This is a genomic window from Promicromonospora sp. NPDC057138 (assembly GCF_042670845.1).
In the GTDB taxonomy this organism is placed as follows: domain Bacteria; phylum Actinomycetota; class Actinomycetes; order Actinomycetales; family Cellulomonadaceae; genus Promicromonospora.
The window spans coordinates 1-55736 of record NZ_JBHUUX010000027.1 but is presented as its reverse complement, the minus strand read 5'-3'; the positions used below and the strand labels follow the sequence as shown (position 1 = coordinate 55736).

At 71.3% G+C, this 55736-nt stretch carries 53 protein-coding genes and 3 tRNA genes (1 of these 56 running past the window's edge); 28 read left to right on the top strand and 28 right to left on the bottom strand.

Features of this window, described 5'->3' with window-relative positions:
• Positions 1-217: the 5' portion of an NADP-dependent oxidoreductase gene (locus ACFT2C_RS15985; protein ID WP_377208046.1), read on the bottom strand. It extends 722 nt beyond the left edge of the window; 217 of the gene's 939 nt are visible here — the first part of the coding sequence; the start codon lies at positions 215-217; its stop codon lies off the left edge, out of view.
• A gap of 113 nt (positions 218-330) precedes the next feature.
• Here ACFT2C_RS15985 and ACFT2C_RS15980 point away from each other — a divergent pair, with 113 nt between their 5' ends.
• Entirely contained in the window at positions 331-831 is a 501-nt protein-coding gene (locus tag ACFT2C_RS15980) for a MarR family winged helix-turn-helix transcriptional regulator (RefSeq protein ID WP_377208045.1), read from the top strand.
• 124 nt (positions 832-955) lie between these two features.
• Here the strand turns inward: ACFT2C_RS15980 and ACFT2C_RS15975 are convergent, their stop codons facing one another.
• Both ACFT2C_RS15975 and ACFT2C_RS15970 read right to left on the bottom strand, forming a co-directional pair.
• On the bottom strand, positions 956-1531 hold the full coding sequence (locus tag ACFT2C_RS15975) for a TetR/AcrR family transcriptional regulator (RefSeq protein WP_377208044.1): 576 nt from the start codon (positions 1529-1531) through the stop codon (positions 956-958).
• Positions 1532-1572: 41 nt separating this feature from the next.
• Complete coding sequence (locus ACFT2C_RS15970; RefSeq protein ID WP_377208064.1) at positions 1573-2577, bottom strand: 3-methyladenine DNA glycosylase; 1005 nt, start codon at positions 2575-2577, stop codon at positions 1573-1575.
• A gap of 365 nt (positions 2578-2942) precedes the next feature.
• On the opposite strand from ACFT2C_RS15970, the gene ACFT2C_RS15965 reads away from it, so the two are divergent.
• From ACFT2C_RS15965 to ACFT2C_RS15955, 3 genes are all read left to right on the top strand, one after another.
• Positions 2943-4208: a glycoside hydrolase family 6 protein gene (locus ACFT2C_RS15965; protein WP_377208043.1), complete on the top strand. Its 1266-nt coding sequence runs from the start codon at positions 2943-2945 to the stop codon at positions 4206-4208.
• A 128-nt stretch (positions 4209-4336) separates the two neighbouring features.
• Positions 4337-5299 carry an aldo/keto reductase gene (locus tag ACFT2C_RS15960; RefSeq protein ID WP_377208042.1) on the top strand — a complete coding sequence of 321 codons (963 nt, stop codon included), beginning with the start codon at positions 4337-4339 and terminating at the stop codon, positions 5297-5299.
• 88 nt (positions 5300-5387) lie between these two features.
• Positions 5388-6263, top strand: a complete 876-nt coding sequence (locus ACFT2C_RS15955; protein ID WP_377208041.1) for a PhzF family phenazine biosynthesis protein — start codon at positions 5388-5390, stop codon at positions 6261-6263.
• Here ACFT2C_RS15955 and ACFT2C_RS15950 read toward each other — a convergent pair.
• Positions 6248-7576: a heparan-alpha-glucosaminide N-acetyltransferase domain-containing protein gene (locus tag ACFT2C_RS15950; protein WP_377208040.1), complete on the bottom strand. Its 1329-nt coding sequence runs from the start codon at positions 7574-7576 to the stop codon at positions 6248-6250. The two genes, ACFT2C_RS15955 and ACFT2C_RS15950, sit on opposite strands and share 16 nt — an antisense overlap.
• Before the next feature lie 153 nt (positions 7577-7729).
• On the opposite strand from ACFT2C_RS15950, the gene ACFT2C_RS15945 reads away from it, so the two are divergent.
• From ACFT2C_RS15945 to ACFT2C_RS15895, 11 genes are all read left to right on the top strand, one after another.
• Entirely contained in the window at positions 7730-8740 is a 1011-nt protein-coding gene (locus ACFT2C_RS15945) for a class I SAM-dependent methyltransferase (RefSeq protein WP_377208039.1), read from the top strand.
• Between the two features lie 32 nt (positions 8741-8772).
• Entirely contained in the window at positions 8773-9552 is a 780-nt protein-coding gene (locus ACFT2C_RS15940) for a fumarylacetoacetate hydrolase family protein (RefSeq protein WP_377208038.1), read from the top strand.
• A gap of 2 nt (positions 9553-9554) precedes the next feature.
• On the top strand, positions 9555-10142 hold the full coding sequence (locus ACFT2C_RS15935; protein WP_377208037.1) for an NUDIX hydrolase: 588 nt from the start codon (positions 9555-9557) through the stop codon (positions 10140-10142).
• Positions 10143-10149: 7 nt separating this feature from the next.
• The gene (locus tag ACFT2C_RS15930; RefSeq protein ID WP_377208036.1) at positions 10150-10974 is read left to right on the top strand and encodes a GNAT family N-acetyltransferase; all 825 of its coding nucleotides are present in this window, start codon (positions 10150-10152) and stop codon (positions 10972-10974) included.
• Positions 10975-11023: 49 nt separating this feature from the next.
• Positions 11024-11668, top strand: coding sequence for a hypothetical protein (locus ACFT2C_RS15925; RefSeq protein WP_377208035.1), 645 nt, complete (start codon positions 11024-11026; stop codon positions 11666-11668).
• Between the two features lie 39 nt (positions 11669-11707).
• Positions 11708-13177, top strand: a complete 1470-nt coding sequence (gene gltX / locus ACFT2C_RS15920) for a glutamate--tRNA ligase (RefSeq protein WP_377208034.1) — start codon at positions 11708-11710, stop codon at positions 13175-13177.
• A 20-nt stretch (positions 13178-13197) separates the two neighbouring features.
• A complete protein-coding gene (locus ACFT2C_RS15915; RefSeq protein ID WP_377208033.1) occupies positions 13198-14364 on the top strand; it encodes a CPBP family intramembrane glutamic endopeptidase in 1167 nt (388 codons plus the stop codon).
• On the top strand, positions 14361-15140 hold the full coding sequence (locus tag ACFT2C_RS15910; protein WP_377208032.1) for an HAD family hydrolase: 780 nt from the start codon (positions 14361-14363) through the stop codon (positions 15138-15140). The genes ACFT2C_RS15915 and ACFT2C_RS15910 overlap by 4 nt, the downstream gene beginning before the upstream one ends.
• 138 nt (positions 15141-15278) lie before the next feature.
• A tRNA-Gln gene (locus ACFT2C_RS15905) sits at positions 15279-15350 on the top strand.
• A gap of 89 nt (positions 15351-15439) precedes the next feature.
• Positions 15440-15512: transfer RNA gene (locus tag ACFT2C_RS15900), tRNA-Glu, on the top strand.
• 37 nt (positions 15513-15549) lie between these two features.
• Positions 15550-15622 (top strand) — tRNA-Glu (locus tag ACFT2C_RS15895).
• Between the two features lie 63 nt (positions 15623-15685).
• Here ACFT2C_RS15895 and ACFT2C_RS15890 read toward each other — a convergent pair.
• From ACFT2C_RS15890 to ACFT2C_RS15880, 3 genes are all read right to left on the bottom strand, one after another.
• Positions 15686-16714, bottom strand: coding sequence for a PH domain-containing protein (locus tag ACFT2C_RS15890; protein ID WP_377208031.1), 1029 nt, complete (start codon positions 16712-16714; stop codon positions 15686-15688).
• Positions 16715-16825: 111 nt separating this feature from the next.
• Positions 16826-16996, bottom strand: a complete 171-nt coding sequence (locus ACFT2C_RS15885) for a hypothetical protein (protein WP_377208030.1) — start codon at positions 16994-16996, stop codon at positions 16826-16828.
• 171 nt (positions 16997-17167) lie between these two features.
• Entirely contained in the window at positions 17168-17887 is a 720-nt protein-coding gene (locus tag ACFT2C_RS15880; RefSeq protein WP_026365378.1) for an IclR family transcriptional regulator, read from the bottom strand.
• Positions 17888-17964: 77 nt separating this feature from the next.
• On the opposite strand from ACFT2C_RS15880, the gene leuC reads away from it, so the two are divergent.
• On the top strand, positions 17965-19521 hold the full coding sequence (gene leuC / locus ACFT2C_RS15875; protein WP_377208029.1) for a 3-isopropylmalate dehydratase large subunit: 1557 nt from the start codon (positions 17965-17967) through the stop codon (positions 19519-19521).
• Positions 19522-19535: 14 nt separating this feature from the next.
• Positions 19536-20171 carry a 3-isopropylmalate dehydratase small subunit gene (gene leuD / locus ACFT2C_RS15870; protein WP_377208028.1) on the top strand — a complete coding sequence of 212 codons (636 nt, stop codon included), beginning with the start codon at positions 19536-19538 and terminating at the stop codon, positions 20169-20171.
• 46 nt (positions 20172-20217) lie between these two features.
• Here leuD and ACFT2C_RS15865 read toward each other — a convergent pair whose 3' ends face one another.
• Complete coding sequence (locus ACFT2C_RS15865; RefSeq protein ID WP_377208027.1) at positions 20218-21075, bottom strand: LLM class flavin-dependent oxidoreductase; 858 nt, start codon at positions 21073-21075, stop codon at positions 20218-20220.
• Between the two features lie 192 nt (positions 21076-21267).
• Here ACFT2C_RS15865 and rnhA point away from each other — a divergent pair, with 192 nt between their 5' ends.
• The gene (gene rnhA / locus ACFT2C_RS15860) at positions 21268-21687 is read left to right on the top strand and encodes a ribonuclease HI (protein ID WP_377208063.1); all 420 of its coding nucleotides are present in this window, start codon (positions 21268-21270) and stop codon (positions 21685-21687) included.
• 112 nt (positions 21688-21799) lie between these two features.
• Positions 21800-23203: a dihydrolipoyl dehydrogenase gene (lpdA, locus tag ACFT2C_RS15855; protein ID WP_377208026.1), complete on the top strand. Its 1404-nt coding sequence runs from the start codon at positions 21800-21802 to the stop codon at positions 23201-23203.
• Between the two features lie 121 nt (positions 23204-23324).
• Here the strand turns inward: lpdA and ACFT2C_RS15850 are convergent, their stop codons facing one another.
• From ACFT2C_RS15850 to ACFT2C_RS15820, 7 genes are all read right to left on the bottom strand, one after another.
• Positions 23325-25691, bottom strand: a complete 2367-nt coding sequence (locus ACFT2C_RS15850; RefSeq protein WP_377208025.1) for a xyloglucanase — start codon at positions 25689-25691, stop codon at positions 23325-23327.
• Between the two features lie 113 nt (positions 25692-25804).
• Complete coding sequence (locus ACFT2C_RS15845) at positions 25805-26029, bottom strand: hypothetical protein (RefSeq protein ID WP_377208062.1); 225 nt, start codon at positions 26027-26029, stop codon at positions 25805-25807.
• Between the two features lie 145 nt (positions 26030-26174).
• Positions 26175-27062 (bottom strand): hypothetical protein, encoded by an 888-nt coding sequence (locus ACFT2C_RS15840; RefSeq protein WP_377208024.1) that lies wholly within the window; start codon positions 27060-27062, stop codon positions 26175-26177.
• A gap of 87 nt (positions 27063-27149) precedes the next feature.
• Positions 27150-28916 carry an arginine--tRNA ligase gene (argS, locus tag ACFT2C_RS15835; protein WP_377208023.1) on the bottom strand — a complete coding sequence of 589 codons (1767 nt, stop codon included), beginning with the start codon at positions 28914-28916 and terminating at the stop codon, positions 27150-27152.
• 389 nt (positions 28917-29305) lie between these two features.
• Positions 29306-30022, bottom strand: a complete 717-nt coding sequence (locus ACFT2C_RS15830; RefSeq protein ID WP_377208022.1) for a C40 family peptidase — start codon at positions 30020-30022, stop codon at positions 29306-29308.
• Positions 30023-30064: 42 nt separating this feature from the next.
• The gene (locus ACFT2C_RS15825; RefSeq protein WP_377208021.1) at positions 30065-30205 is read right to left on the bottom strand and encodes a hypothetical protein; all 141 of its coding nucleotides are present in this window, start codon (positions 30203-30205) and stop codon (positions 30065-30067) included.
• Positions 30206-30638: 433 nt separating this feature from the next.
• The gene (locus ACFT2C_RS15820; protein ID WP_377208020.1) at positions 30639-31550 is read right to left on the bottom strand and encodes a LysR family transcriptional regulator; all 912 of its coding nucleotides are present in this window, start codon (positions 31548-31550) and stop codon (positions 30639-30641) included.
• A gap of 279 nt (positions 31551-31829) precedes the next feature.
• Between ACFT2C_RS15820 and ACFT2C_RS15815 the strand changes: the two genes are divergently transcribed.
• From ACFT2C_RS15815 to ACFT2C_RS15805, 3 genes are all read left to right on the top strand, one after another.
• Entirely contained in the window at positions 31830-32945 is a 1116-nt protein-coding gene (locus tag ACFT2C_RS15815; RefSeq protein WP_377208019.1) for a PrpF domain-containing protein, read from the top strand.
• Between the two features lie 62 nt (positions 32946-33007).
• Positions 33008-34324 (top strand): SLC13 family permease, encoded by a 1317-nt coding sequence (locus ACFT2C_RS15810; protein WP_377208018.1) that lies wholly within the window; start codon positions 33008-33010, stop codon positions 34322-34324.
• Between the two features lie 216 nt (positions 34325-34540).
• Positions 34541-35848 (top strand): MFS transporter, encoded by a 1308-nt coding sequence (locus ACFT2C_RS15805; protein WP_377208017.1) that lies wholly within the window; start codon positions 34541-34543, stop codon positions 35846-35848.
• A gap of 90 nt (positions 35849-35938) precedes the next feature.
• On the opposite strand, the gene ACFT2C_RS15800 is transcribed toward ACFT2C_RS15805, so the two are convergent.
• Both ACFT2C_RS15800 and ACFT2C_RS15795 read right to left on the bottom strand, forming a co-directional pair.
• The gene (locus ACFT2C_RS15800; RefSeq protein WP_377208016.1) at positions 35939-36592 is read right to left on the bottom strand and encodes a hypothetical protein; all 654 of its coding nucleotides are present in this window, start codon (positions 36590-36592) and stop codon (positions 35939-35941) included.
• Positions 36593-36690: 98 nt separating this feature from the next.
• Positions 36691-38019, bottom strand: a complete 1329-nt coding sequence (locus ACFT2C_RS15795) for a glycoside hydrolase domain-containing protein (protein ID WP_377208015.1) — start codon at positions 38017-38019, stop codon at positions 36691-36693.
• Positions 38020-38135: 116 nt separating this feature from the next.
• Here ACFT2C_RS15795 and ACFT2C_RS15790 point away from each other — a divergent pair, with 116 nt between their 5' ends.
• Both ACFT2C_RS15790 and ACFT2C_RS15785 read left to right on the top strand, forming a co-directional pair.
• Positions 38136-38594, top strand: coding sequence for an SRPBCC family protein (locus ACFT2C_RS15790; protein WP_377208014.1), 459 nt, complete (start codon positions 38136-38138; stop codon positions 38592-38594).
• 11 nt (positions 38595-38605) lie between these two features.
• Positions 38606-39232 carry a chloramphenicol phosphotransferase gene (locus ACFT2C_RS15785; protein WP_377208013.1) on the top strand — a complete coding sequence of 209 codons (627 nt, stop codon included), beginning with the start codon at positions 38606-38608 and terminating at the stop codon, positions 39230-39232.
• A gap of 9 nt (positions 39233-39241) precedes the next feature.
• Here ACFT2C_RS15785 and ACFT2C_RS15780 read toward each other — a convergent pair whose 3' ends face one another.
• The 10 genes from ACFT2C_RS15780 to ACFT2C_RS15735 form a co-directional block, all read right to left on the bottom strand.
• Complete coding sequence (locus tag ACFT2C_RS15780; protein ID WP_377208012.1) at positions 39242-39661, bottom strand: TSUP family transporter; 420 nt, start codon at positions 39659-39661, stop codon at positions 39242-39244.
• 19 nt (positions 39662-39680) lie between these two features.
• Positions 39681-40154 (bottom strand): SRPBCC family protein, encoded by a 474-nt coding sequence (locus ACFT2C_RS15775; RefSeq protein ID WP_377208011.1) that lies wholly within the window; start codon positions 40152-40154, stop codon positions 39681-39683.
• Positions 40155-40185: 31 nt separating this feature from the next.
• Positions 40186-41070 (bottom strand): FAD binding domain-containing protein, encoded by an 885-nt coding sequence (locus ACFT2C_RS15770; protein WP_377208010.1) that lies wholly within the window; start codon positions 41068-41070, stop codon positions 40186-40188.
• Positions 41067-43487, bottom strand: coding sequence for a xanthine dehydrogenase family protein molybdopterin-binding subunit (locus tag ACFT2C_RS15765; RefSeq protein WP_377208009.1), 2421 nt, complete (start codon positions 43485-43487; stop codon positions 41067-41069). The genes ACFT2C_RS15770 and ACFT2C_RS15765 overlap by 4 nt, the downstream gene beginning before the upstream one ends.
• A complete protein-coding gene (locus ACFT2C_RS15760; RefSeq protein WP_377208008.1) occupies positions 43484-43972 on the bottom strand; it encodes a (2Fe-2S)-binding protein in 489 nt (162 codons plus the stop codon). Before ACFT2C_RS15760 ends, ACFT2C_RS15765 begins: the two co-directional genes overlap by 4 nt.
• An 88-nt stretch (positions 43973-44060) precedes the next feature.
• Positions 44061-45239 (bottom strand): XdhC family protein, encoded by a 1179-nt coding sequence (locus ACFT2C_RS15755; protein ID WP_377208007.1) that lies wholly within the window; start codon positions 45237-45239, stop codon positions 44061-44063.
• The gene (locus ACFT2C_RS15750; RefSeq protein ID WP_377208006.1) at positions 45232-46434 is read right to left on the bottom strand and encodes a VWA domain-containing protein; all 1203 of its coding nucleotides are present in this window, start codon (positions 46432-46434) and stop codon (positions 45232-45234) included. Before ACFT2C_RS15750 ends, ACFT2C_RS15755 begins: the two co-directional genes overlap by 8 nt.
• Position 46435: 1 nt before the next feature.
• On the bottom strand, positions 46436-47317 hold the full coding sequence (locus ACFT2C_RS15745) for an AAA family ATPase (RefSeq protein WP_377208005.1): 882 nt from the start codon (positions 47315-47317) through the stop codon (positions 46436-46438).
• Positions 47318-47340: 23 nt separating this feature from the next.
• A complete protein-coding gene (locus ACFT2C_RS15740; RefSeq protein WP_377208004.1) occupies positions 47341-48684 on the bottom strand; it encodes a sensor histidine kinase in 1344 nt (447 codons plus the stop codon).
• The gene (locus tag ACFT2C_RS15735) at positions 48684-49367 is read right to left on the bottom strand and encodes a response regulator transcription factor (RefSeq protein WP_377208003.1); all 684 of its coding nucleotides are present in this window, start codon (positions 49365-49367) and stop codon (positions 48684-48686) included. The genes ACFT2C_RS15740 and ACFT2C_RS15735 overlap by 1 nt, the downstream gene beginning before the upstream one ends.
• A 174-nt stretch (positions 49368-49541) precedes the next feature.
• On the opposite strand from ACFT2C_RS15735, the gene ACFT2C_RS15730 reads away from it, so the two are divergent.
• Genes ACFT2C_RS15730 through ACFT2C_RS15720 form a run of 3 tightly spaced genes read left to right on the top strand, consistent with a single transcriptional unit; the run spans position 49542 to position 52599 of the window.
• Positions 49542-50636, top strand: coding sequence for an outer membrane lipoprotein carrier protein LolA (locus tag ACFT2C_RS15730; RefSeq protein WP_377208002.1), 1095 nt, complete (start codon positions 49542-49544; stop codon positions 50634-50636).
• Complete coding sequence (locus ACFT2C_RS15725; protein WP_377208001.1) at positions 50633-51661, top strand: ABC transporter ATP-binding protein; 1029 nt, start codon at positions 50633-50635, stop codon at positions 51659-51661. The genes ACFT2C_RS15730 and ACFT2C_RS15725 overlap by 4 nt, the downstream gene beginning before the upstream one ends.
• Positions 51658-52599 carry an ABC transporter permease subunit gene (locus ACFT2C_RS15720; RefSeq protein ID WP_377208000.1) on the top strand — a complete coding sequence of 314 codons (942 nt, stop codon included), beginning with the start codon at positions 51658-51660 and terminating at the stop codon, positions 52597-52599. The genes ACFT2C_RS15725 and ACFT2C_RS15720 overlap by 4 nt, the downstream gene beginning before the upstream one ends.
• A 69-nt stretch (positions 52600-52668) precedes the next feature.
• Here ACFT2C_RS15720 and ACFT2C_RS15715 read toward each other — a convergent pair whose 3' ends face one another.
• Positions 52669-54051 carry an MFS transporter gene (locus ACFT2C_RS15715; RefSeq protein ID WP_377207999.1) on the bottom strand — a complete coding sequence of 461 codons (1383 nt, stop codon included), beginning with the start codon at positions 54049-54051 and terminating at the stop codon, positions 52669-52671.
• A gap of 291 nt (positions 54052-54342) precedes the next feature.
• Here ACFT2C_RS15715 and murA point away from each other — a divergent pair, with 291 nt between their 5' ends.
• Complete coding sequence (gene murA / locus ACFT2C_RS15710; RefSeq protein ID WP_377207998.1) at positions 54343-55659, top strand: UDP-N-acetylglucosamine 1-carboxyvinyltransferase; 1317 nt, start codon at positions 54343-54345, stop codon at positions 55657-55659.
• The last annotated feature ends 77 nt before the right edge of the window (positions 55660-55736 follow it).

Sequence of the window (55736 nt, the reverse complement as noted above, 5' to 3'; positions counted from 1 at the left end):
CGACTGCGTCGATGGTGCCGGAGACGTCGTAGCCGGGCACGTGCGGCAGGGTCACCGGGATCGGCAGGTTGCCGCCTCGGATGCCGTTGTCGGCCGGGTTGAACGCGGAGCCGGCCACCCGGATGAGCACCTGGCCTTCTCCGGCGACGGGCTGGTCGGCGTCCTCGTAGCGGAGGACCTCGGGGGTACCGAACTCGTGGAAACGCACTGCCTTCATGATTGCCTTCTCTCGGTCTGTGCTTCGAATTCGAAGCATCTGAGGAGGACGGTAGCACTGCTTCGAGTTCGAAACAAGTGCTTCGACTTTGTAGCACCGGTAGACTTGCCGACATGGCCAATCCACCTCGTCCCCTCGACCCGACCGAGCTGGGCGCGTACTTTGCGCTCATCGAGGTCAGCAGCCTCCTGCGGCATACGGTCGAGCAGCAGCTGCGGGAGGCGGGCGATCTCAGCTACGTGCAGTTCCAGCTCCTGGCGCGGCTGGGCGACTCGCCCGATGGGAGCTGCCGCATGACCGACCTCGCCGACGGCGTCGTCTACAGCCGCAGCGGCCTCACCTATCAGGCCCAGACGCTGGAGCAGCGCGGGCTGGTCACGCGCGCGCCGTCCCCCGATGACGAGCGCAGCACCACGGTCACGATCACCGATCAGGGCAGGGATACCCTCGCGAAGGTCTTCCCCGGCCATATCGCCGTGCTCGACGGGCTGCTGTTCGAGCCCCTGGTGCGTGCAGACGTCGAGGTCCTGGCCGACGTGCTGGGCCGGGTCCGCGACCACATGCGCTCGGCGCCCCCGCGTTCCGCGGCCCCGCGTCGACGCAAGGCGCGCTGACCTCCACGCCGTCACTCATGGGACGACCCGCACTGTTGTGTACAAGCACGCGCTCAGACTACCCCACAAGCGGACGATTTCGTCCGCTTGTGGGGTGGTCCCGCGCTGGGTGGCGCTCGATCCGCTATGTGGTCCCAGGGTTCGAGATTCCGCGTATGAACACCGACCGCTGCTCAGCCGCGCTCTCGGCCCATCCCTCCACGCTCGACATCGGCTGCGCCAACATCGCCCCGAACCTGACGATGGTCCAGCCCGTCACCTCGGGTCGAAGCGTGCCGTCCTCGTGCCCACGCTCAACAATCGCCGCCATGGTCGCCTTCATCTTGTCCCGGAGCCGAGCGGACTCGGTGCCTTCGGTGAGCGGTGCGCCATGGAGAGGAAGAACGAGCTGGTCGCGATGGACGAAGGACTGGCGCAGAAAACGATCGACCGAGTCAAGACCCGACTCGCCGGCCGCCAGCGCATCCTCGGCTTCGGCGATGAGGAGCAGGTAGGCGCGCACCTCCAGCGCCTCCAGGAGAGCTGCCCGGTTCGGGTACCGGCGATAGAGAGTTCCCACCCCCACGCCTGCGTCCGCCGCGATCTGGGCGAGGGGGACGTTTCTCCCTTCCCCGAGCCCCGCCCGAACCGCGGCGGCCATGACGCGCTCTGCGTTCTCTGCTGCATCGCTGCGGAGCTTCTTGGGCGGGTCGGACGACATGGTGGCAATCGTAAAGGCGGCGAGAGGCCGCGCGCCTTGTTCTATCCGGCCGAGCCGTTGGCGAGCACCGCGTCGCAGACCTCGATCAGCCGAAGCCGGAGATCGTTCGACCGACGCGCGTACTCGCGCTGCCGCCGCACGTACTCCGCCTTGCCGTGCGGCGTCTCGATCTCGACGGCGGCGACGCCGTACTCCGACACGTCGTACGGCGACGCGGCCATGTCGGTCCAGCGGATGTCGCGGGCCAGCTCGAACGCGTCGAGCAGCAGGTCACCGGGCACGGCCGGGCCGAGCTTCAGGCACCACTTGTAGAGATCCATGTTGGCGTGCAGGCAGCCCGGCTGCTCCATGCCGACCTGAGCGGCGCGGGTGGGCTGGAGCTGGTTGAGCGACGTCGCCTCCGGCGTGAAGAACCGGAACGCGTCGAAGTGCGAGCAGCGCACGGGGTTCGCCTCGACGACGGCGTCCGTCCCCGCGTGCCCGAGCCGTAGCGGCAGCGGATGCCGCTGGTCGCGCCCCGCCGCCCGGTCGCGGTAGACCATCGCCCACTCGTGAAGCCCGAAGCAGCCGAACGTTCCCGGGCGCGACGCCGTCGCGGAGAGCAGCTCGCGCACGTACCGCACGGTGTCGCCGCGGTCGGCGAGGAAGGCGCCGAGGTCGAGCGTGACGAGGTGGGGGCTTACGGAGGAAGCCGTGACGGAGGAGGGCGCGCCCGAGCCGGCCGGAGCGGCGTCTCGTCGGAGGGTCGTGTGCCACCGCCACGTTGCGCGGTCTTCGGGATCGGTCGTGCCAGGCGTGCCTCCGCCCGGTTCGAGGGCACCCGCCCCGCTGTCCGGCAGCGCGAGGGCGACGCCCGCGCCCGGGTTCCAGCGGCGCAGGTGCGCCAGGCGGGTCGGGTAGTACGTGAAGAGGAAGTCCTCGATCGCGTGCTTGCGCCCCGCATCGCGGGCTTCGCGCCAGACGGCGGTGAGGGCGTCCGCTCGATCGGCATGCGCGGCGGCGGGGGGAAGCCACTCCTCGGGCAGCAGAACCCGGGTGGGCGACATCCCGGGTCCGCGCATGCCGGGCGGTCGCACATCGGCCTCGTCCACGACGGCCTGGCGCGCGACGGCGTCGGGCGCGATCGACTCGCCGAGGACAGTGCTCACCGGTCCAGGGTAAGAGGTTGCACCGGTGCTGGTGGTGAGAGGATCTCGGCCCGCCGACCCAAGTCGTATATATCGCGACATGGGCTTGACGCCCGGTAAAACCCTCTGACAGACTTTTGTCTGCTTAGTGCTGGATTTACTTCCAACGGCGTTCTTGCCGGTTCGACCATGAGACAGTGCCGTCTTCGCAGGTCGGAGGATTTCTAATGCTCCATTTCACACGCAGCCGTGCACGTCGGTCCGCAGCTGGTGGGTTGGCCGTCATGGCCGGTCTCGTTGCCGGCCTAGCCCTCGCTGGCCCCGCGTTGGCCGCCCCGCCGCCCCAAGCGACCGAGAAACCATCGAGCACACTGGTCGATCCGCCCGAGCTCTATGTGGACCCGTACAGCTCTACCCTCACGGCCGCGGCCGGCCTCACCGGCCAGGCGAAGACCGACGCCGAGCTGCTGGGCAGCTACCCCACGGCGACGTGGCTGACCCAGGGCACGCCCGCGCAGGTCGAAGCCAAGACGGCCGACGTCGTCGGCCGTGCGAGCACGGCAGGCAAGATCCCGATGCTCGTCGCGTACAACATCCCGTTCCGTGACTGCGCCGGGTACTCCGCGGGCGGCGCGACGACCGTCGCCGAGTACGAGGCGTGGATCGACGGCGTCGTCGCCGGTATCGGCGACGACACGGCCATCGTTGTCCTCGAGCCGGACGGGCTCGGGATCATCCCGTGGTACACCAACATCGACGCCACGCTCGAGTCGTGCCGCCCGTCCGAGGCCAATCCGGTCACGGCGGCGCAGGATCGCTTCGACATGCTGAACTACGCGGTCGACGAGATCGGCGCGCTGCCCGGCACGACCGTCTACCTCGATGCCGGCAACAGCGCCTGGCTCACCGTGGGCGACAACGTCTCGCGGCTGATCCGCGCGGGCGTGCAGGATGCGGACGGCTTCTTCGTCAACACGTCGAACTACCAGTACACGGCGAACTCCACGGCCTACGGCAGCTGGGTCTCGTCCTGCATCGCCTATGTCACGCAAGTGGTCCCCTTGAACTACTGGGGCTGCCCCAACCAGTACTGGAACGGCGGTCCGGCCACCGGCTGGTCCGGTGTGGCGATGAACAACTACGGCGTGTGGTCGGCGGGCAACTCGAACCCGGCCCTGAACACGTCGGGCATCGACTCCCGCTACGACCTGATCCTCGGGTCGGTGGAGCCGTCGACGCACTTCGTCATCGACACGTCGCGCAACGGCCGCGGCCCGTGGGACTCCCCGGACGGCGTCTACAGCGATCCGCAGGAGTGGTGCAACCCGCCGGGCCGCGGACTCGGGCCCCGTCCCACGCTCGACACCGGCAACGCGCTCGTCGACGCCCACCTGTGGATCAAGGTTCCCGGTGAGTCCGACGGCAAGTGCTATCGCGGTACGAGCGGCCCGAACGACCCCGCGCGCGGTATCGAGGACCCCGCGGCCGGCGGCTGGTTCGTGCAGCAGGCGCGCGAGCTGATCGTGCAGGCTGTGCCGACCATCCCGTAAGCAGCCCGTCGCACGTCGGGACCCGATCCTCACCCCGAGGTCCCGACGTGCGACGGCACGCCTGCCTGCTTCCCTCCGGGCCGACTGGTCAGAGACAACCGCCCACGCCGCCGTCGTACAGTGCCACCATGTCCGACCTCCCCCTGCGCCGCCTCGGGCGCTCCGGCCTGTCCGTTCCCGTCGTCGGTCTGGGGTGCAACAACCTCGGCCGCGCCGGTACCGTCACCGAGACCGCGGAGGGCGCGACGGCCCTGGTCGACGCCGCGATCGACGCGGGCGTGACCTTCTTCGACACCGCCGACGTCTACGGCGCCCGCCGCGGGCTGTCCGAGGAACTGCTCGGCGCCGCGCTGAAGGGCCGCCGCGACGACGTGCTCGTCGCCACGAAGTTCGGGGCCAGCATGCACGGCGCCAACGGGAACGACTTCGGCGCTCGCGGCTCGCGCCGGTATATCGTGCGCGCCGCCGAGGCGTCGCTGCGCCGGCTCGGGACCGACTGGATCGACCTCTACCAGCTGCACACGCCCGACCCGGCGACCCCGATCGACGAGACGCTCGCCGCGCTCGACGACCTGGTCAGCTCCGGCAAGGTGCGCTACGTGGGCCACTCGAACTTCAAGGGCTGGCAGGTGGCCGACGCCGAGCACGTGGCCCGGTCGACCGGCAGCACCCGGTTCGTGTCCGCGCAGAACCACTACTCGCTGCTCGCCCGCGAGGCGGAGCGCGAGGTGCTGCCGGCCGCCAAGGCGTACGGCATCGGCGTCCTGCCGTACTTCCCGCTGGCGAACGGCCTGCTCACGGGCAAGTACTCGGGCGGGGCCCGGCCGGACGGCTCGCGCCTCGTGATCGCGAAGCCCCAGCTGCTGGAGACGGCGCCGTGGGAGGCGCTGGACCGGTTCGGCGCGTTCTGCCGGGAGCGGGGCGTGGCCGAGATCGACGTCGCGTTCTCGTGGCTCCTGTCCCGGCCCGAGGTGTCGTCCGTGATCGCCGGGGCGACCCGGCCGGAGCAGGTGCGCCGCAACGCCGAGGCGTGGTCGTGGACGCCGACACCGAAGGACCTGACGGAGCTGGACGCCATCTTCCCGTCCTGACCCAGGTCGTTGAGTGCGGGCTATTTGTTGCTCATACGGCTTCGAGACAACAAATAGCCCGCACTCAACGATGGGTAGCGTGGGGCGCATGAGTCTTTCGTTTCGGCAGGTCAATGTGTTCTCCCCGGCCCCGACGGGCGGCAACCCCGTCGCCGTCGTGCACGACGCCGACGGCCTCACCGACGACCAGATGGCCGCCTTCGCCCGGTGGACCAACCTGTCCGAGACCACGTTCCTGCTCACCCCGACCGACGAGGGGCGGGATGGCGGCGCCGACTACCGCGTGCGGATCTGGACCCCGGGCGGCGAGCTGCCGTTCGCCGGGCATCCGACACTCGGCACCGCGCACGCCTGGCTGGAGGCCGGCGGCGAGCCCGCCGGGGAGGGCGTGGTCCAGGAGTGCGGCGTGGGCCTCGTGCGGCTGCGGCGCGACGCCGTCGGCGACGGGTACCGCCTGGCGTTCGCGGCCCCGCCCCTGATCCGCTCGGGCGCGGTCGACGACGCCGACGTCGCCCAGATCGCCCGGTCGCTGCGCATCGACGTGTCCGACGTCGTCCGTTCGGCCTGGGTCGACAACGGCCCCGGCTGGGTGGCGGTCCAGCTGCAGGACGCCGACGCCGTGCTCGCGCTCGAGCCCGACTTCGCGGTGATGGGGGACCTGAGGCTCGGCGTCGTCGGCGAGTACGGCATCGGCGTGGTGGGCGAGTACGCGGCCGGCGAGCCCGCCGTCGAGGTGCGCGCGTTCGTGCCCTCGCTCGGCGCGGGGGAGGACCCGGTGACCGGCAGCCTCAACGCCGGCCTGGGGCAGTGGCTCGCCGGCGACGTGCTGCCGTCGGCCTACGTCGCGTCGCAGGGGACGGCGCTGGGCCGCGAGGGCCGCGTGCACGTCGAGAAGCTGCCGGACGGCGGGGTGTGGGTCGGCGGCGACACCGTCTCGACGATCGTCGGTCAGGTGGGGTTCTGAGGAAAGGCCTTCCGGGCGACCAGCGCGAACAGCCGCTCCAGCGGGCCGCGGCCCAGGAACGCCCGCCACAGCGTCGCAGCGGCCAGGCTGATGAGGACCATCCACCCGAGCGGCTCGTTGTCCGGGGGATCGAGCAGGTCCCAGTAGGTGCGGGTCCACCACCAGATGGCGGCGATCTGCACGGAGTAGACGGTCAGCGCCAGGGCGCCGACGGCGGCCAGCGGCGTCACCACGACCAGCACGGCCGACCGCACGACCCGCCCGAGCCACGCGGCCGCGCCCGCGGCGCCCATGCCACCGCCCACGCCGGCGGTACCCGCGCCAGCGCCGCCGCCCAGCACAGCACCGACAAGCAGACACAGCCCCAGCACCCCGAGCGCGAACCCGCCGGAACCCAGGGCCTCGAACATCGTGTCGTCGTGCGGGCCCTCGAGGTACAGGCCCGCCAGCGGAGGCCACGGATCGCCCCAGACGGGCGGCGGCACGACGCTCTCGGACGACGTCATGGCGAGCTGACCGTCGATGGCGACCAGGCCTCCGGCGTCGGCCACCAGGGTCGCCGAGGCGAGCGAGCTCACCGTGGCCAGCCCGAACCCGCCGGCGACCAGGGTGAGGTGCAGCGTCGGCGACCGCAGGTCGCAGCGGCCCACCGCCAGCCCGGCGAGCACGTACGCCATCCAGACCAGGGCCGGGTAGTGGCCCGTGAGCAGGAAGTCGGTGGCGGCGCCGGAGCCGTCGTGCGGCGCGCGGAGTCCGGCCCGGGCGAGCGCCTCCGGCCCGTAGTACACGAGGAACGGGCCGACCACCGCGATGACCAACGCGAACGCCGCGAGCCGGGCGGGCGGCATCCGCAGGAATGGCAGGGCGAGCACGAAGTACGCGGCATAGAAGCCCAGGATGAGGAGCACGCGCGTCCCGAACAGGTCCAGCACCGCGACCAGGGCCAGCAGCAGCACGGCCCGGACCAGGATCCGGGACCGCGCGGTGCGCATCGCCTCGCCCGTGAACGGCGTGGAACCGCCGGAGACCAGCGCCAGGGACAGCCCGGCGACCGTCGCGAACAGGATCGACGAGCGCCCGTGCGCCAGGTTCAGCCAGCCCTCCAGCGTGCCGATGTCCGCGCTGGTGACGCCCACGTGCGCCGTGAACATGCCGAGCACCGCGATGCCCCGGGCGAGGTCGGCGCCGACCACGCGGCCGGGGCCGCCGAGCAGGTTGCGGCCGATCCGGGCGAGTGTTCCGTCGACGGTTTCGCGGGACGCTCCGCGGGCGACCGCGGCGGGGCGGCCGGACGGCTGGGCAAGCGTGGGCATGCGGGCATCCTTCCGTGTCGCCGACGCCGACGCGCGCTGGCCACGCCGTCGGGCAGCCTGCTGGGCCGACTGCAGGGCGAGCGGCCGGACAAGCCGTCCCGAGGGATGAGAACGCAGATGTGCGGCACTGCGCGTCGCACATACAGTGCGCCCATGACCGGCAGCGCCAGCGAGCACGACATGGCCCGCACTGACACAGCCCGCACCAACCCGTCGGGCGGCCCCAACGGCACGGCCCGCGACCGGGCCAAGCCCGCGGGCACCGACCCCATCGACGCGGTCGACGCCCCCAGCAGCCTGTCGCGCCTGAGCGGCCACGACCAGAACAACCCCGGCGCGGTGAAGGACCTCACCAAGGAGTCCGAGTCGTACACGCACGGGCACCACGAGTCCGTGCTGCGCTCGCACCGCCGTCGGACGGCGGCCAACTCCGCCGCATTCCTGCTGCCGCACCTGCTCTCCGACATGACGCTGCTCGACGTCGGCTGCGGGCCCGGGACCGTCACCGTCGACCTGGCGGAGCGGCTGACACAGGGCAGCGTCGTCGGCGTCGACGCCTCCGACGACGTCCTGGAGTCCGCCCGCGGCCTCGCCGACGCGCACGGCACCAAGAACATCAGCTTCGAGCACGCCAACGCGTACGAGCTGCCGTTCGAGGACGGCTCGTTCGACGTCGTCTTCGCGCACCAGCTCCTGCAGCACCTCTCCGACCCGGTCGCGGCCCTGCGCGAGATGAAGCGCGTCGCCAAGCCCGGCGGGTTCGTCGCCGTGCGCGACGCCGACTACGAGGCCATGGCCTGGTACCCGGAGTCCGCGGAGCTCACCGAGTGGAACATGCTCTACCACGAGGTCACCCACACCTACGGCTTCGAGCCCGACGCCGGACGCCGCCTCGCCTCCTGGGTGCGCGACGCCGGCTTCGACCCCGCCACGATCGAACCCGGCGCGAGCGTCTGGTGCTACGCCACCCCCGACGACCGCACCTGGTGGGGCGGCCTCTGGGCCGAGCGCTGCACCCAGTCCAACTTCGCGGTGCAGGCCAAGGACTCGGCGCTCGCGGACGACGTGGCCCTCGAGCAGCTCGCCCAGGGCTGGCGCGAGTGGGCCGAGGCCCCGGACGGCTGGTTCGCGGTCCTGAACGGCGAGGTCCTGGCCCGGGCGTGAGCGTCCCGCCGTCGGGCACGTAGATTGGGCCCGTGCGTATCGCTAGATTCACCACCGGAGACGACCCCCGATTCGCCCTCGTGCAGCAGGAGGGCAACAAGACCTTCCTCGCCGTGCTGGGCGGCGACCCCCTGTACATGCCGGCCATGCCGACCGGCGAACGCATCGAGCTGGGCGACGGCGTCCGGCTGCTCGCCCCCGTGATCCCGCGCTCCAAGGTGGTGGCCGTCGGCAAGAACTACGTCGACCACGCCAAGGAGATGGGCGGCGAGGTCCCGGCCAGCCCGCTGCTGTTCTTCAAGCCGAACACGTCAGTGGTCGGCCCGGACGACCCGATCGTGCTGCCGGACTTCACGCAGGAGGTCTCCTACGAGGCCGAGCTCGCCGTCGTCATCTCGAAGGTGTGCAAGGACGTGACCCCGGAGAAGGTGGGGTCGTACATCCTGGGCTACACCGTGGCGAACGACGTCACCGCCCGCGACGCCCAGCGGACCGACGGCCAGTGGGCGCGCGCCAAGGGCTTCGACACCTCCTGCCCGCTGGGCCCCTGGATCGACACGGACCTCAACCCGGAGGACGTCGGGGTGCGCTCGCGCGTCAACGGCGAGCTGCGGCAGGACGGCCGGACCCGGGACATGGTGTTCGACGTGCCGTTCCTCGTGTCGTACATCTCCGAGGCCATGACGCTGCTGCCCGGCGACGTGATCCTCACCGGGACGCCCGCGGGCGTCGGCAAGATCGACCACGGCGACCGGGTCGAGTGCGAGGTCGAGGGCCTGGGCGTCCTGGCCAACCCCGTGCTGCGCCGCTGAGGATGCCGGGCGCTGCGCTGCTGCATCACGACGCGTCGCGGGTCCTGCGCGCGTGGACCGGGCCGACGCCGGAGCAGGAACGGCTCCGGGCGCGGTACGTCCGGCACCTCGACGGGCACGAGCCTTCGGCCGGCACGGGATCCGGCGTCTTCCGCGACTCCGTGCCCGACCACCTCACGGCGTCGACCCTCGTGCTCTCGCACGACGGCGGACGCGTGCTGCTGACCCTGCACGCCAAGGCGCGGCGCTGGTTCCAGCTCGGTGGCCACCTGGAGGCGGCGGACCGCACGCTGGCCGACGCCGCCGGGCGGGAGGCGCGCGAGGAGTCGGGGCTCGCGGCGCTGTCGGTCGACCCGGTGCCGGTGCACCTCGACGAGCACGAGGTGCCGTTCTGCCGACCGGGCACGGGTGACCCGGCCCGCCCTGTGCACCACCTGGACGTGCGGTTCGTCGCCGTGGCGGGCCCGGGCGCCGAACCCGTCGTCTCGGACGAGTCGCTGGACGTGCGCTGGTGGCCAGTCGACGCGCTGCCCGCCCCCGACCTAGTGGAGCTGGTCGCGCTGGCCCGGTCGCGGGTCGGTGGAGCATGATCGGCCGATGATCATCAGGCGGTCCACCGCCCGGGTCCGGCCCGGCCTGCTCGACGAGTTCCGAACCTTCATCGAGGCGGGCACCACCCAGTTCGCGTCTTTCGACGGGTTCCTCGCGGACGCGATCGTCGTCGGACCGGACATCCTCACGTACGTGAGCTGGTGGCGCGACGCCGACGCGCTCGCGGCGTACGCCGGGCCGGGCTGGCGTACCGACCCCGTAGTGCTCCAGGACGAGGACCGCTTCCTGGTCGAGCCGCTCCGCCTACGGCATGTCGAGCTCCGGCCCGCCGAACAGGCGGACGCCCCGGCGTTCGCCGCCGTCTGGCACGCCGCATGGGGCGACGGGCACCGTGGGCTCGTGCCGCCAGAGCTGGAAGCCGTCCGGACGCGGGAGGCGTTCGGGCCGCGCGCGGCGGCCCGAGTGCCGGGCACGACGGTCGCGGTGGCGGACGTGGTGCCGGACGGTGCGGGGCACGCCAACGGTTCGGGCGGGCCGGCGGCCGGGGGAGTGCCCGGGCTGGGCATCGTCGGGTTCGTCACGGTCGAGGGCGACGAGGTCGAGCAGCTCTTCGTCGCCGCGGACCAGCGTGGCTCGGGCGTCGCAGCCGACCTGCTGTCGGCGGGCGAGGAGCGGATCGCCGCGGCGGGACACCGCGAGGCCTGGCTCGCCGTCGTGGCGGGCAACGCCCGCGCGCGGCGGTTCTACGAGCGCCAGGGCTGGTCGGACGGCGGCCCGCTCGACTACCAGGCGGAGACCGCCGAAGGGCTCGTCCCCGTGCCGACGCGTAGGTATGTGAAGCGCCTGGCGGGCGGCCGGTCGGGGTCCTGAGCGGCCGACATTCGTGGCTGGTAGAACGCCCGGCGCGCACCATGGACTCATGGAGACGATCCGACCGCATGCAGACGATCCGACGGTTCCCGGTCCTGACACCGGTGACGCTCGGCATCAGGGCCGCGGTGCACCCGCCGCCGAGATGCGGATCCGCTACCTGATCGCCGCCGCGATCGGGATGGTTCTCTACTCCGTGGCGCTGACCGTCATTGGGCTGTGGTCCGCTTTGGGTGCGGACGCCGCGGGCGAGGACGTGGACCTCTGGCCGATCGGTGCTCTGGTCGGGGCGATCTTCTTTGGCGTCGTCCTCGCCTTGCTCGTCTATGTGGTGGCGGTGGTGGGCGATCAGATCGGCCGTGCCCTGGGGCGGCACGAAGTGCGCTCCGTGGCCCTCGCCCAGGGTGGGGTGCTCGTCGTGGTCGACCTGGTGCTCGTCGTCTGGCTCGGCACGTCAGGGGAGACGCCCTGGCCGACGGCGCTGGTACTGCTCGGTGTCCTCCTGCTGGCAACTGTCCCGGGGTGGCTGGTCGTGGGCGTCGTCCCATGGTTCGTCGGACGGTCGGAGACCGGTGACAGCAGCTCCCGCGGCGTCGACGAGGAGCCCAGCGAGACGGACGAGGACCTTGACGTCCGCCGGGAGATCGCGATCCAGGAGGCGCTGGACCGGGTTCGGGCACGCGAGAACCGATGACCGCGGCCTGGTGTGGGCGATGGGCCTAGGCTTGTCCCCGTGACGTTCCCCGCTCCTGGCAGCTCTCCGATCCGTGTCCGCTTCGCGCCGTCCCCGACTGGCATGTTCCACGTGGGTAGCGCGCGATCCACGCTGTTCAACTGGGCAGTGGCGAAGCAGCAGGGCGGCACGTTCGTGCTGCGCATCGAGGACACCGACGCCTCCCGCAACCAGCCTGAGTGGGTGGACGGGATCCTGGCCGCGATGGAGTCGCTGGGGATCAGCACGGAGGACCCGGCCTTCGAAGGCCCGTACTTCCAGTCCAAGAACCTCGAGCTTCACCAGCAGGCCGCGATGCGCCTGTTCCAGGCGGGCGTCGCGTACTACTGCGACTGCACCCGCGACGCCGTCATGGCGCGCACCGGTAACCAGCAGACCGGCTACGACGGCTTCTGCCGGGACCGCGGTCTCGAGTACGCCGAGGGCCGGGCGCTGCGGTTCCGCACCCCGGACGAGGGGGAGACGCACGTCGTCGACCTGATCCGCGGCAACCCGACGTTCCCGAACAAGACCCTTGAAGACTTCGTCATCGCGCGCGGCAACGGCACGCCGGTGTTCCTGCTGGCCAATGTCGTGGACGACATGGACGAGCGCATCACGCACGTCATCCGCGGCGAGGAGCACCTGCCGAACACCCCGAAGCAGCAGCTGCTGTGGGAGGCGCTCGGCGGGACACCGCCCGTGTGGGCTCACCTGCCCGTGCTGGTCAACGAGAAGCGGCAGAAGCTATCGAAGCGGCGCGACAAGGTCTCGCTGGAGTCGTTCTTCGAGGAGGGCTACCTCCCCGCCGCGATGGTGAACTACCTCATGCTGCTCGGCTGGGCGCCGGGCAACGACGAGGAGATCCTGCCGTTCGACGAGATGGTGAGCCGCTTCCGGATCGAGGACGTGAACTCCTCCCCGGCGTTCTTCGACGTCAAGAAGCTCACCGCCTTCAACGGCGAGTACATCCGCGCCCTGAGCGTGCCCGAGTTCACCGAGGCCTGCGGCCCCTGGCTGCACGCCCCGCACGCCCCGTGGACCGAGGAGCAGTTCGACGCCAAGGTGTTCGACGCCGTCGCGCCGCTGGCCCACTCCCGCGTCGCCCTGCTGTCCGAGATCACGAACAACGTCGACTTCCTGTTCCTCGACGCCCCGGCCATCGACGAGGACTCCTGGAACAAGGCGATGAAGGCCGGCGCTGCCGAGCTGCTCGCCGACGTCCGCGCCGCGCTCGCCGAGGCAACCTGGGAGGCCGAGGTGCTCAAGGACACCGTCACGAGCGTGGGCGAGGCGCACGGCATGAAGCTGGGCAAGGCGCAGGCCCCGGTCCGGGTCGCCGTGACCGGACGCCGGATCGGCCTGCCCCTGTTCGAGTCGCTCGAGGTGCTCGGCCGGGAGCGCACGCTCGCGCGCATCGAAGCGGCGCTCGCCAGCCTCGCCGAGAGCGCCGCCCGGACCGACGCGGAGGTGTCCGCGGGGGCCGAGTGATCTGGTCTAACGTGGCGGGCGTGACCGACGCCTTGAATCCTGACGCCGCGCCGCCCACTCCACCGTCGCCCACTGCGCTCTCGCCCCAGCCGGTGACGCCCCAGCCGGTGACGACCCCCGCACCGCGCGAGTACCCGCAAGCCCTCCGCGGCCCACGGCACCGGTGGTGGCGGCCGATCCTCGGGCTGGTCGCGATCACGGCGTCCGTGGTCGTGCTGGCCGGGGCGCTGCTGCTGTACGCCCTCGGCTACACGATCGCGCAGGCGATGGGCGCGCAGCTCCCGGACCCGACGACGGTCCCCGACTCCTGGTTCGTCTCGCCGGCCGGGATGCTCGTGACCAACCTCGGCCTCGCTCTCGGGATCCCGCTCGCGCTCGTGGCGACCTGGGCGCAGGCCGGGCGCGCGGGCCTGGTGTCGTCGGTCCTGGGCCGCGTGCGCTGGCGTCTGCTGCTGGGCGCGCTCGGGGTGTCGCTGCTGCTCCTGGTGCCGCTGTCCCTGGGCAGTGACCTCCTGGTGACGCAGCTCGGGCTGGCGCCCGAGCTGCCCGCCGACCCGGGCGCCGACGACTCCGGCTGGTGGCCGCTCACCCCGGCCTCCGGCTGGGTAGCGCTCAGCCTCGTGATCCTGCTGACCACGCCGCTCCAGGCCGCCGGCGAGGAGTACTTCTTCCGCGGCTGGCTGTCGCAGTGGATAGGCAGCCTGCTGCGCTGGCGGTGGCTCGCCCTCGTCGTGCCCGCCGTCGTGTCCGCGCTCCTGTTCGCGTTCGCGCACGGCGCGCAGAGCCCCTGGCTCTTCGCCGACCGGCTCATCTTCGGCCTGGTCGCGAGCCTGCTCGTCTGGCGGACGGGCGGGCTGGAGCTCGCCGTCGGGCTGCACGCCGCGAACAACCTCTTCGCGTTCGGCCTCGCCATCGCCTACGACGGCCTGGAGGACTCGCTCCTGATCACCGAGGTGGCGCCCATCGAGGGTGTGGTCAGCATCAGCGTCACGCTCGTCACCGCGGCGGTCCTGCTCTGGTGGGCCCGACGCCGCAAGCCCGCCGTGGTCGTGCCCGAACCGGTGACGCCCGTCCCGGCGGTGGCCGCCGCCGTCGCACCCGGCCCGGTCGCACCAGGCCCGGTCGCGCTCGGCCCGGTCGCACCCGGCCCGGTCGCGCTCGGCCGGCCCGAGGGAGACACGGCATGACGATCGACGGCATCCTCTTCGACGTCGACGACACCCTCGTCGACACCAAGGGCGCCTTCGCGAAGGCGCTCGCGGCCGTCCGTGCGGAGTACCTGCCGAACGTCCCGCCCGAGCGCGAGCCGGAGCTGGTCTCGCACTGGCGCACCGACCCGGGCGGCTACTACCGCCGCTACACGAGCGGCGAGATGGACCACGTGACGCAGCGGCGGCTCCGGGCGGAGCTGCTGCACCAGACGTTCGGCGCCGCCCCGGTCACGGAGGAGTCCTTCGAGGCCTGGGACGCGCTGTTCTGGGGCACGTTCGAGAAGTCGTGGGCGGCGCACCCGGACGCGCGCGCGGCCGTCGACACCGTCGTCGCCGCGGGGATCCGCGTCGGCGTGGTGACGAACGCCGCCACGGACCTGCAGGAGCGCAAGCTCAAGCTGGCCGGGCTGCCCGGCCTGCCCGTGCTCGTCGGGGTCGACACGCTGGGCTTCGGCAAGCCTGACAAGCGGGTGTTCCTCGAAGGCGCGCGGCTGCTCGGCACGGCCCCGGCCCGGACTGCGTACGTGGGCGACGAGCCCACCGTGGACGCGCTGGCGGCCCACGAGGCGGGCCTGACCGGCGTCTGGCTGGACCGGGCGGGCCATCGGCGCGGCCCGGGCTACACGGGCCCTCCGCTGCCGGACGGCGGGCAGGGTGACCTGCAAGATCCGGCCGCCCTGCGGGCGGCGGGCGTCGTCGTGATCGAGACGCTGGCGGACCTCCCGGCGGCCCTCGGCTACGGCCCGCGGTAGGCCTGGACGACACGCGTGACGGACGGCACCCTCATTCCGTTTTGCCCACCGTCCGAGGTCAGGTAGTGTTCTCCAGCGGTAAGGCCTCCACGGAAAGCCTGTAGGAAACAGGTGTATCCAGGCAGGTTGTTACCCCCATGGGGTATGGTGTAATTGGCAGCACGAGTGATTCTGGTTCACTTAGTCTAGGTTCGAGTCCTGGTACCCCAGCGCAGAGCGCAGCGCACGCACGGCCAATGTGTAACCTCGGCTGGTGCGCTAAGGTCTCACCGGCAACCGGTCCGTAACCGGTAGTTCAGGCCCCCATCGTCTAGCGGCCTAGGACGCCGCCCTCTCACGGCGGTAACGCGGGTTCAAATCCCGCTGGGGGTACGCAGGTCCTTCGGCTTCGGCCGACGGATCCGTTCAGGCCCCCATCGTCTAGCGGCCTAGGACGCCGCCCTCTCACGGCGGTAGCGCGGGTTCAAATCCCACTGGGGGTACAGCAGGAAGGCCCGGTCCATCAGGACCGGGCCTTTCGCCGTCTCGGGGGCGGTCTTGCGGCGTCAGCGCATCTTCGGGTCCTTGCCGCCCTCGATGAACGGCTCGGGTCGCACCTCGGAGGCGTCCCGGTCGGCGGTCGGCCCGCCGGGCACATGCTCGCCGGCCGCGTCCCGTGCGCGGGCGAGCCTCGCCGCCAGGTTGGCCCGGGCCTGCTCCGCCGCGCCGCCGGCCGCCGGCGTCGGCCCGGCCGCCGGCGTCGACCCAGGCCCAGACCCGGAGGCCGACCCTGACCCCGCGCCGTCCGCCGTCGGCCCGGCGCCCGTCGCCGCCCAGGTGACCCCCGGGCGCTCCTCGCTGCCCGGGACCGTGGCGTCCTGGCCGGTGCTGTCCTCGGCCGCGCTGTCCGAGGCCGCCGGGCTCCGGACGATCGGCAGCTCGATGCGCTGCGTCCGCGGGTTGCTGCGCCGTCCGATCCGCGGCATGAGTGCGGGCGGCGGGGTAGCGGCGGGCGCGTCCGACGACGGCGCGGCCTGCGGCCGGATGTCCGGGTTGGCCTGCGCGGCGGCCTCGGCGTCGGCGGCGTCCGGATGGAAGAGCGACGCGATGATCAGGCGGTACCGGGAGTCGGGCCGGGGGATCCAGGTGACGCGGTCGAGGGCCTGGTCCTGCCCGGCGGTCTCGAAGATGAAGGTGCCGTAGCCGAGCAGCTGGCCCATCGGCGTCCGCTCGTACCCGAGGTCGGTCACCTTCTCCGAGGGCATCATCGCCACCCGGTGCACCAGGAAGCCGTCCAGGAGGAGCAGTCGGCGGTCGGTCACGACGAACCATCTGGCCCGCCACTCCAGCCACTTGTAGAACAGCCGGGCGCCCAGGACGACGAACGGCAGCCAGACCCAGCCGAGGTCGTCGCGGACGTTCGGGTCGACGGCGACGAGGAGGGCCAGGGCGAGCACGAACGCGCCCGCCGTCGTGAGGATCGGCTCCCAGAGCATGCCCCAGTGCCGGTGGGTGGCGATGACGATCTTCTCGTTCGCCAGGACGTACCGCTGCAGGGCGCGGTTGGGGACGGCAAAGTCCGCTGTGGCGCTCATGCGGGTCTCCCCGGAAACGGTCGGATGCGGTCGCTCGAACCGACGGACTCCCCTGGCTCGGTTCGGAGGTGGGGTCCGATGTGGTCGAGTCTTGCCGCCGACCCTACGTCGTCAGCGGCCGATCGACCCGGTGAAGAGCTCCTCGAAGAACGTGCCGATGTTCGAGATGGCTCCCCAGATGACATCCCAGAGCGCGAGCACGACGTCGGCGGAGCGTTCAGGATCGTTGATGACCGAGTACAACAAGAAGATCACGACGACCCAGATGATGATGAGTCTCACCCTTGGCGGCATCTGATTCCTCACGACATGGGTGCGTGCGCCCCTAATGTGCACACGTCTCGGAAGAGAGTACTGACCCCACGCGGACCTGGGGAATCACCTGGACCGGCGTGGCGGGGCAACTCTCACGGACCGCTCACCAGCCGCACACGCCATGCGCACGCGGCAGCGTTATTCGCCGGACCGGTGCAGCACCTCGGTGAGCTTGTTCGCCGCGGCGACGACGGCGGCGGAGTGCAGTCGGCCGGGCTGCCGGGAGAGACGCTCTACCGGCCCGGACACGCTGACGGCGGCCACGACCCGGCCCGACGGGCCGCGCACTGGCGCCGACACGGAGGCCACGCCCAGCTCACGTTCTGAGACGGACTGGGCCCACCCACGGCGTCGGACGCCGGAGAGGATGGTGGCCGTGAAGGTCGCGTCACGCAGCCCGCGGTGCAGCCGGTCCGGCTCCTCCCAGGCGAGAAGGACGTGGGCCGCGGAGCCGGCGCTCATGCTGAGCGTCGCACCCACGGGGATGGAGTCGCGCAGGCCGACCGGGCGCTCGGCGGCGGCGACGCACACGCGGTGGTCACCCTGCCGGCGGTAGAGCTGCGCGCTCTCGCCCGTGTGGTCGCGCAGCGCGATGAGCACAGGGTTCGCGGCCGCCAGCAGGCGGTCCTCACCGGCGGCCGTGGCCAGCTCGTTGAGGCGCGGACCCAGCACAAAACGGCCCTGCATGTCGCGGGCCACGAGGCGGTGGTGCTCGAGTGCTACGGCCAGCCGGTGCGCCGTCGGGCGGGCCAGACCGGTCGAGGAGACGAGCTGCGCCAGGGTGGCCGGGCCCGCCTCGAGTGCCCCGAGGACGGACGCCGCCTTGTCCAAGACGCCGACTCCGCTAGTATCGTCCATACCGCGATATTGCCGTCTCGGAACGTGAGATTGCAAGTCGAGGTCCAAAGTTGTTTCTGACGAGGAGGCGAACCGCAATGGCCGGCACGCTGGCAGAGAAGGTCTGGGAAGCGCATCTGGTGCGCCGAGGCGAGGGTGGCTCGCCTGATCTTCTCTACATCGACCTGCACCTGGTGCACGAGGTCACGAGCCCGCAGGCGTTCGAAGGGCTGCGTCTTGCCGGACGGCAGGTGCGGCGCCCCGACCTCACCATCGCCACCGAGGACCACAACACCCCGACGCTCGACATCGATCGGCCGATCGCCGATGTGACGAGCCGCACACAGATCGAGACGCTGCGCGCCAACGCCAAGGAGTTCGGCGTCCGGCTGCACAGCCTCGGCGACGCGGACCAGGGCATCGTCCACCAGGTGGGACCGCAGCTCGGGCTCACCATGCCCGGCCTGACCGTCGTGTGCGGCGACTCGCACACCTCCACGCACGGCGCGTTCGGCGCGCTCGCGTTCGGCATCGGCACGTCGGAGGTGGAGCACGTGCTCGCCACCCAGACGCTCCCGCTGGCGCCGTTCAAGACGATGGCGATCACGGTGAACGGGACGCTGCCCGCGGGCACGACGTCGAAGGACATCATCCTGGCGATCATCGCCAAGATCGGCACCGGCGGCGGGCAGGGCTACGTGCTCGAGTACCGCGGCGAGGCCATCCGGGCGCTGTCCATGGAAGCTCGCATGACCATCTGCAACATGTCGATCGAGGCCGGCGCCCGCGCGGGCATGATCGCGCCGGACGAGACCACGTTCGAGTACCTCGAGGGTCGCCCGCACGCGCCCCAGGGCGAGGACTGGGACGCCGCGGTCGAGTACTGGAAGACGCTGCGCACCGACGACGACGCCGAGTTCGACGCCGAGGTGGTGCTGGAGGCGGCCGACCTGGAGCCGTTCGTCACCTGGGGCACCAACCCGGGGCAGGGCCTGCCGCTGTCGGCGTCCGTGCCGGTCCCGGCGGAGATCGCCGACGAGGGCGAGCGCGAGACCGCGGCGAAGGCCCTGGAGTACATGGGCCTGACCGGAGGCACGCCGCTGCGCGACATCGGCGTGGACACCGTCTTCATCGGTTCCTGCACCAACGGGCGCATCGAGGACCTGCGGTCCGTCGCGAAGGTGATCAAGGGCCGCCACAAGGCCGACTCCGTGCGGGTGCTCGTGGTGCCGTCCTCGGCCCGCGTGCGGCTGCAGGCGGAGGCCGAGGGCCTCGACGTGATCTTCAAGGAGTTCGGCGCCGAGTGGCGCAACGCCGGCTGCTCCATGTGTCTGGGCATGAACCCGGACCAGCTCGCGCCGGGGGAGCGTTCGGCGTCGACGTCGAACCGCAACTTCGAGGGGCGGCAGGGCAAGGGTGGGCGCACCCACCTGGTCTCGCCGCTGGTCGCCGCGGCGACGGCGATCCGGGGCACGCTGTCGAGCGTGGGCGATCTGGACCTGCCCTACGAGATCGACATCACCACGTTCGACGGCACGCCGCTCGACGGCGTGGGCGCATCCCCGCTGGGCGAGTCCGTCGTCGACCTGCCCATTCCCGTAGCGATCGGGTCCGCTCCGAGCGGGTCCGCTGCCGGCCAGCCCGCGCTGCGCTGAGAGGAGCACAGACCATGGAGAAGATCCACACCCACACCGGTGTCGGCGTCCCGCTGCGGCGCAGCAACGTCGACACCGACCAGATCATCCCCGCCGTGTACCTCAAGCGGGTCACGCGCACCGGGTTCGAGGACGCGCTGTTCGCGGCGTGGCGGGGCGACCCGTCGTTCGTGCTGAACCAGGAGGCGTACTCGAAGGGGTCCGTGCTCGTGGCCGGGCCCGACTTCGGCACCGGCTCCTCGCGCGAGCACGCCGTCTGGGCGCTCAAGGACTACGGCTTCCGGGTCGTGCTGTCCTCCCGGTTCGCCGACATCTTCCGCGGCAACTCGGGCAAGCAGGGCCTCGTCACCGGCATCGTCTCGCCCGAGGACATCGAGATCCTGTGGAAGATCCTCGAGACCAAGCCGGGCACCGAGGTGACCGTCGACCTCGAGGCGAAGACCGCGACGGCCGACGACGTCACCGTGCCGTTCCAGATCGACGACTACACGCGGTGGCGGCTCATGGAAGGGCTCGACGACATCGGGCTCACCCTGCAGCAGGCCGACGCGATCGCCGCGTTCGAGGAGACCCGGGAGTCGTGGCGTCCGAAGACGCTGCCGGCCCGGCACCTGCCGTCGGTCGAGATCGAGGCGGCCCGCCCGGTCTGACCTGCCCGCGCGGGTCGAGCTTGTCGAGACCTGTCTCCACGATGCTCTACAGCGTCGGTGGTCCCTGGCGCACCTTCTCCAGAAGAAGCTCCGGGGTCACCGTCGCCGGGTCCCACCACGAGTCGATCCACCACGTGGCCCCGGCGTCGGCCATGGCCCGTGCCTGGTCGGCCGCCACGGCGGGGTCGGGCGAGAGCTTGCCCTGCGCGACGACGTCGAACGGACCGTCGGAGACCCGCTCGACGTTGTCGCGATGCGTCGCCAGCCACTCGGTGAGGCCCGCGACGGCGTTCGGGAGCGGCTCGTCCTCGGTGCCCCGCAGCTGCGGCACGACGCCGTCCCAGCGCAACGCGCGCCGGAGGTTCTTGGCCGGCGGGTTGTGGGCGTCCCACACCCCGACGGGCCACACCGGGATGTGCCCGTTCACCGGCGGCTCGGGGAAGCGGAACTCCCCGGTGCTCAGGTGCGTGCCCTGGAACTCGAACGGCTCGCCCTTCCAGGACTCGGCGAGGAAGGTGAGCACGTCGTCGAGGAGCTCGGCCCGTTCGCGCAGGCCGGTGGGCTGGCCGGGTACCGACGTGAACGCCTGGTCGATCGTCACGCCCACTCCCATGGGTAGCACGAGCCGGCCGCCCGACAGGTGATCGACGGTCAGCGCACGCTGGGCGAGCTCCCACGGCCGGTGACGCGGTCCCGCGAAGACCATGGCGCCGAGCGTGATCCGCTCGGTGACGGTCGCTACCGCGCTGAGCAGGCCGAACGGATCCCAGGTGGCCGAGGGCCAGTCGCCCATGCTGATCGCGTCCCACGTGAAATAGCCGTCCCAGCCGTGCTCCTCGCATTCCCGCGCGAGAGCCACCTGCTGTGCGGGCGTTCCGAAACTGCCGATGAACCCGAACTTCATCGTTCCCCTCCCGTTGCGTCCGGCGGTCGGCCCACGTCCATGACCGACCTCCGTCACGCTACGCCGGGACACTGACACTCGGGCGGCGTCGGCCCGGCCGCCGTCGTCGGACGCCGTACCCGTGTGCCGGATCCCGGCACTGACCTCCCGCGCCATTAGGGTTACCGCGTGACACAGAAGCCCGTGGTGGAGATGTGGACCGATGGCGCCTGCAAGGGCAACCCGGGCCTCGGCGGCTGGGGTGCGCTCCTGAAGGCGGGAGAGCACAGCAAGGAGCTGTTCGGCGGGGAGAAGGTCACCACGAACAACCGCATGGAGCTCACGGCCGTGGTCGAGGCGCTGCGGGCGCTCAAGCAGCCGAGCGACGTCACTATCCACGTCGACTCGTCGTACGTGATGAACGGTATGAAGACCTGGATCGTGGGCTGGAAGCGCAACGGGTGGAAGACCGCGAGCAAGCAGCCGGTGAAGAACGTCGACCTGTGGCAGGAGCTCGACGCCGAGGTCGCCAAGCACACGGTGCGCTGGGTCTGGGTCAAGGGCCACGCGGGCGACCCGGGCAACGAGGCGGCGGACGCGCTGGCCAACAAGGGCGTCGACAGCGTGCGCTGACGGCCCCGCGAGGGCCGTCCCGCGACCCTGGTCGAGGTCGTGTCGAGGGTCGTAGCGATAACGAGACCGATGTCACGTCACCACGATTCGCGCGCACTAATACCCTTGACCCATGGCTTCCCACTACGACGTCGTACTCCTCGGTGCGGGCCCCGGCGGCTACGTCGCCGCCATCCGCGCTGCCCAGCTCGGCAAGTCCGTTGCGGTGATCGAGGAAAAGTACTGGGGTGGTGTCTGCCTCAACGTGGGCTGCATCCCCTCGAAGGCCTTGCTCCGCAACGCCGAGCTGGCACACATCTTCACTCACCAGAAGGACTTCTTCGGCATGGCCGGGGACGTCACATTCGACTTCGGGAAGGCCTGGGACCGTTCGCGCACAGTCGCGGACGGTCGCGTCAAGGGCGTGCACTTCCTGATGAAGAAGAACAAGATCACGGAGCTCGACGGCCGCGGCACGTTCCGCGACGCGAACACCATCGAGGTGGCCCTCAACAAGGGCGGCACCGAGACCGTGACCTTCGACAACGCGATCATCGCCACCGGCTCCGAGGTGCGCCTGCTGCCCGGCGTCGAGCTGTCCTCGAACGTCGTCACCTACGAGGAGCAGATCCTCACGCGCGAGCTGCCCAGGTCGATCGCCATCGTCGGCGCTGGCGCCATCGGTGTGGAGTTCGCCTACGTCCTGAAGAACTACGGCGTGGACGTCACGGTCATCGAGTTCCTCGACCGTGCGCTGCCTAACGAGGACGCTGACGTCTCCAAGGAGATCGCCAAGCAGTACAAGAAGATCGGCATCAAGGTGCTGACCTCGACGGCCGTCCAGACCGTGAAGGACGACGGGAGTTCCGTCACCGTCTCCTACAAGGGCGTCAAGGACGACAAGCCGGGCGAGCTCGTGGTGGACAAGGTCCTCATGGCCGTCGGCTTCGCCCCCAACGTCAGCGGGTTCGGGCTCGAGAACACGGGCGTGCAGCTCACCGACCGCGGCGCCATCGCCATCGACGACTACATGCGCACCAACGTGCCGCACATCTACGCCATCGGTGACGTCACCGCCAAGCTCATGCTGGCGCACGTCGCGGAGGCGCAGGGCGTCGTCGCCGCCGAGACCATCGGCGGGGCCGAGACCCAGACGCTGGGCGACTACCGGATGATGCCGCGCGCGACGTTCTGCTCCCCGCAGGTCGCGTCGTTCGGCCTCACCGAGCAGCAGGCCAAGGACGAGGGCTACGACGTGAAGGTCGCCTCGTTCCCGTTCATGGCCAACGGCAAGGCGCACGGCCTGGGCGACCCGACCGGCTTCGTCAAGCTGGTCGCCGACGCCAAGTACAACGAGATCCTCGGCGCGCACATGATCGGCCCGGACGTCTCGGAACTCCTGCCCGAGCTGACGCTGGCGCAGAAGTGGGACCTCACGGCCGACGAGATGGCGCGGAACGTGCACACGCACCCAACGCTGTCGGAGGCGCTGCAGGAGTCGATCCACGGCATCACGGGGCACATGATCAACTTCTAGTTGATCCCTCGGCCGTCATCGGCCGTCGAACCTGGTCAGAGGCCCGGATCCGCGGAATTCCGCGGGTCCGGGCTTCTTCGCGTCCGGGGCGTCGTGGACACCTATCGGGGACCTGGTGACCTCAGTCGGCGATGTCGCCGTAGATGATGCCGCGGCCGTTGGTGGCGAGGTAGACGCGGCCGTAGATCCACGGGTCGCCGGTGATGGCGGCGCCCTGGTAGGCCCACTGGTGGTCGTCGTCGTTGATGCGGATCCAGCGGTTCCCGCCGTCGGCCGAGCGGTAGATCGCGGACTTGCCGCCGATCCGCGCGGAGCTGTAGATCGCCGGGTAACCGGACTTCTTGGACGCCTTGCCGAAGCCGACCGACTCTGCCGTGTCGAACTCGGCGATGCGCTTCCAGGTGGCGCCGCCGTCCCTGGAGCGCCACATGCCGCCCGCGACGCCCTCCTTCTCGTCCCCGCGCCCGGCGAGCCAGACGTGGTTCTTGTGGCCGGGGACGGCGCGGAAGTCCTCGACGCCCGCGGTCGGCAGGCCAGTCGCCCCGGTGTCGGTGAACGTCGCGCCCCCGTCGGTGCTCCGGTAGAACGTGCCGCCCGAGAATGAGTACAGGACCGACGCCTTGACGCGGTCGGACCGGATCTTCGCTCCTGCCGGGAGCCCTTGTACCGGGTGCCACGTCTCGCCCAGGTCGGTGCTGTACACCGGAGTGACCTCGGTCTCGCTCGGCGACCAGACGATCGCGGACGCGTCGGCGGTGATCGCGACGGTGCCGGCGTGGCCGTCGCCGGGGACGCCCTCGACGCGGGACGCGTTCCGCCAGGTCCTGCCGCGGTCGGTGGAGACGCCGACGTGGCCCTTCTCGTTGCCGTGCACCCTGCCGGTGCCGACGATGATGCTCGGGTCGGACTGGGCGAAGTCGACGCTGGTGCCCGTGGACCAGTCGGTGTCGATCATCGGCTCGGCCCGGCCGAGGTCGGTGTGGACGAACCCGCCGACGTCGCCGACGGCGGAGACGAGCGTGCCGCCGACTGCCGCGAGGTCGAGGACCGCTGTCTCCTCCACGCCTTCGGCGCGCACGCCGACCGTGAACTTCTCGATCGGCAGGGCGACGCGCTGACCGGCTCCGTTGTCGCCGACGAGCTCGCCTTGCTCGTCCCACCGGGTCAGTTCCTCGGTGCCCCAGATGGTGGCGCCGGTGCCCCACATGATGCGGTCGGAGTTGTGGGGGTCGATCGCCAAGGCCTCGATCATCCACCCGTGCTTGACCGCGTACTGCGGGCCCTGGTCCTCGCGGTTCCAGGACAGCCACGGGGATCCCGAGCTGTCCATGACGAACCGGTCGGTGCGGTCCTGGCCTTCGGCGTAGTCCCAGCTGAGCGACCAGGTCTGTCCCGAGTCGGTGGAGCGGTAGAGGATCTCGTCGGGCGCCCAGTTGTTGCACGTGGAGGCCATGAGAGTGCCGGGGTTCCTGCGGTCGACGGTGACCCCGCCGAACCCCGGGATCCCGCCTCTCGGGTTGTACCCGGGGGTGACGTCGGCCCATTCGCCGGTCTGGGTGGCCAGGCGCCAGATCTGGCCGCCGTTGCCCGAGCCGGGCGCACCGTTGTAAGGGCCGGGGTCATAGCTGGTGATGACGTACAGATAGCCGTTGGTGTTGTCCACGGCGGACTGCTTGGGGATGGTGCGGTTGCCGTCGACCACGCCGAGCGCCTCCGCGGCACCGGGCACCGGCTGCCAGGTCGCTCCGTCGTCCTCGGAGACGTACAGCGGGTCGTCCGGGTCGGCCACACCGACGTAGATCCTGCCGCCGATCTGGTCGAAGTCGATCCAGATCACGCCCTGGTTGTCGGCGGTGTACGGGTTGGCTGGATCGACGACGAAGTTGCCAGGGTTCGGGAACTCCTCGACACGCGCCCAGGTGCGGCCGTGGTCGCGTGAGCGCCACAGCCCGTTGCCGTTCGGGGTGCCGAGGTACAGCTCGGCGTTGTCGGCCGGGTTGACGACGAGGCGCTCGCCCATGCCGCGGCCGGGCATGTTGCCGCCCTGCTTGAACGGGAGCTCGGCGACGCCCCACGTGTCGCCCTTGTCGTCGGAGTAGAGCACGGCGCCGTTGTTGGGGTCCCAGTCGACGGTGTAGGTGCCGACGGCGGCGTAGACGCGGTTGGTCTCGACCGGGTCGGTGGCCATGGAGACGACCCCGGCGTAGCCCCAGTTGTCGCGGCCGACCCAGTCCAGGAGCGGCTTCCAGGTCCGGGAGTCCTCCTGCCAGCGGTAGCAGCCGCCGATGTCGGTGCGGGCGTAGACGAGGTTCGGCTCGGTCTCGTTGAAGACGATGCCGGGCACGAAGCCGCCACCGTTGACGACGGCGTTCTTCCAGCTGTAGACGCACGCGCCGGGCGCGTGGGCCTTGGCCTGTGCCGGCGTTTGCGGGAGGCCGACCGCGACCGCGGCCGCGCCGATCGACGCGAGGAAAGTGCGTCGTTTCATGATGCTCTCCTTGGTGGTCTCTTCATCGAGATGCCCTTCGACGCGCACTGTGGTCTCGCGCTCCCAGAAGCGTCGAAGCGCTTCGACCATCGAAGCGGCGAAGTGAGACGGTGTCAACCCTTGCGTGACGTAAAACTGGACCTGTTGCCAGGCGAAACGCTTCGACTCCTGGCTCCTTGCCGAGGCGTCAGAAGGTGCGGCGGCCCACTGGATGAGCATGCCGAACTGGGTGCCCCAGTCTCCGATGTGTTCTGCCGGGTCACGTCCGCGCCCAGGTGCCCCAGGACGCGCACGAGGGCGTCGCAGATGACGGACGAGCGGAGGTAGCTGACGTGCATCTCCTTGGCGACGTTCGGCGCCGAGTAGTCGACCACTACCCGCTCACCGGTGCGGGGTGTGGTCAGGCCCAGCCGGGACGATCCAGTGCGTCCAAGCCACATGATCAACCTGTCTTCGCGTGCCAAGGTGTAGTGGACACCTACGTCACCGGTCCGGACGCTCGCCGAGCTGCAGCGCCCCGCCCGCGACGAAGCAGACCGCCCCGACGAACGTGCCCCAGTTGACCAGGCCCAGGTCGACCACGGTCGAGGTGGCGGGCCGTGTGAATGCCGCGAGCCCGGCCAGGAAGAAGAACACCGAGCCCACCTGGTTGACGGCCACCACCCACCAGCCCAGCTCGTGCGGCCGCACCCCGATGCGGCCGTGGCAGACCTCCACCAGGGCGAGGTGCCCCGAGACGAGAAAGCAGATGCAGCCCAGCATGTCCGGCAGCCAGATCCACCCGTTGGACTGCCGCGCCGTCAGGTCGGACGCGAACGCGGCGACCAGGCTGACGCCGAAGAACAGGGTCCCCGCGAACAGCACGGCCACGCTGAGCCAGCCGATCTGCCGCGGCAGCCAGGACCACCACGTCCACGCCGTGGCGCTCAGGGTGCCGCGCTCGTCGATGTCGGTGGGCACGTTCGACGCCTGCACCACCGAGGCGTAGCCGCCCGCGCTGAAGAACAGCCCGCCCACGAGGTAGACCGTGTCGACGCCGCGGACGCTGCCGACGCCGAACTCGGCCAGCAACGGGCCCAGGGCGAACATCGCTCCGCCGATCATGAAGGCCACGCCCGCGACCACGTTGATCCTGGCCAGACGGGCCGCGGTCGTGGGCTCCGCCCCGACGACCCGGGTCAGGGCGCCGCTCGCGTCCCGGACCTCGACCCGGCCCCGGCGGCGCACGGCTCGCGAAGCCCACCGGACCGACGACCCGTCGACGAGATGCCAGGTCATCCGGGTGATGAACCCGCCAGAACGCTCGACCCGCCCCAGCGCCCACCGCGCCGGACGAGCAATTCGCGGGCCGTGCGGCGCGTCGTCAGCCACCTTTCGAAACTAGCATTCCGCGATCCGGCCCGTCGGGCGGGAGGGGCCGATAGCCTGCCGCTCAGAGCGGCTCTGACGACCGACACGTCACATCCTCTCGGGTGCCTGGATGCCGAGGAGGTCCAGGCCGGTGGCGAGGGTCTGACCGGTGAGGTCGCACAGAGCGAGCCGGTTGGCGCGCACGGCGTCGTCGTCCGCCTTCAGGACGGGGCAGGCGTCGTAGAACCTGGTGAACGCGGTTGCCACGTCGTAGAGGTACCCGCACAGCCGGTGCGGTTCGAGGGCGAGAGCGACGTCGCGCAGGGTGGCGTCGAAGGCGTCGAGGATGAGCGCGAGGGCCTTCTCGGTGGGGTGCGCCGGGAGCGTGACGTCCACCGGAATGACACCGGCCGCGGTCATCGGACCCTGTACCGCTGCGGCGTCCGCCTTGCGGAGGATGGAGCGGACGCGTGCGTGCGCGTACTGCAGGTAGACGCCGGTGTTGCCGGTCGTGGCGACCATCTGGTCCACGTCGAACACGTAGTCCTTGGTGCGCGTGTTCGACAGGTCGGCGTACTTGATCGCGGCAATCCCGGCGGCGTGCACGACGGCGTCGAGCTCGGCGTCGGCGAAGTCGTGCTCCTTGGCCTCCAGGACGGTGCGGATGGCGGCCTCGGCGTCGTCGAGCAGGTCGGCCAGCCGCACGGTCTTGCCGGAGCGGGTCTTGAACGGGCGCCCGTCGGTGCCCAGCACGGTGCCGAACGGGACGTGCTGGGTCTGGACGGCCTCGGGCAGCCAGCCGGCGCGGCGAGCGGTGTCGAAGACCATGCGGAAATGGAGGGCTTGGCGGGCGTCGACGACATAGAGGATGCGGTCGGCCTTGTAGTGGTCCACCCGCAGCCGGATCGTGGCCAGGTCGGTGGCCGCGTACCCGAAACCGCCGTCCTTCTTGCGCACGATCAACGGCACGGGCTCGCCTTCGGGGCCGGTGACGCCGTCGGTGAAGGTGACCACGGCCCCGTCGGACTCGGTGGCGATACCGGTGCGGAGTAGTTCATCGACGACGTCGGGCAGGGCGTCGTTGTAGCGGGACTCGCCGTCGAAGTCACCGCCGTCCAGCAGGACCCCGAGCCGGTCGTAGATGACCTCGAACGCCTTCTCCGACTCGGCGACCAGGTCCCGCCACACGCCCAGGGTCGCCGCATCGCCGGCCTGCAGGGCCACGACGCGGGCACGGGAGCGGTTCGCGAACGCCGGATCGGCCTCGAACTCGGCCCGGGCAGCCTTGTACAGGCCATCCAGAGCAGACATCGTCTCGGCGCCTCGGCCCTTCCACGACACCCGCGGATGCTCGTCGAGGTACTGGATGAGCATGCCGAACTGGGTGCCCCAGTCCCCGATGTGGTTCTGCCGGGTCACGTCCGCGCCCAGATGCGTGAGGACGCGCACGAGCGCGTCGCCGATCACGGACGAGCGCAGGTGGCCGACGTGCATCTCCTTGGCCACGTTCGGCGCCGAGTAGTCGACCACCACCCGCTCACCGGTGCGGGGTGTGGTCAGGCCGAGCCGGGCGTCGGCGAGCCGCGCGGCGACGGCCGACCACACCAGGTCGTCGGGCACGGTGATGTTCAGGAATCCCGGACCCGAGACCTCGGCGGTGAGTCCGGCCAGGCGCCCAGCGACGTCGGCCCCGATATCGCGCGGGGAGCGTGCGGCCTTCTTGGCCACGGCGAGCGTGCCGTTGGCCTGGAAGTCGGCGCGGTCGGATCGTCGGACCACCGGGCCGGTGCCGGCCAGCTCGGCCGGGAGCACCTTGGACAGGGCGGCTTGCACGGCCGCCTCCACCTGGTCCTTGATCGCCACGACGTCGGACACGCGTGAACCTTTCCATCGGGGTTGTGTGTGGGCCCGGCCCTGAGCGGGCGAGGTGGTGGCCAGTCTAGGAACGAGCGGGTGCTGACGGCCTATGACCGCTGGATGCCGAGGACGGCGGCCTCGACCACTCGTGGTCCGGGGTGCTCCAACGGGATGGCGTCCATGATGACTTCGTGTCGGCGGGTTGGCCGAGCCAGGAGCCGAAGTAGATAAGAATTCGCCAGTGCGATAGCGGTCGTCGATGAGCAGGGACGCCATCCCGACCGGTGCCCAGATGCCGTCGTGGTGGCGATAGATGGTGAAGCGGGTCTGGTCGGCACTGCCTTCGACTTGGGCTTCGAGACCGGCGGTTCGTTCGGTGAGGGGCTCCGGGGTCTGGCGGGCGTCTGCTATAGACGGATGAAGACGGGGTTGCGCTGCCAGATCGCCCGGTAGATGACGTCCGACCTCGGATTCGCGGCCTCAACCACGCGACCATGCCCGGCATAGATCGAGACGTGGCCAGGCGTGTAGAGGATGTCGCCGAGCTCGGGCTTCGACACGCGCTTCCCAGCCTTGAGGATCGCGCGCGATCCGTGCGGCAGCCGCTTGCCCGTGGCGTGCTGGTATGCGTACTGGACCAGGCCGGAGCAGTCGAACGACGAGGGCCCCGTGGCCCCCTGCGAGTACGCGTCCCCGACCTGCCGCTTGGCCAGCTCCAGTGCACGCTGACCGGCAGTGGTGTCCCGCACGTGCCTGCGGATAACGCGGTCCTGTCGGGCATCCTGCCTGGGGAAGACCGTGACCGTGACCGTGGTCGTGTGGTTGTCCCGCAGCTCGCTGCGCTTCACGTGGAAGACGATCACGCCGTCCCGCAACTGGCGAACGCGCTGGAGCTTGCCGTCGAGATAGAGGGCAGCTTTGCCGCGGATCTTGCCCGACACGCGGACGCGGATGTGGTAATAGGGCAGGTACTTGGTGACGCTGTTGAAGTCGCCGATGTTGCTCGACGTGTGCGTGTACGTAGGGATCGTAGCTGCCTCAGCAGCGGGTGCGGTCGAGACTCCGACCGGGACGGCGAGACCGAGCGCCAGGGCGAGCCCGGCGAGCTTGCATGTGGTGCGCATTGGAAGATTCCCCTTCCATTGGCTGTCCTGCATGGCGTCTCGCTAGATCGGCGTCAGCCCCTCATCTTGCGCGGCCCGATAGGCGAGCGCCTGGACGACCTGTTGCGGCAGCGTCTCGGGCGTCTTGTTGACCTTGGCCTGAGCCGCGATCTGGACGCTTCCGTCCTCGTGGACCCACCACATGCCGCATCCGTACGGGGCCGTCCCGCCCGGCCCAACAGGCACCACGTACACGAATCGGTGAGTAACGCGAACCCAGGGGTGCTGCTTCCCCCAGACGTCCCGCTTGAAGTCGGCGACGCTGGCCCCGATCACCCGCTGCCGCCCCGGTGCGACTCACCGCGGGAAGGCCAGGACATGGTCAGGCACAAGCTGCAGTGCCCAACCCCAGACTCGTTGAGCTCAGCGATCATGCGCTCGCGCAAGGCTTCGGAGCTCGACGTCGCTTCCGCTTGACTGGCGGCCCTCGCGTCGGTCTGCGACACGTGTTTCCCCCTGTGAGTCGATCGTGTGTTCGACTGCGATCCCGACGGTACAGCCCGGACTCCCGTCCGGCTTGGTGAGGCCGCGCACGGATAGCGTTGGTTGCGTGCCAGCTCATCCGGCCGGACGGAGCTCAGGCCTTCGTCTGGTACTCGCGGGCGACGTCGACCAGGAGCTGGTGCATGGCGAGCTCGGCGGGTGCGCGAAGCCGGTCCTGGCGGTGCGCCAGCAGGACGCGTCGAGCGGGCACGTCGGTGCCAAGGGCGAGGACGCGGACGTCCGGGTTCGGGTTCCGCACCGCGGTCCTCGGCGCGAGCGCGACTCCGAGTCCGACGCTGACCATGGCCTGCGCCTCCTGGTAGTCGTTCGCCTCGAACGCGATCTTCGGAGTGAACCCGGCCGCGCGGCAGCTGCGTCCGAGCACCTCGGCCACCGGATGATCGTGGGCACGGACGATCCAGTCCTCGTCGGCGAGCTCGGACATGGTGGTGAACCGCTTGCGGGCGAGGCGATGGTCGGCGGCGACGATCAGAACGGTCGGATCGTCCAGCAGCGGGGTCAGGGAGATGTCGTCCACGTTGACGCGGTTCCACGCGTAGTCCCACAGGAGCGCGATGCCGACCGTGCCGTTCTCCAGCAGCTCGACGAGCTCGTCGAACCGGGTGCTGCGCACGTCCAGGCGGAGGTCGGGGTACTGGCGCCGGAACCGGCTGACGACCTGGGGGAGCAGGGCGCTGGCGACGGTCGGGAACACGCCGACCGCGACCGTGCCGCGGCGCAGTCCGGCGAGCTCGGCGAGGTCGGCCTCGGCAGCGCTGAGCCGACGCAGGATGTGGCGGGCGTGGCCGGCGAGCACGGCTCCGGCTTCGGTGGGGCGCACGCCCCTGGCCTGCCGGTGCAGCAGGGGTTGACCGGCCTCCACCTCGAGCCGGCGCAGCTGCTGCGAGACCGCGGATGGGGTGTAGCCGAGCTGCTCCGCAGCGGCGGTCATCGAACCCGTGTCCACCACGGCCGCGAGCAGCGCGAGGCGTCGAACGTCCAACATGGGCACTCCTACGTGCGAAAAGTTTGATGCGGCAACTTCACCGTCTGGTGACTTCCGTGCAGTTTTGCTTCAGGCGGGATTTGGGTGCTCAGACTGGGGAATCGCCCGTCGGGCCTCTCCATGAGCAGGGCGCACGGCCTCACAAGCATGAAGCAACGCTTCACTGGTGTCCAGATTCTCGTGATTGTGCTCAACCTCAGCGGGACTCATCGTGGCTGTCATTCCCCGGCTGTAGCGGCGGTGGTGCCACCGTCGCGAAGGAGTGACGAAGGAGTGACTGTGCGAGAGATCCGAGCGACGTGGATGCGCGGTGGTACCAGCAAGTGCTGGGTGTTCGAGCGCGACGTGCTCGCGGTGCCCGGTCGCAGCGTGGACGAGGTGCTGCTGCGGCTGTACGGAAGTCCTGACCCGCGCCAGATCGACGGCATCGGCGGGGCGACCTCCACCACCAGCAAGGCCGTCGTGCTCGCTAGGAGCGATCGGCCGGACGTCGACGTCGAGTACACGTTCGCCCAGATCGGCATCGCCGACGGACGGGTGGACTGGACGAGCAACTGTGGGAACTGCTCCGCCGTCGTCGGGCCCTACGCGTTGAAGCGCGGCTGGGTGGTGCCTACGGGCGAGGTGACCACGGTGCGCATTAACAACACCAACACCGGCCAGCTGATCGTCGTCGACGTGCCGACGCCCTCAGGCCAGGTGACCGAACAGGGCGGGGACCACATTCCCGGTGTGGTCCACCCCGGCCTCGGGGTGCGACTGTGGTTCGTCGATCCGGCCGGCCGGACGACCGGGGCGTTGCTGCCCACGGGCGGCGCCGTCGACATGGTCGACGGGGTACGCGTCACGATGATCGACGCCGGGGCGCCTGTTGTCCTTGTCCCCGCCGACGAGGTCGGCGCGGACGGTGAGGCTTCCCCCGCCGCGCTCGATGCCCAGGAGGATCTGCTGGGCCGGCTCGAGCGGATCCGCCGCATCGCGGCGGTCCGCATGGGTCTCGCCGCCGATCCCGCCGAGGCCGCACGTGCCATCCCCAAGATCGCCCTGGTCAGCGCGGGTCGGCCAGAGCGTTCCGACGTGACCGTGCGGATGTTGTCCATGGGGCGCACGCATCCCGCGCTGGCCATCACCGGAAGCGTCGCACTCACCGCCGCCGCCCACACGCCGGGTACGGTCCTGTCCCAGTTCGTCGCCGGCGAGCAGGAGGTGCTGCGCCTCGACACTCCGGCCGGAGTCGTGGCCACCCGCGCGGGCACTCGTGACGGGCTGCTCGCGGTCGGGGTCACCCGGACCGCACGTCGCATCGGCGACGCGACCCTGCTTCTCCCCGACCTCCCCGACAACGAGGTACCGGAGCCCTCGTCCGTCACACTGGTCGCTGCGTCGGCCGCCTGACCCCCACCGTCCCGCCGGACGGAAGCGTCGGGCGGGCCTCATGAAGAACAAAGAGGACAATGATGTCATCACAGATAATCGCGATCCTGGTTCTGGGCGCCATGTTCGTCGTCGCCACGATGCTGCCCATCAACATCGGGATCCTCGCGCTCGTCGCGTCGTTCGTAGTCGGCACGTTCGTGTTCGGCCTCGAGGAGACCGAGATCTTCGCGGGATTCCCGGTCTCGCTGTTCATCACCGTCGTCGGAGTCACGTACCTGTTCTCCGTCGCCAAGCTGAACGGCACGATCGACTTATTGGTACAGGGCGGAATCCGGCTCGTGCGAGGCCGCGCGATCCTCGTCCCGTGGGTGCTGTTCACCATCGCGGGCACGCTGACCGCGCTGGGCACCTTCACTCCCGCGGCGGTCGCGCTGCTGGTCCCGATCGGCATGAGCTTCGCCTTCACGTACCGCATCAGCCCGTTGATGGTCGGCATGATGGTGATCTGCGGCGCCCATGCCGGGGCGTTCTCGCCGATGGCGGTGTCCGGCGCGCTCGTCTACGGCGTCGTCGCCCCGTCCGGTCTGGAGGTCTCGCACGCCGCGTTGTTCTTCGCGAGCCTCGGCTTCAACCTGCTGCTCGCTGCCGTGACCTACCTGTTGCTCCGCCGTCGCGGCGAGGAGAGCTTCATCGAGCGGCCGGACGGCGCGGCGGCGGGTGGCGACGCGCCGACCGGAGGAAGTGCACCGGCGCCGGCCGGCGGCGGTACTGCGCTCGCGGTCAAGGCGACCGCGATGACGGTGACCTGGCGTCAGCGCGCCACGCTTGTCGCGCTGGTCGGGCTCGTGGTCGGCGCGCTCGCCTTCCAGCTGCAGATCGGATTCCTCGCCTTGGCCGCGGGTGCCGTGCTCGCATTGCTCGATCGAGAGAACCTCGGCAAGGCCGTCGAGGGCATCAGCTGGCCGACGATCCTCCTGGTCGCAGGCATGGTCACCTACGTGGGAGTGCTGGAGCACTCCGGCACCATCGACTGGGTCGCACATGGCGCCGTTGGCCTGGGCGCGCCGTTGCTGGTCGCGCTCGTTCTGTGTGTCGTCGTCGGCGTCACCTCGGCATTCGCATCGTCGACGGCGATCCTCACCGCGACCATCCCGATGGCGATTCCGCTGCTGCTCACCGGATCACTGCCGGTCGTGGGCGTCGTCGCCGCCATGGCGATCTCCACCACGATCGTCGACGTCTCACCGTTCTCCACCAACGGCGCGCTGGTCCTCGCCAACGCCCGCGGCGTCGACCGAGCCCGCTTCTACCGGCAGGTCATCTCCTACACCTGCGTCATCGTCGCCCTCGGGCCGATCGTGGCGTGGGCGGTGCTCGTCCTGCCGGGCTCGTTCTGATCCTTGGTCGCCGGACGGGCGTCCGGTCGTCGGCCGTCGAGCCTGGTCAGAGGCCCGGATCTGCGGATCCGGGTCTCTGCGTGTTCCGAGGTATCAAGACTCCGCGAGGGCCTGCACCGCGCGTTCGATGGCGGGGCGCAGGTCAAGACCGGGGTCGACCGCCCGCCTCGGAAATCAGGTGGGCTCCGCGTACGGCGCCCCGTAGCGTCACGGCTCGTGACCACCGCGGAGCTCGACGCTGACGGCAGGCTGGGAACCCGCTTCTGGAGGGTGCTGGCCGCACAGTCACTGTCGAGCCTCGGCACAGGCCTCCACCTCGTCGCCTTCCCGCTGCTGGCCGCCACCTACACGGACGACCCGCGGGTCATCGCTGCGCTCGCCGGCGTTGCGGGCATCCCCGCGCTGGTGCTCGCGCTGCCGGTCGGAAACCTCGTCGACCGCTCCCACCGCGGCCGGCTCATGGTCTACAGCGACCTCGGCTGCATGGTCGTCGTCGCGCTCCTGGCGGTGGCGGTGCTCGCCGACGTCGGCAGCCTCTGGCTGCTGTTCGTCGTTGCCGTCCTGCTCGGCGTCGGGGAACTCGTCTTCGGTACCAGCCTGTACGCGCTCGTTCCTACGATCGTGCCGCGCCAGCGGCTCCTGCGCGCCAACAGCCACCTCGCCGTCGGGCGAGAGATCGGCGCCGGGGGTGCAGGACCCGCGCTCGCGGGCGTCCTCTTCGGTGCTGCTCCGGCGCTGCCGTTCGCGCTCAACGCCCTGTCCTTCCTCGGGTCGGCGGTCGCCGTCGGATCGTTCGCCGTCGGGCAGGACACGCGTCCGGCGGCGCCTGCCGCCCCGCCGGTGGGAGGCGCGACGAGGAGGGCGAGGCTGGCCGCCTACCTGACCGAGCTCACTGCCGGGGCTCGGTTCGCGGCGCACCATCGCCCGATCCGCACGACGCTGCTGCTCTCTGCCGGGGCCGGGCTGTTCGGCTGGATGCCCGAGGGCATCATCGTCCTGTTCGCCAAGCACGATCTCGGTGCGACGGACGCGCAGTTCGGGCTGCTGATGGCCGTCACCGCCGCGGGATCCGTGCTCGGCGGGCTGCTCGCGCCCCGCCTCGCCGGTCGCCTGGGGCTGACCGGGCTGATCGTGTGGACGTACGTCGGCTACGGGGTCCTGCTGCTGCCCATCGCGTTCATCGACTCGATCTGGGTCGTCATGGTCCTGTTCCTCGTCCAGGGGCTGCCGCTCATCGCCTCCGGCGCCGCCATTCGATCGGTGCAGCAGGCCGCCGTGCCCGACCACCTGATGGGCCGGTTCGCCGTCCTCAACCGGCTGGTCAACGCGCTCACCATGCCCGCTGGGCTGACGGCCGGTGGCTTTCTCGGGGCCTGGCTCGGTCTCGACGCCGTCTGGATCATTGCCGGGGCAGGTTTCCTCGCCGCGGCCGCCGTCTGTCTCCCGGGACTCCGCGCTCTGGGCCAGAAGCGAGCGCTGGATGCGGGCGGATCTGGTGGCCTTTCTCGCGGAGGCGAGGGTTGATCTCCGACGCCACCCGTGACCGGAGGCGGGCCCCGGACAACACCAGGACCCGCCTCCGTTCGGCCTACTCAGAATCGGCCTACCCCAGAATCAGGGCTTGATCGTAGGAACGAAGTTGTTCAGGAGGAACTGGCCCCTCTTGCCCGGGGGCAGCTCGCCCATGAACCGGGTGACGACGCCGGTGCGCTCCGACTCGACGAAGACCTGGAAGTCGATCGTCTTGACCGAGGGGTCGGCCCAGTGCCCGGTCTGCGCGGCCACCAGCACGGCCTCCGAGGCGCCGTCGACCTCGATGTACGAGGCGTAGTAGCCGAGCTCGTTCAGCTCCTCCGGGTCCGGCATCGTCTGGTCCACGAAGGGCGACTGGACGAGGATCCGCCAGTGCAGGTCGCCGAACTCGTCGGAGATGATGACCTTAGGGGACTCCCACTCGTGGCCCTTGCCGCCGTCGCCCACGATCTTGTGACCAGTCCACTGGGCCGGGATCTTGTAGCCGACGCCGTTGGTCTTGGTCTTCTGCCAGTTGGCGGTCGCGCCCGGGGTGGGCTTGCCGAGGGTGACCGGGGTCCCGACGGGGTCGCAGTCGGACGGAGCCGCGGCCTGGCTGAGGACGTGTGCGGAGGGGGCCGAGCAGGCCACCGACGCGGGGCCGGCGACCGCGGTCGCCGTCGTGCCCGCCGTGAGGCCCACCATGAGGCCGGCCAGCAGAACGATGGAACGTGTCCTTGCGTTTCTGTTTCTCATGACTCCTAAGACGTCGTGGGCAGCGAGTTGGTTGTGCCCATTCTGAAAGTCGCGAGATGTTCACGCAGGTCGGGTGCCGTTTCCAGCTCTCCCGCGAATCACGGGCAGCGGGGCACCGGCGCGCTCCAGGTCGTGTTCGAGCGGTTCGAGACGAAGTAGTCGCTGACCCAGCGACCGTCGCGCAGCTTGTCCCACACCGAGGTGGTCCCGACCGTGCCGCCGGACTTCTGGCACAGCACGTAGGCCAGGGCACCGCGACGCAGCGAGTGGCCGGAGCTCGGGTACGACGTCCCCGGACCAGTGCGGATGGTGAGCGTGTCGATGGTCACCTGCCCGGGGTAGCGGCACCGCGGCAGCCGCGCCGTGAACCCGGTGTTCGACGGGGTCGAGACGTAGTAGTCGGTGACCCACGCCCCGGTGGCCAGCCGGTCCCACACCGTGGTCGTGCCGACGCTCTGCCCGGTGGTCTGGCAGACCAGGGTGAGCGTGGCGCCCGGCGCATACGTGCGAACGACGGGGTAGGAGGAGGACGGCCCGCTGCGGGCGTTCAAGGACGTATCGCTCGTCACCCGGTAGGTCTGCGCGACCGTGGCGACGGGAGCCTTGATGGCATCGTTGTCGATGTTGATCGTGACCCCGCCCCAGGTCTCGTTGTGGCCGCCCTCGTACTGCTTCGCCCGCTGGTAGTTGGACCACTGCCAGTTCGGGGCGGTCGGCCAGTCGGTCAGCGAGCTCTTGTGGTCGTAGCGGGCCATCCATACGGCGTCCGGCCGCGCGTACGCGGTCGAGTTGTACGAGTCGGAGAGGTCGAGCAGCCCCGAGTTCTGGTTGACGTACACGCCCGCCAGGTACCCCGAGGCATGCAGGGTCTTCGTCCACGCCGAGACGTAGAGGCGTACCGCCGTCCGGCACGACGAGACGGTGCGGTCGTAGTGCTCGACGTCCGCGTACAGGCCGCTTCCCGGGAGCATGCCCAGTGCCTTGGCCTTGGAGACTGCGTCGGCGGCGTCCGAGTTTCCGCGGGAGGTGGCTTCGGTCGCGTTGTGGTAGCGGTTCGGCTTGCTGGAGGTCGTGCAGTACGGCTGGTACCCGAGGTAGGTGGGGAGCAGCTTCCAGCCGCCGACGACGGCGTTGCTGACCCACGCCGCCGTCAGGTTCGGCTGCGAGCAGGCGCGGTTGTTGCCGCCGAAGTACGTGTTCACCGCGGTGTACGGCGACGTCCCCATCCAGGCGTTCAGCGACGACAGCGAGGGGGCGGTGCAGGCGTCGAAGCCGAGCCGGTCGGCCTGCGTCGCCGACGACGCGGAGGGGTAGACGATCGGCGTCTCAGGCTCGGCCGCCGCGGGGAGGGCAAAGCCCGCGACCAGGACTGCCAGGCTGCCACCGAATGTGGCTAGCCCTTGGATGATCGTGCGTCGGGCGGCCATGTGTACCTCCAGGAGACAGACCCCGTCGTCTACCTAGAAGTGTGCGCTTTCCGACGGCAGAGCGTTAGCGTCCTGGGTAACGGTTCAGTGTGCGTCCTCTGCAGTAGGGTCCGAGCATGGCTGACCCTCGGCGTTACCGGGATGTGCGCGCGGCGGTCATCGCAGCCGCACCCGAGGTCGTATGGCGTGCGGTCCTCGACCAGGCGGATGCGCTCGGCCCGGCCCGGTACGTGCGCCTGATCGGCTGCCGTGATACCCAAGCCCTCGGCCCGCGCCCGCTCGAGGCAGGCTCGGCGGTCCCGGGATTCCGGGTCGCGACGGCGGACCCTCCGCACCGGATCGTGCTCGACGGCGTCCACCGCTTCTCGGCCTACACCCTCACCTTCCGGCTCGTGCCCGACGGCGCAGGCACGCGTCTCGAGGCGCACACCGACGCGACGTTCCCGGGCGTGCTCGGCGCGTTCTACAAGCTGCTGGTGATCGACTCGCGCTTCCACAAGCTGGCGACCCGGAGCATCGTGACGCGCGTCCGACGACGAGTGCCGGCGCCTGACAGTTCCGCACCTGACCTGTGAGGGAGCTTGCCGTGGAGCCGCTGTGCCTCGTGATCAACGGACCCTCGGCCGCCGGGAAGTCCACCCTGACGACGGCGATCCAGGATCGCGCCGAGGTCCCCCTCCTGAGGTTCGGCCTCGACGAGCTGTTCCGCATGGTGCCCGATCACTGGGGAGGCGGGCTGCCCGGTGCCCGGCACTCGGACCTCGGGTTCCGCTACGAGGACGTCGAAGGGCGCGACGGCGTACGGCGGATCCGCACCGGTCCGGACGGCATGCTGATGCTGGGCGCGATGAACGCGGCCGTCGTGGCGATGCTGCAGGCCGGCCAGGGCGTCATCGTGGACGGGCAGGCGTTCGAGCCTGAGGCCAACCGGGATCTCGAGGCCAGGCTGAGGGAGCTCGGTCGGCAGAGGGCGGCGGCCGTTGCGGTCGTCGAGCTCAGGACGGACGACGGCGAGCTCGAGGACCGGCAACGCCGGCACCGGCACCCGGCAGGGCTCTCGCTGTTCCACAACGGTGAGCCGCCCCAGTCGGCGCAGCCCGACCTGGTCATCGACACGAACGGGCTGGACGCCGCACAGGTGGCAGACGTGCTCTGGGACTGGCTCGCCGAGCTCTACCCGGCGATCGAGACCGGCCCCGCGTCCACCACCTGAGCGACGAGGTCAGAGGGTGAGGAGGCCTCGGGTCAGCGCCGTCAGGGCGCCCGCTATGGCGATGGTCAGGGCGATCAGTGATGCGGCCCGGGTCGGGATGCGGCGTGCCAGGAGGGTGCCGAGCGCGACGCCCGCGAGCACCCCGGCGAGGAGCACCGGCCAGACCCACCACGACGGCGCGGAGCCGGCCGGGATCGCGCCGAACGCCAGCTTGGTCGCCACCGACATGGCGTTCATGACGACGAGCAGCGGCTGCAGGGTCGCGGCGAACGACCGGTGGTCCCATCGCGTGGCCAGCGCGTACGCCGTCCACGCGGGTGCGGCCACGCCGGACGTGGTGTTCATGAAGCCGGCCGCCAGCCCGGTCGCGACGGCGACCGAGCGGCCCTCGATCCGGACCCGCCGGCGCAGCAGGGCCGTCGTCTCCACGCCGCCACGGTATCCGGGTTCAGGTCAGCTTCTTCTCCAGGCAGTCCGTGAAGCGGCCCAGCATCTTGTTGGAGACCTCCTGGACCAGGCCGCGGCCCAGGCTCGCGACCTTGCCGCCGATCTGGAGGTCCGTCGTCACCTCGACGTCGGTCGTCGGGCCGCCGGCTTCCGCCGGAGCGGTCCCGGGCCGGAGCACGACGACGGCCTCCGCGCCCGCCGTGCCGTTACCGCGCTTGTCCTTGCCCTTCGCGGACAGGACCATGCGCCCGGAGCCGCCGTCCGCGGCGAGCTCCTTCTCCGTGAACTCGCCCTCGCCGTTGAACGTCAGCGCGATCGGGCCGAGCTTGATCTTCACCGACCCCGTGAACGCGTCGCCGTCCACCGACGTGACCTGCGCGCCGGGGAAGCACTCGGCGATGGATTCCACCTGCGCGAACGTCGCGAACGTGGTCGCGACGTCGGCCGGTACGGTGAACTCGTGGGTCAGCTCCATGTGGGGCCACCTTCTCCGGCGCCCCGGGTCCTCACGCCGCCCTCGCCGCGGCGAGCACGGCCCGCCGGGCCAGCACGGTCGCGAGGTGCCGCCGGTAGTCGGCGTCGCCGTTGAGGTCCGACGGCGGACTGGTGCCGTCGGCCACGGCCGCGCAGGCCGCGCCCACGGCTTCCGCCGTCGGCGCCACACCCACGAGCGCCTCCTCCACGGCCCGCGCCCGCAGCGGCGTCGGCCCCATGTTGGTCAGGCCGATCCGCGCTGCGGAGATCGTCTTCCCGTCGGCCATGTGCACACACGCGCCGACCGCCACGATGGGCCACTGCTGGGCGATGCGCACGAACTTCTCGTACCTGGACCCCCAGCCGGGGTGCACGGGGAACCGGACCGCGACGAGCAGCTCGTCCTCCCCGACGGCGGTGGTGAACAGGTCCAGGAAGAAATCGGCAGCGGGGACCACCCGCTCGCCGCGTGGCCCGGCGATGACCATCTCGGCCTCGAGCGCGAGCGCCACCGCGCCGCAGTCTCCGCCGGGGTCGGCGTGGGCGAGCGACCCGCCCACGGTGCCGCGGTGCCGGACCTGAGGGTCCCCCACCTTGGAGACGGCGTCGTGCAGGAGGCTGAGCTCGGTGCGGATCTCCTCGGAGGCGAGGATCTCGTGGTACGGCGTCATGGCGCCGATCTCGATGGCGCCGCCACCGCCGGCGACGGCGCCGCCGCCGGACACCGCGCGGATGCCCCGCAGCGCGTCGATGCGGCCGAGGTCGACCACGAGCTCGGGCGCGTTGAGCCGCATGCGCAGCACAGTCAGGAGGGACTGGCCGCCGGCGATGACCGTGGCGTCGTCGGACCCGGCGAGCAGGCTGAGCGCCTCGTCGATGCTGGTGGGCCTGGCGTACTCGAACGGTGCGGGGATCATGACGCGCTCCCATCCTGGATGGCGCGCCAGACGCGCGCGGGCGTGCAGGGCATCTCGACGTCGTGCACGCCGTAGGGCCGCAGTGCATCGACGACCGCGTTCACCACGGCGGGAGTGGATGCGATGGTCCCGGCCTCGCCGACGCCCTTGGCGCCCATGGAGTTCGTGGTGGAGGGCGTGCTGCGGTGCGCGGTGTCGAAGCTGATGAGATCGGCGGCGCTGGGAACGAGGTAGTCGGCGAGGGTGCCGGTCAGCAGGGTGCCCGCGTCGTCGTACACCGCCTCCTCCCACAGGGCCTGGGCGATGCCCTGCACGAGCCCGCCGTGCACCTGCCCTTCGACGATAAGCGGGTTGATGACGGTCCCGATGTCGTCGACGCACACGTACTTGCGCAAGCGCACGGCGCCGGTCTCCGTGTCCACCTCGACGGCGCACAGGTGCGTGCCGTGGGGGAAGGAGAAGTTCACCGGGTCGAAGGTGACCTCGGCGTCGATGCTGGGTTCGATGCCCGCGGGGTAGTCGTGTCCGGCGAACGCGGCCAGGGCGATCTCCTGGATCGTCTTTCCCTCGCTCGTGCCGGCCACGGTGAACTTCCCGCGGGAGAACTCGATGTCGCCGACGTCGGCCTCCAGCAGGTGCGCGGCCCACGGCTTGGCCTTGGCCACGACCTTGTCCGCCGCGAGCGCGAGCGCCTCGCCGCCGACGGTGAGCGACCGTGACCCGTAGGTGTCCAGGCCGCGCGGGGCGACCTGGGTGTCGCCGTGCAGGACCTCGACGTCCTCGAAGGGGACGCCGAGGCGGTCGGCGACGATCTGGCTGAACGCGGTCTCGTGGCCCTGGCCGTGGCCGCTGGTGCCGGTGACGACCTCGACCTTGCCGGTGGGGAGCATGCGGATCTCGGCGTGTTCCCAGCCTCCGGCGCCGTAGTTGAGGCTGCCGAGCACGCGGGAGGGCGCGAGCCCACACATCTCGGTGAAGGTGGAGATGCCGATGCCGAGCTGGACGGGGTCACGTACCTCGCGCCGTCGTGCCTGCTCCTCGCGGAGGTCGTCGTAGCCGAAGGCGGCGGTGGCCTGGGCGGTGGCGGACTCGTAGTCGCCGGAGTCGTAGGTGAGCCCGGCGACGGTGGTGAACGGGAACTCGTCGCGCGTGATCCAGTTCTGGCGGCGGACCTCGAGGGGGTCGCGCCCGAGCTCGTCGGCGAGCTCGTCCATGAGGCGTTCGATGGCGAACGTGGCTTCGGGGCGTCCGGCGCCGCGGTAGGCGTCCGTCCAGGTCGTGTTGGTCAGGATGGTGCGGCAGTCGAACCGGTAGGCGGGGAACTTGTAGATGGCGTTGTACATGAAGGCGCCGAGGACGGGCACGCCGCCGCCCACGAGGGCGACGTAGGCGCCGAGGTCGGCGAGCAGCTCCACCTTGAGGCCGGTGACGGTGCCGTCGGCGCGGGCGGCGAGGGTGAGCTTCTGCCACTGGTCGCGGCCGTGGTGGGCGGCGAGGAGTGATTCGGAGCGGGTCTCCGTGTACTTGATGGGCTTGCCGAGGCGGCGCGCGATGGCGAACGCCGTCCATTCCTCGGGTGTGGTCTGCAGCTTGCCGCCGAATCCGCCGCCGACGTCGGGCGCGATGACCCGGATCTTCGACTCGGGCACGCCCGTGGTGGCGGCCAGGAGGAAGCGGGTGATGTGCGGGATCTGGGTGGCGGACCACATGGTGATCTGCTCGCCGGTGGGGTCGACGACGACGGAGCGGGGCTCCATGAAGGCCGGGATGAGCCGCTGCTGGCGGTACTCGCGTTCGATGACGATGCCGTCGGTGCGGGCGGCGGCGATGGCGTCCTCGACGTTGCCGCCCGTGCCGGCGGCGGCGGAGTCGAAGATCCAGCGGGCGGAGTTGTTGGTGCCGAGGTCGGGGTGCGCGATGGCGCCGCCGTTCTCAGGCGTCGCCGCGGCGGAGGCCCGGAGGTCGAGGGCGGCGGGCAGCTCCTCGTAGTCGACGTCGACCAGCTCGGCGGCGTCGGCGGCCGCGGCGGCGCTGCGGGCGACGACGACGGCGACGATCTCTCCGGCGAACGCGACCCGGTCGACGGCGACGGGCTTGTGCACGGGCGCGACCTGGTCGGTCGTGATGGGCCAGGCGTTGGCGAGGACCCCCTGCGTGTCGGCGAGGTCGGTGCCGGTCAGGACGGCGACGACGTTCGGGGACTGGGCCGCGGCCCGGGTGTCTATCCCTGAGATGTTCGCGTGCGCGTACGGGCTGCGCACCATGGCCAGGTGCAGGGTGCCGGGAGGCGCGATGTTGTCGGTCCAGCGGGTGCGTCCCGTGATGAGCCGCCGGTCCTCCTTGCGGCGCCGGTCGCGGCCGATCTCGCGGTCGTGGGCGGGCTCGGCGGTGGCGGGGGCTTCTTCCGTCGTGGTCATGCCGCACCTCCGTCGGTGGCGGTGGACGCCGCGTCGGCCGCGTACTGCACCGCGCGCACGATGTTCTGGTAGCCGGTGCACCGGCAGAGGTTGCCCTCCAAGCCCTCGCGGATCTGGGTCTCGGTCGGGTGGGGGTTCTCGGCGAGCAGGTCCGCGGCCTGCATGATCATGCCGGGCGTGCAGAACCCGCACTGCAGGGCGTGGCACTCGTGGAACGCCTCCTGGAGGGGGTGCAGCTCGCCGTCGGTGGCGAGTCCCTCGATGGTGGTGACCTCGGCGCCGTCGGCCTGCACGGCCAGGACGTTGCACGATTTCACGCTGTGGCCATCGAGATGGACGGTGCAGGCACCGCAGCTCGCGGTGTCGCAGCCGATCACGGTGCCGGTCTTGCCGAGCCGCTCGCGCAGGTACTGCACGAGCAACAGACGGGGTTCGACGTCGTCGACCACCTTCGCGCCGTCGACGGTGAGCTCGATCCTGGTCATGGACACTCCTCAGCCACTTCGTTGTGACGGTGGGTTGTGACGGTGTGACACGCATCACGGTACGCCGAGTTCGGGGCTCCGCCAGTGGTCAGATACTGCGTGGTGGGCGGTGGATCCTGCCGCCCGTTGCCGTGAGGGACTCGCCCGAGCCGCCCCAGCGGGCCGCGACGATCTCCGCGGCGATGCTGACGGCGGTCTCCTCGGGCGTGCGCGAGCCCAGGTCGAGGCCGATCGGGCTGTGCAGGCGCGCCAGCGCGTCGTCGGGCACCCCGGCCTCGCGGAGCCGGGCCAGGCGGTCGTCGTGCGTGCGGCGGGAGCCCATCGCTCCGACGTAGGCCAGGTCGAGGCGCAGCGCCTGGTCCAGGACCGGCACGTCGAACTTCGGGTCGTGGGTGAGCACGCAGACCACGGTGCGGCCGTCGATCCGGCCCGCGTCCACCTCGGCCGCGAGGTACCGGTGGGGCCAGTCGGTCACCACCTCGTCCGCGTCCGGGAAGCGCGTCGCGGTCGCGAACACCGGCCGCGCGTCGCACACCGTGACCCGGTAGCCGAGGAACGAGCCGACCCGCGCCGTCGCCGCCGCGAAGTCGATCGCGCCGAACACCAGCATCCGAGGGCGCGGCGCGTAGGAGGAGACGAACACGCGGCAGCCCTCGCCCCGCCGCTCGCCGTCGGGGCCGTAGGTGAGGGTCTCGCTGAGCCCGCCGGCGAGCAGGCCGAGAGCGTCGTCGGCCACGGCGTCGGTCAGGCGCGCGGTGCCGAGGTTTCCGGACCCGCGCGGGCCGGCGGCCACGCCGTCGTTCCCCGTCGCGCCGTCCGGCCGGATGACCAGGCGGCGGCCGAGAACCCGCTCGTCGGGATGTTCCACCACGGTGGCGACGGCGACCGGACGGCCGGCGGCGATGTCCTGAGCGACCTCGTCGAGATCGGGGAAGCCCTCGCGGTCCACCCGTTCCACGAACACGTCAAGGATCCCGCCGCAGGTCAGGCCCACGGCGAACGCGTCGTCGTCGGAGATGCCGTACCGCACCAGCACCGGCCTGCCGGTCGTGACCACCTCGCTCGCGAGGTCGAACACCGCACCCTCCACGCAGCCGCCCGAGACCGATCCCACCGCGACGGGCGGTGCGCCGTCGTCCCCCGGTCCGACCAGCATCGCCGCACCCGGCGGGCGCGGTGCCGACCGGAACGTGGCCACGACCGTGCCCATCCCGACCGGGTGGCCGTCCCGCCACCACGCCAGCAGCTCGTCCAGCACGTCACGCATGTGCGATCACCTCCAGCACCTCTTCGAACGTACCCAGCGAATGCCCCGCGAGGAAGTGGTCCACGTGCGGCAGCACCGCTGCGATCCCCGACTGCACGGGCCGGTAGCCGGCCTTCCCGCGATGCGGGTTCACCCAGACCACCGCATGGGCCAGGCGGTGCAACCGGGCGGCGCGGTCGGCCAGGTCCGCGGCGTCGCCGCGTTCCCAGCCGTCGCTGCACACCACGACCACCGCCCCGCGCAGCCGCGCGCCGTGCCGGTCCATCAGCGTGGCAAGCGACTCGGCGAGCCTCGTGCCGCCCGCCCAGTCCGGGACGAGGTCGCCGGCGCGGGCCAGCGCACGCTCCGGGTCGGTGGTGCGCAGGGCGTCGGTGACGCGGGTCAGGCGGGTGCCGAGCGTGAACGCCTCGGCGCGGAAGCGGGTGCCCACACGGCGCGCTCCCGCGGGAGCCCCCGACCGCACGACCGCGTGCGCGAGCCGCAGCAGCGCCTCCGCGTACGGCCGCATGGAGCCCGACACGTCCACCAGCAGCACCACGCGGCGCGGCGTGCGGGTCCGGCGGCGGCGCTCGACCTGGGCCGGCTCGCCCGCCCGGCGCAGCGACGCGCGCAACGTGCGGTGCAGGTCGGGGCGCCCGCGCCGCCACGGCACGGCACGCGCGGCACGGCGCAGCGGCGGGCGGGGGCGCAGGGCGGCGATCTGCGCGGCGAGGACGCGGCGCTCCGCCTCGGTGAGGTCGGCGACGTCGCGGTGGCGGAGCGTCTCGCGGTCGTCGGCGAGCACGGGGACGACCTCGGGATGCCGTTCGTCCCGTCCGGGCCCGGGGCCGGACGGCGTGGTGTCAGTGCCGGACGGGAGCACGGCGGTGGAGGGCTCGGCGTCGGCACGGTCGGTGGTGGTGTGCGTCGAGACCGCCGTGGTGCCCGCAGATGAGCCCGCCCTGGCGCGCGGCACCGGCAGCCCGACGGTCGAGGCCTCGAACCACGCAGCGAACACCTGGTCGAACCTCGCCAGGTCGTCGGGCCCCGCGCACAGCGTCGCCCGGCCCGCGCGATAGGTCGCCATGGCGCTGCCCGCCCCGAGCACGGCCGTGGCCTGCAGGAACGCGGTGGCCCGGTCGGGCGTCACACCGACCCCGGCCGCCCGCAGCGCCCGCGCGAACCCGAGCAGCACCCGCTCACCGCCGTCGGACATGTCAGGTCCCCAGGATCCGGGTCAGCGCCTCGCGGGCGCGGATCGTGTCCTCGCGGTACTTGACCACGGCACCCAGCGTGCGGGACGCCGCGTCGAGATCGAGCGACGCGGCGCCGAGGCTTTCCAGGGCGCGGGCCCAGTCGAGCGTCTCCGCGACGCCCGGCGGCTTGAGCAGAGGTTCCGCCCGCAGGCGCTGCACGCAGCCGGCGACCTGGCGGGCGAGGGCCTCGGCGACCTCGGGCAGCCGGGCGCGCACGATCGCAACCTCGCGCTCGAGGCTGGGGTGGTCGATCCAGTGGTAGAGGCAGCGGCGCTTGAGGGCGTCGTGCAGCTCGCGCGTGCGGTTCGACGTGAGGACGACGGTGGGCGGCGTCGTCGCGCGGATCGTGCCGAGCTCCGGGATCGTCACCGTCCAGCCGGACAGGACCTCCAGGAGGAACGCCTCGAACTCGTCGTCGGCGCGGTCGATCTCGTCCACCAGCAGCACGGACGGAGTGGTCCGCAGCGCCTGGAGGACGGGCCGGGCCAGGAGGAAGCGCTCGTCGAACAGGGAGCGCTCGGTGGTCTCGACCTCCAGGGCGTTCGTGTCCGACGACACCGCCGCGGCCTCCAGCGTCCGCAGGTGCAGGATCTGGCGGCCGAAGTCCCAGTCGTACAGGGCCTGGGTCGCGTCGATGCCCTCGTAGCACTGCAGCCGGATCAGGGGCGCGCCCAAGGCCTGGGCCAGCGCCTCGGCGAGCGCCGTCTTGCCGGTCCCCGGCTCCCCCTCCAGGAGCAGCGGGCGCTCCATGACCCGGGCAAGGTACGCGACGGTGGCGAGGTCCTCGTCGGCGAGGTAGCCCGCCTCACCCAGCGCCGCCGCGAGGGCTTCGGGCGAGTTCATCTGTTCAGGTTACGGGACCCTGCTCAGCCCACCCGGGGCCACACGACGGTGAACCGGGCGCCGCCGTCGGGCGACTCGCCGACGGCGACCCGGCCGCCCCGGCGGCGGACGAGCTCGGCGACCAGCGCGAGGCCGAGCCCGGCGCCGCCGGAGGCCCGCGCGCGGTCGTCCGAGACCCGGTAGAAGCGGTCGAAGACCTTGGCGCGGTGCTCCGGGGGGACGCCGGGACCGTCGTCGTCGACCAGGACGCGGACGGTGGACTGGCCCGCGAGGACCGACACGACGACCCGCGTGCGGGTGTACCTCAGGGCGTTGCGCAGCAGGTTGTCCAGGACGAGCTCGGTCTCGGTGTGCGCGGCGGACGCCCACGCCTGCCCGGTCAGGGCGTTGACCGCCACCGGCACGGGCTGGTCCCCGGCGCGCGCCACCGCCGCGTTCACCTCGTCGACCAGGTCGACGGCGTCCGCCGGCGGCAGCTCCCCGGCGTCCGAGCGGGCCAGGGCCAGCAGCCCGTCGAGCAGCGCCGACAGGCGCTCGGCGTCCGCGAGGACGTCCGCGTGCACCTCCTGCGAGAGCTGCGGGTCGGGATTGGCGACCGCGACCTCCGACTGCAGGCGGATGGACGCCACGGGGGAGCGCAGCTCGTGCGCCGCGTCGCCCGTGAACCGCCGCAGCCGTTCCGTCGTGGCGTCCTGGCGGTCCAGCAGCACGTTGAAGTCGTCGGCCAGGGCGCGCAGCTCGCCCGCCGCGGCGTCGGGCGCCGCCACGCGCTCGCCCGGGGCGAGACGGCGGACGGACTCCCGCATCCGGGCGACCGGCAGCAGCGCCGACCCGACGGCGAACCAGATGGCGACCCCGGCCACGACCGTCCCGACGAGGGCGGTGACCAGCAGCCACCGGCCGCCCGACTCCTTGGCGGCCTCCTGCCCGACGAGGCCCGTCCCGACGACGACGAGCCGCTGGCTCCCGTCGGGCGCCGTGACGACGGTGCCGTGCCAGCGGACCGGCTGCCGGTCGCCCGCGGTGACCGGGGTGCCGGCCTTCAGCGCGCGCACCTGGTCGTGCGTCAGGGCCGGGGGCGCGCCGTCGTCGACCGGACTGCCCGCGGTGTCCAGGACGCGCACCTCCAGGCCGTCGGGCGAGTCGGGCGCCGGGCCGGCGACGACGTCGCGCGCGGCGCTGGTCAGCGCCGTCTGGAGCTCGTCGTCCACGGCGTCCGTCAGGAGCGGCCCGAGGCCGCGGCCGGCGACGAGCGCCAGGCCCAGCAGGCAGGCGAGCGTGACCGCCGTGGCGAGGGCTGTGACCCGCAGGCGCAGCGACACGCCGGCCCAGGGGCGGCCCGACGCCGTCGGCCCCGGCGCCCGCACTACTGCGGCTCCCCGAGCTGGTACCCGTGCCCCCGGACGGTCCGCACCAGGTCGCCCGCGCCGACGGCGGCCAGCTTGCGCCGCAGATAGCCGACGTACACCTCGACGACGTTCCTGGTCGCGGCCTCGTCGCCCCAGACCTCGGTCAGCAGCTCCTGCTTCGTCCACACGGTCCCGGGCCGCGACGCCAGCGCCGCCAGCAGGGCGTACTCGCGCGGGCTCAGGGGGACGTCGGCGCCGTCGTACCGCACGGTGCGTGCCGCGCGGTCGATGGTCAGCGGCCCGAGCTCGATCCGGCCCCGCGGGGCGGCTCCCGTCGCGGCGCGGCGCAGGAGGGCGCGGAGCTGGGCGAGCAGCACGACGAAGGAGAACGGCTTGACCACGTAGCCGTCGGCGCCGAGGTCGAGCCCGTCGGCCTGGTCCACCTCGCCGTCCTTCGCCGACACAAGCAGCACGGGGGTCGCGACGCCGGCGGACCGCAGCTCCTCCAGCACGCGGTAGCCGGACAGGCCGGGGATCATGATGTCCAGCAGGACCGCGTCGAACGACCCGGTGCGCGCCAGCCGCAGCGCCGTCGGCCCGTCGGCGGCGACCGTGACGTCCATGCCCTCCGCGCGCAGGCCGCGGTCCAGCGCCTTGCGCACGCCGGGCTCGTCGTCGACCACGAGGATCTGCGGTCTCATGGCTGCCAGCATGCCGCACGCGGCGGCCTCCTGGATGATCCGGAGGGGAGCGCGGCGGCGGTTCTCAGCGTCATCTCAGCTGGGGTCGGCTTCTCAGCAACGTCTCAGCACGCACGGGGCATCGTGGAAGGTGTCAGGGAGAGCACACTGGTCGAGAGCGCGAAGGAGCACGACATGAGGCCGAGGACGAAGGCGCTGGTCGCCGCCGGGTCGGGAATCACCGTGGGGCTCGCGGGCCTGGCCCTGAGCACGCTGCCCGCCGGCGCGGACGACGACCCGGTGCTGCCCGCGATCAGCGCGGAGGAGCTCGTCACGTCGACCCTGGAGGCCGAGCCGCCCGCGTTCGCGGGCGTGGCCGAACTGACGAACGAGCTCGGGCTGCCCGCCGTGCCCGGGGTGGAGGAGCTCGACTTCGACTCGGTGCGGGTGTTCCACGACGGCGCGAAGGGCGCCCGGGTCCAGGTCGAGCGGGAGGCGTCCGAGCTGACGTTCGTGAAGAACGCGGACGAGGCGTGGGCCTACGACTCGCAGGAGAACACAGCGAAGCACCTCACCTGGGACGAGGCCGACATCGCTGCCGCACGGGGGCACGCAGAGGCAGGAATGGCGGACCCGTCGCAGGCGGCGGCCGAGATCATCGAGCGCCTCCGCCCGACCAGCGACATCACCGTGGACGGCACAGCACGGGTCGCGGACCGCGCGGCGTACGAGCTCGTGCTGACGCCGAAGCCGTCCGAGAAGACGCTGCTGCGGGAGATCACCGTGGCGATCGACGAGGAGACGCGCGTCCCGCTGCGGTTCGACGTGTTCGCCAACGGCACCTCGGATCCCGTCCTGTCGCTCGGCTTCGTCGAGTTCTCTACCGGCGCGCAGGACGCTGACCTGTTCCAGTTCACGCCGCCGGACGGCGCCGACGTCGAGACCACGCAGGCGGACGACGTCGCGCGGGCGGCCGGCGAGCACGGCGCCGAGGGCGTCGAGCAGCGCACGACGACGGTCGGCGACGGCTGGGACACCGTGGTGATCGGCGAGGTTCCGGCTGACGCGCCGGCCGTGGGCGACGCTGAGGGAGCCTTCGGGGGCTCCGCCGAGGGCGGGCAGGATCTCGCCGGGATCCTGGCCCAGATCGGCCAGCCGGTGTCCGGCGAGTTCGGCTCGGGCACCTACGTCCGGATCGCCGTCGGCGGCGCCGTCCTCACCGAGGACGGCCGGATCGCGGCCGGCGCGGTGCCGCAGCAGGTGCTCGTCGACGCACTGGACCAGCAGTGACCACAGCGCGGGCCGAAGCGGCGGTACCGGAGGCCAGGAACGCCTCCGGTACCGCCCTGGCGGCGCGCACCCGGGGGCTGCGCAAGGTCTACCGCGGCACGGTCGCCGTGGACGGCGTCGACCTGGAGGTGCCGGAGGGCGCCGTCGTCGGGATGCTGGGGCCGAACGGCTCCGGCAAGACGACGACCATCCGGATGCTGCTCGGGCTCGTCCAGCCGACCGAGGGCGAGATCGAGCTGCTGGGCGTGCCGGTACCCGGCGCCGTCGACCGGGTGCTCCCGCACGTCGGGGCGCTCGTGGAGGGCCCGGGCTTCCACCCGTTCCTGTCCGGCCGGGAGAACCTGCTGCGGTTCGCCGCCGCCGAGCCGCTGCTGGCCGGCGGGGAGCTGAAGGGCGCGGTCGCCGCCGCGCTGGAGCGGGTCGGCCTGGCGGACGCGGCGGGGCGGAAGTACCGCGCGTACTCGCTCGGCATGAAGCAGCGCCTCGGGCTCGCGTCGGCTCTGCTGGCGCCGCGCAGGCTGGTCGTGCTGGACGAGCCGACGAACGGCCTCGACCCGGCCGGCACCCAGGAGGTCCGCCGGATCATCGCTGAGCTGCACGCCCACGGCGTGACGGTGCTCGTCTCGTCGCACCTCCTGGCGGAGGTCGAGGCCACCTGCACGCACGTGGTCGTGCTGAACCAGGGCGTCATCGTGGCGCAGGGCGCGCTGGCCGACCTCCTGGAGTCGGGGAGCCCCACGCTGCTCGTGTCCACCCCGGACGGCGCGACCGCCGTCGAGACCCTGCGGGACCGCCGGATCCCCGCTCGGCTCGCGCCGGACGGCGTCCGCGTGGACCTCACGACGACGACGCCGGCGACGGTGATCGAGACCCTGGTCCGCGCCGGCGTCGGTGTGGACGAGGCCCGGCGGGAACGCACCGGGCTGGAGGAGGCTTTCGCCCGGCTGACGCACGACGTCGGCGAGGTGGTCGGCGAGCTGGACGCCGACGAGCCGGCCGTGGCCCAGGAAGGCAGGACGCGATGACCACCCAGGATCCGATGAGCGCGCCGGTAACCCTGGCGGAGGCCGGCGCCGTCCCTCCTGAGGGCCTGCCCGCCCGGCGGCGCGCCCCGCTGGCGCGCCTGCTGCGGGCCGAGGTGCGGTGGATCTTCCGGCGTCCGCGGACGCTGGTCGTGCTGGGGCTGCTCGCTGCGCTCCCGGTGATCGTCGGTATCGCCGTCGACCTGACGCTGGACGGCCCGGTCGCGCCGACCACCGGAGGACCCGTCGGCGAAGGGCCGATCGGGCCTGGTGGCGAGCCGCCGATCTTCGTGACGATGGTGACCAGCGCCTTCGTGCTGCCGCTCGGGTCGCTGATGACGCTGCTGATCCTCCTGCTGCCGCTCACCGTGGCGATGGCGGGCGCCGACGCGCTGGCCGGCGAGCAGGACCACGGCGCGCTGCGCGGCTGGCTGCTCGCCCCGGTGGCGCGCGGCCGGCTGCTGGTCGTGAAGTCGTTCGGGGTGCTTGTCGTCGCGCTGGTCGCGGCCGCGCTGGTCGTCACGTCGGGCCTGCTGACGGGGCTCGCTCTCGCCGGGACGGACGGCCTGGTCTCGATGTCCGGGACGGAGCTGTCGGTCGGGGACGTGCTGTGGCGGCTGGCGGTCGCCATCGCGTGGGCGACGGTGTACCTGATGGGGGTCGGCGCGGTCGCGCTGGCCATCTCGGCGTCCACCGAGCACCCCATGCTGGTGGTCGTGAGCGTGCTCGGCGGGCTGATCGTCTCCGAGGTGCTGATGCAGTTCTCGGCGCTGGACTGGCTGCACCCGTACCTGCTGCCGACGTCGGTGAGCAGCCTGGTCGACCTGATCCGGGACCCGGTGTCGTTCGACGGCCTGGGCGAGGGTGTGGTGCGGGCCCTGTGCTATCTCGTGATCGGCATGTCGCTGGCGTATGCGCGGCTGACGACGAAGGACGGGTGACGCAAAACGCCGTCGCGCCCCTCCCCCACGGAAGGCGCGCGACGGCGTCGTACAGCGTGCTTTGCGGCCTCAGGCCGCGACGTTCTCCTCGTACGCGACGTCCCGCGTCTCGCGCGTCAGGAGCAGCGCGACGAGCGTGATCACGGCCATCGCGGAGAGGTAGACCCCCACGAGCACCGGCGAGCCGTCCGCGGTCGCCCAGAGCGCCACCGCGATGAACGGCGCCACCGCCGCGCCGAGCACGGACGACAGGTTGTACGCGATGCCCGAGCCCGTGTACCGGACGTTGGCGGGGAACAGCTCGGGCAGGACGGCGGCCATCGGGCCGAACGTGAGGCCCATCAGCGTGAAGCCGAGGATCAGCAGGGTCTGCACGCCGACGTCGCCCGCGGCGAACAGCGGCACGAACGACCCGCCGAACAGGATGATCGCCACGGTGACCCAGATGAGGTGCTTGCGTCGGCCGAACTTCTCCGCCATCGGGCCGGAGACCAGGGTGAAGATGCCGAAGAACACGACGCCGATGATCAGCATCCAGAGGAAGTCGATCTTCTCGTAGCCGAGGCCGGCGGGGGAGCCGTCGGTGGGCTCGGTCGGGGCGACGCCGTAGTTCAGCGTGAACGTCGTCATCAGGTAGAACAGCACGTAGGTGGCCAGCATGATGAACGTGCCCGACACGATCTGCTTCCACGAGGTGTTGAACACCCGGGCCACCGGGACCCTGGTGACGGCCTCGGCCTCGAGCACCTTCTGGAACGCCGGCGTCTCCAGCAGCGAGAGCCGCACCCACAGGCCGACGATCACGAGGATCGCGGACGCGAGGAACGGGACGCGCCAGCCCCAGTCGGCGAACTGCTCCGGCGTCAGCGCCGTCGACAGCGAGATGAACACCGTGTTGGCGAGGATGAAGCCGATGGGCGCGCCGAGCTGCGGGAACGTGCCGTAGATGGCGCGCTTGCCCTCCGGGGCGTTCTCCGTGGCGAGCAGCGCGGCGCCGCTCCACTCACCGCCGAGGCCGAGGCCCTGGCAGAACCGGCACAGCACGAGCACGGCGGGCGCGGCCACGGCCCAGCCGGGCGTGGACGCCGCGGGGATGACGCCGATCAGGACCGTCGCGATACCCATCGTGAGCAGCGAGGCGACGAGCGTCGTCTTGCGGCCGATGCGGTCGCCGAAGTGGCCGAAGAGCACCGAGCCGACGGGCCGCGCCACGAAGGCGACGCCGAAGACGGCGAACGACGACAGGAGCTGCGTGGTCGGGTCCGCGGCGTTCGGGAAGAACAGCGCAGGGAAGACCAGCGAGGCGGCGGTCGCGTAGATGTAGAAGTCGTAGAACTCGATCGAGGTACCGATGAGGGAGGCGACGACGACGCGGCCCCGGGGGTTGCCGGCCGGTGACGCGCTCTGCGCGCCGGAGGCGGCTCCGGCGGTCGGCGATGCGGAGGTACTCATGCGGGTGAGATTAAGCGGCCCTCCGCGATCCGGGAAGGTTGTCTCGCGGTACGGATGGGGCCTTGACGTAGGCTGCCCCGGCGGCTTCGCGCGGCGCGGGCGGCGTCAGACAGGCGGCCGCGGCGTGTCGACCTGCGACTGCGTGCGGTGCGAGTGAAGGTGTAGTGAACGGTGAATACTCCCGCCCGTGCCCGTGTTGGCACGACCGGCGGCGAGGGGCAGTATCGACCGGGCGCCCCAGGCCCCACATCGGAAGTCCATCATCGGAACGAACGAGACGACGACGAGGATATGAACGATCTGCTGTATGTGAACGGCGGCACCCCGCTCAACGGGACCATCACCGTTCGAGGCGCAAAGAACTTCGTGTCGAAGTCCATGGTGGCTTCCCTGCTGGGGGAGACCCCCAGCGTGCTGCGGAACGTACCGCAGATCCGTGACGTCAAGGTCGTCTCGGGACTCCTGGACCTGCACGGCGTGAACGTCAAGTACGACACCGACGCCGGCATCCTCGACCTCGACCCGTCCAACGTGGAGTCCGCCCACGTGGCCGACATCGACGCCCACGCCGGCTCCAGCCGCATCCCGATCCTGTTCTGCGGGCCGCTGCTGCACCGCCTCGGCGAAGCGTTCATCCCTGACCTGGGCGGCTGCCGCATCGGCGACCGGCCGATCAACTACCACCTCGACATCCTGCGCCAGTTCGGCGCCGTCGTGGACAAGCGGCCCAACGGCATCCACCTGCGGGCGCCGCGCCGCCTCCAGGGCACCAAGATCTCCCTGCCGTACCCGTCGGTGGGCGCTACCGAGCAGACGCTGCTCACGGCGGTCCGCGCGGACGGCATCACCGAGCTCTCGGGCGCGGCGATCGAGCCCGAGATCATGGACCTCATCGCGGTGCTGCAGAAGATGGGCGCCATCATCTCGGTCGACACCGACCGCGTGATCCGCATCGAGGGCGTCGACCGTCTCGACGGGTACACCCACACCGCGCTGAACGACCGCATCGAGACCGCGTCGTGGGCCTCGGCGGCCCTCGCCACCGGCGGCGACATCACCGTCAAGGGCGCCACCCAGCCCGAGATGATGACGTTCCTGAACACGTTCCGGAAGGTCGGCGGCCGGTTCGAGGTGCAGGACGACGGCATCCGCTTCTGGCACGCCGGCGGCGACCTGAAGTCCATCGTGCTGGAGACCGACGTCCACCCCGGCTTCATGACCGACTGGCAGCAGCCGCTCGTCGTCGCGCTCACCCAGGCCAAGGGCCTGTCGATCGTGCACGAGACCGTGTACGAGAACCGCTTCGGCTTCGCGGACGCGCTGCGCAAGATGGGCGCCACGATCCAGGTCTACAAGGAGTGCCTGGGCGGCCGCGACTGCCGGTTCGGCCAGCGCAACTTCCACCACTCCGCCGTCGTCTCCGGGCCGACGCCGCTGTCGGCGGCCGACATCGAGGTGCCCGACCTGCGCGGCGGGTTCTCGCACCTCATCGCGGCGCTCGCCGCGCACGGCCGGTCCACGGTGCGCGGCATCGGCCTGATCGACCGCGGCTACGAGAACTTCCAGGACAAGCTGGAGGCCCTGGGCGCCGACGTCGCCCGCGGCTGACCCACCGAGCCGTGAAGGGTCTGTCGAAGTAGAGCGCTTGTCCGAGTCTCCCGGGGTAGCCCCGGGGAGACTCGGAC

Coding starts and splice junctions, on each gene's coding strand:
- ACFT2C_RS15980 (WP_377208045.1), top strand. CDS start 331: ATGGCCAATCCACCTCGTCCCCTCGACCCGACCGAGCTGGGCGCGTAC.
- ACFT2C_RS15975 (WP_377208044.1), bottom strand. CDS start 1,531: ATGTCGTCCGACCCGCCCAAGAAGCTCCGCAGCGATGCAGCAGAGAAC.
- ACFT2C_RS15970 (WP_377208064.1), bottom strand. CDS start 2,577: ATGTCGCCCACCCGGGTTCTGCTGCCCGAGGAGTGGCTTCCCCCCGCC.
- ACFT2C_RS15965 (WP_377208043.1), top strand. CDS start 2,943: ATGGCCGGTCTCGTTGCCGGCCTAGCCCTCGCTGGCCCCGCGTTGGCC.
- ACFT2C_RS15960 (WP_377208042.1), top strand. CDS start 4,337: ATGTCCGACCTCCCCCTGCGCCGCCTCGGGCGCTCCGGCCTGTCCGTT.
- ACFT2C_RS15955 (WP_377208041.1), top strand. CDS start 5,388: ATGAGTCTTTCGTTTCGGCAGGTCAATGTGTTCTCCCCGGCCCCGACG.
- ACFT2C_RS15950 (WP_377208040.1), bottom strand. CDS start 7,576: ATGCCCACGCTTGCCCAGCCGTCCGGCCGCCCCGCCGCGGTCGCCCGC.
- ACFT2C_RS15945 (WP_377208039.1), top strand. CDS start 7,730: ATGACCGGCAGCGCCAGCGAGCACGACATGGCCCGCACTGACACAGCC.
- ACFT2C_RS15935 (WP_377208037.1), top strand. CDS start 9,555: ATGCCGGGCGCTGCGCTGCTGCATCACGACGCGTCGCGGGTCCTGCGC.
- ACFT2C_RS15930 (WP_377208036.1), top strand. CDS start 10,150: ATGATCATCAGGCGGTCCACCGCCCGGGTCCGGCCCGGCCTGCTCGAC.
- ACFT2C_RS15925 (WP_377208035.1), top strand. CDS start 11,024: ATGGAGACGATCCGACCGCATGCAGACGATCCGACGGTTCCCGGTCCT.
- ACFT2C_RS15910 (WP_377208032.1), top strand. CDS start 14,361: ATGACGATCGACGGCATCCTCTTCGACGTCGACGACACCCTCGTCGAC.
- ACFT2C_RS15890 (WP_377208031.1), bottom strand. CDS start 16,714: ATGAGCGCCACAGCGGACTTTGCCGTCCCCAACCGCGCCCTGCAGCGG.
- ACFT2C_RS15880 (WP_026365378.1), bottom strand. CDS start 17,887: ATGGACGATACTAGCGGAGTCGGCGTCTTGGACAAGGCGGCGTCCGTC.
- leuC (WP_377208029.1), top strand. CDS start 17,965: ATGGCCGGCACGCTGGCAGAGAAGGTCTGGGAAGCGCATCTGGTGCGC.
- leuD (WP_377208028.1), top strand. CDS start 19,536: ATGGAGAAGATCCACACCCACACCGGTGTCGGCGTCCCGCTGCGGCGC.
- ACFT2C_RS15865 (WP_377208027.1), bottom strand. CDS start 21,075: ATGAAGTTCGGGTTCATCGGCAGTTTCGGAACGCCCGCACAGCAGGTG.
- rnhA (WP_377208063.1), top strand. CDS start 21,268: ATGTGGACCGATGGCGCCTGCAAGGGCAACCCGGGCCTCGGCGGCTGG.
- lpdA (WP_377208026.1), top strand. CDS start 21,800: ATGGCTTCCCACTACGACGTCGTACTCCTCGGTGCGGGCCCCGGCGGC.
- ACFT2C_RS15850 (WP_377208025.1), bottom strand. CDS start 25,691: ATGAAACGACGCACTTTCCTCGCGTCGATCGGCGCGGCCGCGGTCGCG.
- ACFT2C_RS15845 (WP_377208062.1), bottom strand. CDS start 26,029: ATGCACGTCAGCTACCTCCGCTCGTCCGTCATCTGCGACGCCCTCGTG.
- ACFT2C_RS15830 (WP_377208022.1), bottom strand. CDS start 30,022: ATGCGCACCACATGCAAGCTCGCCGGGCTCGCCCTGGCGCTCGGTCTC.
- ACFT2C_RS15825 (WP_377208021.1), bottom strand. CDS start 30,205: ATGTGGTGGGTCCACGAGGACGGAAGCGTCCAGATCGCGGCTCAGGCC.
- ACFT2C_RS15820 (WP_377208020.1), bottom strand. CDS start 31,550: ATGTTGGACGTTCGACGCCTCGCGCTGCTCGCGGCCGTGGTGGACACG.
- ACFT2C_RS15810 (WP_377208018.1), top strand. CDS start 33,008: ATGTCATCACAGATAATCGCGATCCTGGTTCTGGGCGCCATGTTCGTC.
- ACFT2C_RS15800 (WP_377208016.1), bottom strand. CDS start 36,592: ATGAGAAACAGAAACGCAAGGACACGTTCCATCGTTCTGCTGGCCGGC.
- ACFT2C_RS15795 (WP_377208015.1), bottom strand. CDS start 38,019: ATGGCCGCCCGACGCACGATCATCCAAGGGCTAGCCACATTCGGTGGC.
- ACFT2C_RS15790 (WP_377208014.1), top strand. CDS start 38,136: ATGGCTGACCCTCGGCGTTACCGGGATGTGCGCGCGGCGGTCATCGCA.
- ACFT2C_RS15775 (WP_377208011.1), bottom strand. CDS start 40,154: ATGGAGCTGACCCACGAGTTCACCGTACCGGCCGACGTCGCGACCACG.
- ACFT2C_RS15770 (WP_377208010.1), bottom strand. CDS start 41,070: ATGATCCCCGCACCGTTCGAGTACGCCAGGCCCACCAGCATCGACGAG.
- ACFT2C_RS15765 (WP_377208009.1), bottom strand. CDS start 43,487: ATGACCACGACGGAAGAAGCCCCCGCCACCGCCGAGCCCGCCCACGAC.
- ACFT2C_RS15760 (WP_377208008.1), bottom strand. CDS start 43,972: ATGACCAGGATCGAGCTCACCGTCGACGGCGCGAAGGTGGTCGACGAC.
- ACFT2C_RS15755 (WP_377208007.1), bottom strand. CDS start 45,239: ATGCGTGACGTGCTGGACGAGCTGCTGGCGTGGTGGCGGGACGGCCAC.
- ACFT2C_RS15750 (WP_377208006.1), bottom strand. CDS start 46,434: ATGTCCGACGGCGGTGAGCGGGTGCTGCTCGGGTTCGCGCGGGCGCTG.
- ACFT2C_RS15745 (WP_377208005.1), bottom strand. CDS start 47,317: ATGAACTCGCCCGAAGCCCTCGCGGCGGCGCTGGGTGAGGCGGGCTAC.
- ACFT2C_RS15735 (WP_377208003.1), bottom strand. CDS start 49,367: ATGAGACCGCAGATCCTCGTGGTCGACGACGAGCCCGGCGTGCGCAAG.
- ACFT2C_RS15730 (WP_377208002.1), top strand. CDS start 49,542: ATGAGGCCGAGGACGAAGGCGCTGGTCGCCGCCGGGTCGGGAATCACC.
- ACFT2C_RS15720 (WP_377208000.1), top strand. CDS start 51,658: ATGACCACCCAGGATCCGATGAGCGCGCCGGTAACCCTGGCGGAGGCC.
- ACFT2C_RS15715 (WP_377207999.1), bottom strand. CDS start 54,051: ATGAGTACCTCCGCATCGCCGACCGCCGGAGCCGCCTCCGGCGCGCAG.
- murA (WP_377207998.1), top strand. CDS start 54,343: ATGAACGATCTGCTGTATGTGAACGGCGGCACCCCGCTCAACGGGACC.